51 protein-coding genes and 1 tRNA gene (2 of these 52 running past the window's edge) are annotated in these 56695 nt (G+C 61.8%); 24 read left to right on the top strand and 28 right to left on the bottom strand.

All coding sequences use genetic code 11. The annotated features are described in order from the left end of the window. The 7 genes from ACOJCM_RS09920 to ACOJCM_RS09890 all read left to right on the top strand — a co-directional run. A protein-coding gene (locus ACOJCM_RS09920; RefSeq protein ID WP_445211889.1) for a hypothetical protein crosses the window boundary here: on the top strand, positions 1 to 771 show its 3' portion. 36 nt of this gene lie to the left of the window's left edge; only the last 771 of its 807 coding nucleotides appear in the window; the start codon falls outside the window, past its left edge; its stop codon occupies positions 769 to 771. After that, positions 768 to 1418 carry a hypothetical protein gene (locus tag ACOJCM_RS09915; protein WP_445211888.1) on the top strand — a complete coding sequence of 217 codons (651 nt, stop codon included), beginning with the start codon at positions 768 to 770 and terminating at the stop codon, positions 1416 to 1418. Before ACOJCM_RS09920 ends, ACOJCM_RS09915 begins: the two co-directional genes overlap by 4 nt. Positions 1419 to 1422: 4 nt before the next feature. Beyond that, positions 1423 to 4830, top strand: a complete 3408-nt coding sequence (locus ACOJCM_RS09910; protein ID WP_445211887.1) for a UvrD-helicase domain-containing protein — start codon at positions 1423 to 1425, stop codon at positions 4828 to 4830. A 106-nt stretch (positions 4831 to 4936) separates the two neighbouring features. Further along, a complete protein-coding gene (locus tag ACOJCM_RS09905; protein ID WP_445211886.1) occupies positions 4937 to 5434 on the top strand; it encodes a hypothetical protein in 498 nt (165 codons plus the stop codon). 4 nt (positions 5435 to 5438) lie between these two features. Beyond that, positions 5439 to 5915: a DUF7665 family protein gene (locus tag ACOJCM_RS09900; protein ID WP_445211885.1), complete on the top strand. Its 477-nt coding sequence runs from the start codon at positions 5439 to 5441 to the stop codon at positions 5913 to 5915. Beyond that, positions 5905 to 6408, top strand: coding sequence for a hypothetical protein (locus ACOJCM_RS09895; protein WP_445211884.1), 504 nt, complete (start codon positions 5905 to 5907; stop codon positions 6406 to 6408). Before ACOJCM_RS09900 ends, ACOJCM_RS09895 begins: the two co-directional genes overlap by 11 nt. Next, on the top strand, positions 6395 to 7777 hold the full coding sequence (locus ACOJCM_RS09890) for a hypothetical protein (protein ID WP_445211883.1): 1383 nt from the start codon (positions 6395 to 6397) through the stop codon (positions 7775 to 7777). Before ACOJCM_RS09895 ends, ACOJCM_RS09890 begins: the two co-directional genes overlap by 14 nt. A 318-nt stretch (positions 7778 to 8095) precedes the next feature. On the opposite strand, the gene ACOJCM_RS09885 is transcribed toward ACOJCM_RS09890, so the two are convergent. Both ACOJCM_RS09885 and ACOJCM_RS09880 read right to left on the bottom strand, forming a co-directional pair. Further along, complete coding sequence (locus ACOJCM_RS09885; protein WP_445211882.1) at positions 8096 to 9061, bottom strand: tyrosine-type recombinase/integrase; 966 nt, start codon at positions 9059 to 9061, stop codon at positions 8096 to 8098. Between the two features lie 282 nt (positions 9062 to 9343). After that, complete coding sequence (locus tag ACOJCM_RS09880) at positions 9344 to 9589, bottom strand: hypothetical protein (protein WP_445211881.1); 246 nt, start codon at positions 9587 to 9589, stop codon at positions 9344 to 9346. Between the two features lie 578 nt (positions 9590 to 10167). On the opposite strand from ACOJCM_RS09880, the gene ACOJCM_RS09875 reads away from it, so the two are divergent. Together ACOJCM_RS09875 and ACOJCM_RS09870 are read left to right on the top strand one after the other, a co-directional pair. Next, positions 10168 to 10353 (top strand): hypothetical protein, encoded by a 186-nt coding sequence (locus ACOJCM_RS09875; protein ID WP_445211880.1) that lies wholly within the window; start codon positions 10168 to 10170, stop codon positions 10351 to 10353. Positions 10354 to 10686: 333 nt separating this feature from the next. After that, complete coding sequence (locus tag ACOJCM_RS09870) at positions 10687 to 11823, top strand: tyrosine-type recombinase/integrase (protein ID WP_445211879.1); 1137 nt, start codon at positions 10687 to 10689, stop codon at positions 11821 to 11823. 13 nt (positions 11824 to 11836) lie between these two features. Here ACOJCM_RS09870 and ACOJCM_RS09865 read toward each other — a convergent pair. Continuing rightward, positions 11837 to 11913 (bottom strand) — tRNA-Ile (locus tag ACOJCM_RS09865). 146 nt (positions 11914 to 12059) lie between these two features. On the opposite strand from ACOJCM_RS09865, the gene ACOJCM_RS09860 reads away from it, so the two are divergent. The 3 genes from ACOJCM_RS09860 (at position 12060) to ACOJCM_RS09850 (ending at position 15549) form a co-directional block, all read left to right on the top strand. Continuing rightward, a complete protein-coding gene (locus ACOJCM_RS09860; RefSeq protein ID WP_445211878.1) occupies positions 12060 to 12665 on the top strand; it encodes a hypothetical protein in 606 nt (201 codons plus the stop codon). A 219-nt stretch (positions 12666 to 12884) separates the two neighbouring features. Beyond that, entirely contained in the window at positions 12885 to 13709 is an 825-nt protein-coding gene (locus ACOJCM_RS09855) for a Crp/Fnr family transcriptional regulator (RefSeq protein ID WP_445211877.1), read from the top strand. 256 nt (positions 13710 to 13965) lie between these two features. Next, the gene (locus ACOJCM_RS09850; RefSeq protein ID WP_445211876.1) at positions 13966 to 15549 is read left to right on the top strand and encodes a sodium:solute symporter family transporter; all 1584 of its coding nucleotides are present in this window, start codon (positions 13966 to 13968) and stop codon (positions 15547 to 15549) included. A 53-nt stretch (positions 15550 to 15602) separates the two neighbouring features. Here ACOJCM_RS09850 and ACOJCM_RS09845 read toward each other — a convergent pair whose 3' ends face one another. Continuing rightward, the gene (locus tag ACOJCM_RS09845; RefSeq protein ID WP_445211875.1) at positions 15603 to 17408 is read right to left on the bottom strand and encodes an ABC transporter ATP-binding protein; all 1806 of its coding nucleotides are present in this window, start codon (positions 17406 to 17408) and stop codon (positions 15603 to 15605) included. A 177-nt stretch (positions 17409 to 17585) separates the two neighbouring features. Here ACOJCM_RS09845 and ACOJCM_RS09840 point away from each other — a divergent pair, with 177 nt between their 5' ends. The 3 genes from ACOJCM_RS09840 (at position 17586) to ACOJCM_RS09830 (ending at position 21650) form a co-directional block, all read left to right on the top strand. Continuing rightward, a complete protein-coding gene (locus ACOJCM_RS09840) occupies positions 17586 to 18461 on the top strand; it encodes an AEC family transporter (protein WP_445211874.1) in 876 nt (291 codons plus the stop codon). 346 nt (positions 18462 to 18807) lie between these two features. Beyond that, positions 18808 to 20265, top strand: coding sequence for an ATP-binding protein (locus ACOJCM_RS09835; protein WP_445211873.1), 1458 nt, complete (start codon positions 18808 to 18810; stop codon positions 20263 to 20265). Further along, a complete protein-coding gene (locus tag ACOJCM_RS09830; protein WP_445211872.1) occupies positions 20262 to 21650 on the top strand; it encodes a sigma-54-dependent transcriptional regulator in 1389 nt (462 codons plus the stop codon). Before ACOJCM_RS09835 ends, ACOJCM_RS09830 begins: the two co-directional genes overlap by 4 nt. A 224-nt stretch (positions 21651 to 21874) precedes the next feature. On the opposite strand, the gene ACOJCM_RS09825 is transcribed toward ACOJCM_RS09830, so the two are convergent. The 6 genes from ACOJCM_RS09825 to ACOJCM_RS09800 all read right to left on the bottom strand — a co-directional run bounded on the left by ACOJCM_RS09825 (position 21875) and on the right by ACOJCM_RS09800 (position 27681). Continuing rightward, entirely contained in the window at positions 21875 to 22417 is a 543-nt protein-coding gene (locus tag ACOJCM_RS09825; RefSeq protein WP_445211871.1) for a hypothetical protein, read from the bottom strand. 108 nt (positions 22418 to 22525) lie between these two features. After that, a complete protein-coding gene (locus ACOJCM_RS09820) occupies positions 22526 to 22918 on the bottom strand; it encodes a hypothetical protein (protein ID WP_445211870.1) in 393 nt (130 codons plus the stop codon). Positions 22919 to 23175: 257 nt separating this feature from the next. Next, a complete protein-coding gene (locus ACOJCM_RS09815) occupies positions 23176 to 24027 on the bottom strand; it encodes an ABC transporter permease (RefSeq protein WP_445211869.1) in 852 nt (283 codons plus the stop codon). 3 nt (positions 24028 to 24030) lie between these two features. Further along, positions 24031 to 25284, bottom strand: coding sequence for an ABC transporter permease (locus tag ACOJCM_RS09810; protein ID WP_445211868.1), 1254 nt, complete (start codon positions 25282 to 25284; stop codon positions 24031 to 24033). A gap of 84 nt (positions 25285 to 25368) precedes the next feature. Beyond that, positions 25369 to 26487 (bottom strand): extracellular solute-binding protein, encoded by a 1119-nt coding sequence (locus tag ACOJCM_RS09805; protein WP_445211867.1) that lies wholly within the window; start codon positions 26485 to 26487, stop codon positions 25369 to 25371. A 51-nt stretch (positions 26488 to 26538) separates the two neighbouring features. Next, entirely contained in the window at positions 26539 to 27681 is a 1143-nt protein-coding gene (locus ACOJCM_RS09800) for an ABC transporter ATP-binding protein (RefSeq protein WP_445211866.1), read from the bottom strand. Positions 27682 to 28141: 460 nt separating this feature from the next. On the opposite strand from ACOJCM_RS09800, the gene ACOJCM_RS09795 reads away from it, so the two are divergent. The 3 genes from ACOJCM_RS09795 (at position 28142) to ACOJCM_RS09785 (ending at position 32236) form a co-directional block, all read left to right on the top strand. Next, positions 28142 to 28567 (top strand): universal stress protein, encoded by a 426-nt coding sequence (locus ACOJCM_RS09795; protein WP_445211865.1) that lies wholly within the window; start codon positions 28142 to 28144, stop codon positions 28565 to 28567. Between the two features lie 30 nt (positions 28568 to 28597). Beyond that, a complete protein-coding gene (locus ACOJCM_RS09790) occupies positions 28598 to 30280 on the top strand; it encodes a BCCT family transporter (RefSeq protein WP_445211864.1) in 1683 nt (560 codons plus the stop codon). A gap of 171 nt (positions 30281 to 30451) precedes the next feature. Further along, on the top strand, positions 30452 to 32236 hold the full coding sequence (locus ACOJCM_RS09785) for a putative bifunctional diguanylate cyclase/phosphodiesterase (protein WP_445211863.1): 1785 nt from the start codon (positions 30452 to 30454) through the stop codon (positions 32234 to 32236). Positions 32237 to 32260: 24 nt separating this feature from the next. Here the strand turns inward: ACOJCM_RS09785 and ACOJCM_RS09780 are convergent, their stop codons facing one another. The 3 genes from ACOJCM_RS09780 to ACOJCM_RS09770 form a co-directional block, all read right to left on the bottom strand. After that, positions 32261 to 32986 carry a 3'-5' exonuclease gene (locus tag ACOJCM_RS09780; RefSeq protein WP_445211862.1) on the bottom strand — a complete coding sequence of 242 codons (726 nt, stop codon included), beginning with the start codon at positions 32984 to 32986 and terminating at the stop codon, positions 32261 to 32263. A gap of 3 nt (positions 32987 to 32989) precedes the next feature. After that, complete coding sequence (locus tag ACOJCM_RS09775; RefSeq protein WP_445211861.1) at positions 32990 to 34900, bottom strand: DUF294 nucleotidyltransferase-like domain-containing protein; 1911 nt, start codon at positions 34898 to 34900, stop codon at positions 32990 to 32992. A gap of 130 nt (positions 34901 to 35030) precedes the next feature. Then, positions 35031 to 35420, bottom strand: a complete 390-nt coding sequence (locus ACOJCM_RS09770) for a DUF4168 domain-containing protein (RefSeq protein ID WP_445211860.1) — start codon at positions 35418 to 35420, stop codon at positions 35031 to 35033. A gap of 183 nt (positions 35421 to 35603) precedes the next feature. Between ACOJCM_RS09770 and ACOJCM_RS09765 the strand changes: the two genes are divergently transcribed. After that, positions 35604 to 36518 carry a DMT family transporter gene (locus ACOJCM_RS09765; protein WP_445211859.1) on the top strand — a complete coding sequence of 305 codons (915 nt, stop codon included), beginning with the start codon at positions 35604 to 35606 and terminating at the stop codon, positions 36516 to 36518. Positions 36519 to 36552: 34 nt separating this feature from the next. Here ACOJCM_RS09765 and mtgA read toward each other — a convergent pair whose 3' ends face one another. The 3 genes from mtgA to ACOJCM_RS09750 form a co-directional block, all read right to left on the bottom strand. Next, positions 36553 to 37266 carry a monofunctional biosynthetic peptidoglycan transglycosylase gene (gene mtgA, locus ACOJCM_RS09760; RefSeq protein WP_445211858.1) on the bottom strand — a complete coding sequence of 238 codons (714 nt, stop codon included), beginning with the start codon at positions 37264 to 37266 and terminating at the stop codon, positions 36553 to 36555. A gap of 24 nt (positions 37267 to 37290) precedes the next feature. Continuing rightward, complete coding sequence (gene fghA / locus ACOJCM_RS09755; RefSeq protein WP_445211857.1) at positions 37291 to 38145, bottom strand: S-formylglutathione hydrolase; 855 nt, start codon at positions 38143 to 38145, stop codon at positions 37291 to 37293. Positions 38146 to 38231: 86 nt separating this feature from the next. Beyond that, on the bottom strand, positions 38232 to 39341 hold the full coding sequence (locus ACOJCM_RS09750) for an S-(hydroxymethyl)glutathione dehydrogenase/class III alcohol dehydrogenase (RefSeq protein ID WP_445211856.1): 1110 nt from the start codon (positions 39339 to 39341) through the stop codon (positions 38232 to 38234). A 123-nt stretch (positions 39342 to 39464) separates the two neighbouring features. Between ACOJCM_RS09750 and ACOJCM_RS09745 the strand changes: the two genes are divergently transcribed. Continuing rightward, the gene (locus tag ACOJCM_RS09745; RefSeq protein ID WP_445211855.1) at positions 39465 to 40370 is read left to right on the top strand and encodes a LysR family transcriptional regulator; all 906 of its coding nucleotides are present in this window, start codon (positions 39465 to 39467) and stop codon (positions 40368 to 40370) included. Between the two features lie 46 nt (positions 40371 to 40416). Here the strand turns inward: ACOJCM_RS09745 and ACOJCM_RS09740 are convergent, their stop codons facing one another. From ACOJCM_RS09740 to ACOJCM_RS09715, 6 genes are all read right to left on the bottom strand, one after another. Beyond that, a complete protein-coding gene (locus ACOJCM_RS09740; protein ID WP_445211854.1) occupies positions 40417 to 41400 on the bottom strand; it encodes a branched-chain amino acid ABC transporter permease in 984 nt (327 codons plus the stop codon). A 4-nt stretch (positions 41401 to 41404) separates the two neighbouring features. Then, on the bottom strand, positions 41405 to 42292 hold the full coding sequence (locus tag ACOJCM_RS09735; RefSeq protein ID WP_445211853.1) for a branched-chain amino acid ABC transporter permease: 888 nt from the start codon (positions 42290 to 42292) through the stop codon (positions 41405 to 41407). 61 nt (positions 42293 to 42353) lie between these two features. Next, the gene (locus ACOJCM_RS09730; protein ID WP_445211852.1) at positions 42354 to 43574 is read right to left on the bottom strand and encodes an ABC transporter substrate-binding protein; all 1221 of its coding nucleotides are present in this window, start codon (positions 43572 to 43574) and stop codon (positions 42354 to 42356) included. A gap of 189 nt (positions 43575 to 43763) precedes the next feature. Continuing rightward, positions 43764 to 44456, bottom strand: coding sequence for an ABC transporter ATP-binding protein (locus tag ACOJCM_RS09725; RefSeq protein ID WP_445212073.1), 693 nt, complete (start codon positions 44454 to 44456; stop codon positions 43764 to 43766). A 56-nt stretch (positions 44457 to 44512) separates the two neighbouring features. Continuing rightward, positions 44513 to 45286 carry an ABC transporter ATP-binding protein gene (locus ACOJCM_RS09720; protein ID WP_445211851.1) on the bottom strand — a complete coding sequence of 258 codons (774 nt, stop codon included), beginning with the start codon at positions 45284 to 45286 and terminating at the stop codon, positions 44513 to 44515. Between the two features lie 276 nt (positions 45287 to 45562). Continuing rightward, positions 45563 to 46942, bottom strand: a complete 1380-nt coding sequence (locus ACOJCM_RS09715) for an L-serine ammonia-lyase (RefSeq protein WP_445211850.1) — start codon at positions 46940 to 46942, stop codon at positions 45563 to 45565. A 173-nt stretch (positions 46943 to 47115) separates the two neighbouring features. Between ACOJCM_RS09715 and ACOJCM_RS09710 the strand changes: the two genes are divergently transcribed. Next, on the top strand, positions 47116 to 48051 hold the full coding sequence (locus ACOJCM_RS09710) for a LysR substrate-binding domain-containing protein (protein ID WP_445211849.1): 936 nt from the start codon (positions 47116 to 47118) through the stop codon (positions 48049 to 48051). Between the two features lie 78 nt (positions 48052 to 48129). Here the strand turns inward: ACOJCM_RS09710 and rpoD are convergent, their stop codons facing one another. The 3 genes from rpoD to rpsU form a co-directional block, all read right to left on the bottom strand. Continuing rightward, entirely contained in the window at positions 48130 to 49992 is a 1863-nt protein-coding gene (gene rpoD / locus ACOJCM_RS09705; RefSeq protein ID WP_445211848.1) for an RNA polymerase sigma factor RpoD, read from the bottom strand. 212 nt (positions 49993 to 50204) lie between these two features. Further along, on the bottom strand, positions 50205 to 52037 hold the full coding sequence (dnaG, locus tag ACOJCM_RS09700) for a DNA primase (protein WP_445211847.1): 1833 nt from the start codon (positions 52035 to 52037) through the stop codon (positions 50205 to 50207). Positions 52038 to 52180: 143 nt separating this feature from the next. Further along, a complete protein-coding gene (gene rpsU / locus ACOJCM_RS09695; RefSeq protein WP_010629611.1) occupies positions 52181 to 52396 on the bottom strand; it encodes a 30S ribosomal protein S21 in 216 nt (71 codons plus the stop codon). 193 nt (positions 52397 to 52589) lie between these two features. Between rpsU and tsaD the strand changes: the two genes are divergently transcribed. After that, the gene (gene tsaD, locus ACOJCM_RS09690) at positions 52590 to 53627 is read left to right on the top strand and encodes a tRNA (adenosine(37)-N6)-threonylcarbamoyltransferase complex transferase subunit TsaD (protein ID WP_445211846.1); all 1038 of its coding nucleotides are present in this window, start codon (positions 52590 to 52592) and stop codon (positions 53625 to 53627) included. 9 nt (positions 53628 to 53636) lie between these two features. Here tsaD and plsY read toward each other — a convergent pair whose 3' ends face one another. Beyond that, complete coding sequence (plsY, locus tag ACOJCM_RS09685; protein WP_445211845.1) at positions 53637 to 54227, bottom strand: glycerol-3-phosphate 1-O-acyltransferase PlsY; 591 nt, start codon at positions 54225 to 54227, stop codon at positions 53637 to 53639. A gap of 134 nt (positions 54228 to 54361) precedes the next feature. Here plsY and folB point away from each other — a divergent pair, with 134 nt between their 5' ends. After that, positions 54362 to 54727 carry a dihydroneopterin aldolase gene (folB, locus tag ACOJCM_RS09680; protein WP_445211844.1) on the top strand — a complete coding sequence of 122 codons (366 nt, stop codon included), beginning with the start codon at positions 54362 to 54364 and terminating at the stop codon, positions 54725 to 54727. Next, positions 54727 to 55236 (top strand): 2-amino-4-hydroxy-6-hydroxymethyldihydropteridine diphosphokinase, encoded by a 510-nt coding sequence (gene folK / locus ACOJCM_RS09675; protein ID WP_445211843.1) that lies wholly within the window; start codon positions 54727 to 54729, stop codon positions 55234 to 55236. Before folB ends, folK begins: the two co-directional genes overlap by 1 nt. A 23-nt stretch (positions 55237 to 55259) precedes the next feature. Here folK and ACOJCM_RS09670 read toward each other — a convergent pair whose 3' ends face one another. Both ACOJCM_RS09670 and glpE read right to left on the bottom strand, forming a co-directional pair. Further along, a complete protein-coding gene (locus tag ACOJCM_RS09670; protein ID WP_445211842.1) occupies positions 55260 to 56396 on the bottom strand; it encodes a polynucleotide adenylyltransferase in 1137 nt (378 codons plus the stop codon). Next, a protein-coding gene (gene glpE, locus ACOJCM_RS09665; protein ID WP_445211841.1) for a thiosulfate sulfurtransferase GlpE crosses the window boundary here: on the bottom strand, positions 56393 to 56695 show its 3' portion. Its footprint extends 36 nt past the window's final position; only the last 303 of its 339 coding nucleotides appear in the window; its start codon lies off the right edge, out of view — the gene reads right to left on this strand; it ends in the stop codon at positions 56393 to 56395. The genes ACOJCM_RS09670 and glpE overlap by 4 nt, the downstream gene beginning before the upstream one ends.

The raw sequence follows: 56695 nt of genomic DNA, 5'->3' as shown, positions 1-56695 counted from the left end.
CAAAGACAGGCCAAACCGCCCTCGGCCCAGCCGCTGAGACGACGGGGCTATGAACGCTTACCTGAGACGCAGCGTCAGATCGAGCAAGTTGAACAGCTGGACACAGCGAAGCTGATCGAACGTGCCAGTCCCCCTGAAAGCGACCCCGGTGCCCTGACCGCAGAGGCCCTTGTGTATTTTATCCGGCGGGCCAACCAGGCGGGAGACAGTAAGACACGAGACGCACTGTTCCGATCACTGCTTGAGCGTTGCACGATCTTCTTCCGCAGCCAGTTCCGCGGTGCGACTAAAGAACAGCGCGAAGACCTTATGGGCGACGTTTTGGCGGAGCTCGTCGAAGATATTCTTAGCTCTGAGCAGGATTTGGGGTTCATGGAGGCTCGGTTCTGGCGATATCTGAAAATGAGATGTATTGATGCGTACAGGAAATCGACTGGGCATTCCAGCAAGGTAGAGAGCCTCGATACCAGCCTATCAGGCGACGGGGAAAACAAAGGACAAACGAAGCTAGACCAGCAGGAAGATAAGCAGCTAAATCCAGAAGAAATGACTCTGCTCACCCAGGGGCTGGGTGTGCTCCCTCATGATCTACGCCAGCTTTTTTTGCTAAGGCATGCGGTCGGTATGAAAATTGGTGCCGACAATCCCAGTGATGATCCCCCTCACGAAGCCACTCTCGCCCGGCACTTCAAGTGCACAGGACGCACTATACGCAACAGGCTGAAGGAAGCTGACCGTCTATTGGCAAGTTTCCGGGAGAAAGGAAAATGATGACAACTTACAAAGAACCCACATGGGATGATGTATTAAGCGAATTTGTGGCAACTTATGAGCAACCCACAGCAGAAGCGCTTAACAGCTTCATCCAGCGCTATCCGAACTTTCAGGAAGAGCTGATCGACTTCGCGGCGACATGGGCAGAGCAAGAGATGCTGCCCGAAAGTGAACCTCTCAGCGAGGCAGAAGAACGGCTTCTGGTCGACCGGGCGATGAGTCATGTTCAGAATGTAGCTTTCAAGCACGAGCAAGAACGAGACGATTCGACAGCCAACAGTACGCCAATGACAAGCCTCGCAGACGAAGCGAAGAAAACCGGCATGAAGCCGATGGAATTTGCGAAGGCCTGCCAGCTCGACCTTCCCATATTCTCGAAGCTGAGCAAACGGCAAATCCGGCCAGAGACAATCCCTGGCACACTGACAAGCCATATTGCACGATTGCTTGGCCGACCAGTAGGATCTGTCATAGAGTACTTCGCTGCGTCTCCACAGGGGATGGCCGGACAGGCTTTCCTTGCTCGTGAGAAGCCGCAAGCGACCGGGCAACAGACCTTTACCGATGCTGTGCGTAACTCTTCATTAAGTGAAGCAGAAAAAGCACGGTGGCTCGATCAGGCAGCTGATCTCGAGGAGGAATAGAGCTTTGGAAGGCTTCGATTCGGTCCGATATCTGGCACGTCAGCGCCACGCAGAAGCCAGCGCCTGTATTGACGGCGACAAGAGTGCCGCCGCTTTGCTGGATGCCGCTACGGAGTTGACGGATATCGAGCGGCAAGCGGTACCAGACGGAGATCCTCTTCTCTGCGGAGCTGAAGCGATCCTCGATTCTGAGATACCTGCCATCTTCTACAAAGATAATGTCGGTTCCGAGCAAGCCGCCTTCTATCAAGCCCATGAGTTTGGGCACCACTGGCTCGACAGTGCAACAGGCGCCTGCCATGGCGTAGACATTGATGCTCTGATGCCTGAAGAGCGTATGCCGTTTGGAACACAGCGCGTCGAGGGCTACGGCCCTCGCGAACGCCGTGAATGCCAGGCAAACGTCTTCGCCCGTGAGTTTCTTCTGCCAACAGCTGAGGCTCGGCGTCTTTTCGTAGTCGACCGTCTGTCTGCGAGCGATATCGCACAGCGGCTCGGACTTCCTCTTGGTCTTGTGCAACAACAGCTGGCACGCGGGCTTCTCGTCCCCGATATCGAGCCACAGCCCACAGCAGAGACGGAGAAGGGAGCTACTCCGCCCCCCGGCCTCGACGATTCACAGCGCATCGCCGCCGAGGCTGAAGGCGCCCCGCACCTCATTGAGGCCGGACCTGGTACCGGGAAAACTCGAACCCTGATCGCACGCATCGACTGGCTTCTCGACCAAGGCGCTAATCCTTCCTCCATCCTGGCTCTTACCTTCTCCAACAAGGCGGCGGAAGAGCTGCGTGAACGGGTTACTGTATCTGCCGCGGCCGCCGCACCTGCGATCTGGGCTGGCACCTTCCACGCCTTCGGTCTTGAGCTGCTTCGCAAATTCGGGCACCTACTGGATCTGCCGACGGATGTACGGCTACTCGACCCCAGTGATGCCCTCCTCCTATTGGAGGAACGTTTACCGGATCTGCCTCTTAAACATTATCTTCGGCTAAACGAACCGGCATTCGCGCTCCGCGACATTTTAAACGCCATCTCTCGTGCTAAGGACGAACTCATCGGCCCGGATGAGTACTGGGCGTTCGGTAATAAAATGCTTACTCGGGCGACGGATGAAGAATCCACCGGTGCCGCAGAGCGCGTCATCGAGGTCGCAGAGGTTTTCGCGACCTACGAGCGTATACTCAACGAAGAAAGCCTTGTTGACTTTGCCGACCTTATTTTGAAGCCGATTGAGCTGCTCCGGAAGCATCCTGAAGTGGTCACTGAGATACGCGGCCAGTATAGACACGTGCTTGTCGACGAGTACCAGGATGTGAACCGGGCAAGTAGCTTTTTACTCAAGGAATTATCGGGAGACGGCAAGAATCTCTGGGTCGTCGGGGACGCCCGGCAGTCGATTTATCGTTTTCGAGGCGCCTCGCCGCAGAACATTCGTTCATTCGAAAGCGATTTCCCGAATGGAAAGCGCCTTTCCCTTGATACGAACTATCGCTCACAAGCGCATGTCGTACGCCTCGTAGAAGCGTTTAGCCCCGAGATGCGCGCCAGTGCTGGCGGCCTTCCTGCAAAGTGGCATGCAAAACGTGGCCACCAGGGCGGCGAGGTCCTCATGCTCGTGGGCACGGTCCTTGACGCCGAGGCCGCAGGAATTGCCCGCGAAATCCAGCAGCGTCATGAACAGGGCGTACATTACAAAGAGCAGGCTATCCTTTGCCGCTCACACACCAACCTTGCCCGCTTTGCGGGGCGGCTGGAACAGCACGGTGTGCCCGTCCTCTATCTCGGCGATGTATTCGAGCGGCCAGAGATCCGTGACCTGCTCGCACTGCTCTCCTTCACCTGTGAGCCTCTGAGAGGTGGGTTGCTGCGCATAGCAGAATTCCCGGAATACCGGATTCCTCTGGAAGACGCCCGAGCAATCTTGGCTTTCTCAGAGCGACATCAACGACACCCACTCGAAGCAATACGAACGCTCGACGATATTCCGAACCTTTCAGATCAAGGCCGAGCTGGACTCACAAAGCTATCGCAGCATTTAAAAAATGTGGGTTTCGGTACGAGCGCTGCCGCTCTACTCTTCGACTACCTCTTTACGCAAAGCCACTTTCTCGACAGGCTGCTAGCTGACGACAGTATAGCGCTGCGTCAGCAGCGCCTGGCGGTCTTCCAGCTTCTTCAGTTCACCATCGAGTTTCGCCCGGTTCGGTCCGGCAATCCACGTTACCAGATCCTGCAATGGGTACGGCGTATGGAAGTATTTGGCGATGAACGTCAGCTGCGCCAGCTGCCGTCGGCTGCGTCAGGCATCGATGCCGTACGTCTAATGACTATCCACGCGAGCAAGGGCCTGGAATTTGAAGCTGTATACCTCCCCGCGCTCGGCACCGGTAAATTCCCATTAAATCCACAATATAATCCGTGCCCGCCTCCGGCCGGCATGTTAGCAGAGAACCCACAGGACACCCACGCGGAGGAGGAGGAGTGCCTTTTCTTCGTTGCCATGTCCCGCGCTCGAGATTTACTGTGCCTGTCACGCGCGGAGACAGAGGGCGGGCGGCGCAACCGTCCATCTTCCCTCCTCACACAGATCGCCCGCCATTTGCCTCATCCACCGGACGGCCCCGCCACCTGGCGGGATGGCTCCTGTGCCGACGCAAGTGCGACACTGCTATCGCATGTAGCTCCAGAGCAAGACCTGCACACCGCAGAGGACTTGGATCAGTATATGCGCTGCCCTCTGTCCTACTTTTACCAGCGGGTCCTCGGCCTCAGTGGTGCGCGCGAAGACGGAGCGTATGTACAATTCCATAGAGCGGTGTATAGCGTCTTTCGTTGGATCGGCAGTCTCGGCGCCAAGGAAACAGCCACACCCGAACAGGCCGTCGCACGACTGGAAAAGGCCTGGACAGAGATCGGGCCTGCCGGGCACCCCTATGAGCAGGTCTACTGGGATGCTGCGGTCCCGATCATTGAGCGTGCGGTTAACCGCAGAGAGGCCAGCAGTGAGGTAATAGAGGCGGACTGGCATATCCAGCGACAGCACGGCACCATCCGGTTACGTCCCGATCATGTCGAGAAAACGCCTTCTGGCCATGTCGTCCGCCGCTTGCGCACCGGGAAGCCCCAGAAGAAACTCGACGACAACATTTACGCCCTCTATCAACACGCTGCCGTCCAGGAGCTGGGACCCTGTCAAGTAGAAGCCCTGTTTCTCTCTAGTGATGAGGCTGTTCCGGTCGATATGACTGACACGGTCATTCGAAATCGTCTGAAGAAGTATGATGAAGCCATGGCCGGTATCAAAGCTGGAGCGTTTCCCCCCAGCCCCAGCGACCGAGCCTGCCCCCGCTGCCCGCAATATTTCATCTGCCCCGCTGTCCCGGGCACTGGCCCTCCCCCGAAAAAATCTTAAGAATCCGTTTCCGGTTTTTCCGTGCCCTACCGATTGACTTGGTATGGAGCGATGAAAAGCCGGATGGGCCGGCCGCCACGCTCCTGCAACCGAAAGGAGCATAGCGGTGAAAACTACCGAGATTCTTTTGCAAGGGGAGCATATCCCCGACATCCAGATCGTAGAGATCGAAGCCGGTAAAGGCGTCCATGACGTGCTCAAGGCCGCCACCAAGCATCGCAACTGCGAGGTTGAGGGCGACTTTCATGTCTTTCCGGAAGATTCCGACGAGCCACTCGCCCAGGACGCTTCGCTGCCGGAAGCTGAAGTCGGCCATCCCGCCCGTCTTCATGTTCATCGCTGTCGTCAGATTGAGGTGGAGGTGTCGTTCAATGGAACGACGCACGAGCATAAGTTCGGTCCAGGCAAGACGATTGAAACACTCAAGAAGTGGGCAGCCCTCAACGGGTTCGGCATGGCCCCCGGCGATGCAGCCGAGCATGTGCTCCAATTGAGTGGCACCAACGACCGCCCAGAGCCGGACACCCATATCGGGACCCTGGTTTCCTGCCCAAACTGCAAGCTGAACTTTGATCTGGTCCCGCTCAAGCGGGTGGAGGGGTAACAGCATGACAGAACCAGTAACTCCCCCTGATGAACAGATGCTCCGGCTCCATTTGGAGTCGGGGAGGTTTCGCAGCGGCGTAGCACGGGGCTGGTGGCGGCTTGTAAAGCTGGAGTGGCCGGAGGTCGTAGTGGGCATCGTCGCCAGCGACGGTGACGAATACGGCTTCAAATTCCACTGCACCGACTATCCGAAGACGCCGGTCACCGCCCGTCCTTGGGACCTTGCTACCGACACGCCCCTGACGTCAGGCCGCTGGCCAGGCGGTGGCGGGCGCGTTGGACTCGCCTTTAACCCGAGTTGGAAAAACGCCTCCTGCCTCTATCTGCCCTGCGACCGCCAAGCACTCGAGGGTCATGATAAATGGCGGCAGGAGCATCCTGCCCTCCTGTGGGAACCTGAAAAAGGCATCTGCAAGTATCTGCGCATCGTGCGCGACCTGTTGCATTCAAAAGACTATGGAGGCCGCCGTGCAGCTTGATCCAAGCCTTTATATATACCGTGACCTTTGGGAGGAACTTCTAAGTGAGCTGCACCGCCGCACTCGTGACATCCATGAAAGTGGAGCCTTTTTGCTGGGACGGTCTTCACATGGCGAGCGAAGTGTCGAACGCATTGTCTACTATGACGATCTCGATCCAAGTGCCTACCGTACTGGCGTAGTCATAATGCATGGCGAAAGCTTTGGCCCGCTATGGGAGCTATGCCGAACAACTGGTCTTACGGTCGTCGCAGATATACACGTCCATCCCAGAGGTGCACGCCAGAGCTACGCCGACCAGCAAAACCCCATGATCGCGCAACGCGGTCATCTCGCTCTGATCGTCCCCTTCTTCGCCCGTCCGCCAGTACACCTCGAGACTCTCGGCTTCTATGAGTACCAAGGTACGCACCGCTGGCGTAACCTGAGCGGCAAGAAGGTGACGCGGTTCCTACAGATTGGAAATAAAGGAGCTATAGATGTCCGCTGTTGATACTTCTGCCATCGCAGATCGCCTGAACAGGACTGTTAAGTTAGCTCTGGACACAGGTGAAGTCGCTACCGTGGAAGAGGCAGAACGCCTGTTCGCCGGCTATAGCCTAAGCGTTTGTGTCGGCCCGGAGATTGCCTACTCACAAACCCATCAGGCCGCCCTGCTTACTGTCGTCAACACTGCACGCCGCAGCCTGCTAGGTGGCGTCGAGGTGATGAGTGTGCCTGATGCGCCTCTGCTTGTGCCGCTGCGTCCCTACCTTACCCTGCACGAGGCCATTGCAGGCCTCGGCGGAGTAGTTGTTGGAAGCAGCAGACCCGGCACACCACTTGTCGTGATCGGTGCCCCTAAGGTCACGCCTGAGCAAAAATTTGGCGTGAGAATTACTTTTGAAGGCTGGGCGGCCGGCGTTGTGCCGCTTAAGTCGAGCTCGGGGAGATTAGCCGAGCGGACCGAGTTTGTTCCCTCAGGCGTCTTTGCCGGGGCGCTCGCCGTAGCCGAAGCGTTTCAGCATCTACGGGGGAATCAGCCAGCCGCAGGAAGGCGCTCAGCCGGTCTGTCTCTTTGGCGACCGGATCTCGACTGGCAAACCCCTGAAGCGACTGGTCCAGCGATTACGCGCCTGCCCTCGTCGCTTTGGCTTATCGGCCTCGGGAATCTGGGACAGGCATATCTCTGGACACTGGGACTGCTCCCATACGAAGATCCAGGGGCAGTTAATCTGGTTCTTCAGGACTTTGATCTTCTGGCCGCCTCCAACGACAGCACGTCACTGCTCACGCATCAAGGAAATATCGGGACCCACAAAACTCGAGCGATGTCCCAGTGGGCAGATCGCCGAGGTTTTAATACCGCAATCATGGAGCGGCGGTTTGCTGCGAACTTCCATGTCGGTTCAGATGACCCTGCAATCGCACTATGCGGTGTAGACAATGCCCTTGCCCGCAGCGCGCTTGAGGATGTCGGTTTCACAAGGGTTATCGAATGCGGCCTTGGCGGCGGTATCAAGGATTTTCTGGGTTTCCGCACCCATGTCTTTCCGGGCGCGCGCAAAGCACGTGATATCTGGGACGAAACCAGCTCAAGCCAATTAGTGCGCACTGACTTGCCCGCGTACGAAGCGCTGGCCGCCTCAGGTGCGGATCGATGTGGTTTAACCCAGCTCGCAGGAAGAACGGTCGGAGCGCCGTTCGTAGGGGCTCTCGCTGGCTCTGTGGTGATAAGTGAGTTAATCCGCCTCGCTAATGGGGCTCATACGCACGATCTTCTGGATGGCCACCTTAGAGAGCTCAGCCACAGGACTGTGGTTAAGTCTAATAACCTTCCTCCTTTCAACCCTGGGACAACTAATGCGACCCCATCAACGTGATTAAAAAATTGAGTTTTCTCCACTGCTCACACACAGTCACGTACGCACACAACATAATATTCTCAAATTGAAAAACCCATCCATTAAACATAAAGCTCGCCACATCTTTGCCACAAGCTGTGGCAGACCAAAACGGACAATGGCGGATTTCTGCGGATGTCAAGCGACACCATCTTGTGGCAAAAAAGAGGGCCAATGACCCTCTTTTGCTACATCAATATAATCTAACTGGTTGATTTTATTATGGTCGGGACGAGAGGATTCGAACCTCCGACCCCTTGCACCCCATTCAAGAAAAACGGCAGATTTCTGCGCCTTTTAGAGATTTTCTGCCACAGAATTGCCACAAGAATTTCTAAGCATGCCGTTAATCATTCCCCTATCTTCATTTTTACCACTATCATCGTCCGGAAACAAATGTCCGTAGACATTCAATGTAGTTTCGATATTTGTGTGTCCCATCAACGTCTGGATTTTCTTCAAGTTCGTCTTTTGATCAATCAACATCGATGCAAAGAAATGCCGCAGATCATATGGTCGGTATTTCGGCTGCTCAACGGGCTTGCCATCAACTTCTACTGTCTCGATCAACCCAGCCTCTTCGCAAGCGACGTTAAACCCTCGGCGCTGCCAGTTGCGGCGTGACTGCAAGCCACCGTTAGACGCCGGAAAAACGAGGTTATGGGTGCTTTCCGGTGCGTGGTTATCGGCATAATGCTGAACCATGTCGATAACCTCGGGGCTCAGCTCGATAAATCGACGCGCGGCCGGTGTCTTCGTGACTGAGATTTTCTTACCGCCGCCCTCAATGGCCCGCTCCACCTGAACGCCATGACCTGCTAAGCAATTCTTTGATATCGCCAGATACTCTTGAGGTCTCATGCCTGAGTCCGCAGCAAGATAGAGCATTGGTCGATACCGCTCCCAGGCATTTGCGATAGTCTGGTTCTTGGCGTTGGCGAGCCTGTCGGCCGCGCCCAGCAAGGCCAGGACGTCCTGTTTGGTCGGCACGACCACAGGCTCTTTGTAGCGCGCATCCGTTCTAATGCAGATTCCTGGGGCGACATTATGTGGCAACACACCCCTGATCATCATTTCCTTCATCACTGACTGGAAGGAGGAGAGCACTTTTCCGGCAAGATCACGGCTTATATCGCTTTGCAAAAGCCATGAGCGGAACGCTACAATGTCTGGCGCCGTCAGGTTCTGGATTTCTTTGTCCCAAGGGTACTCTGTTATAAACTTGGCGCGATACTCGTAGTTTTTTAGAGTATAGGCTGTCACAGGCTCTCTGCCGTTAAGCCCTTCTTTTTCACAGACACCTAGCCACTTTTCCGTGGCTTGCCTGACAGTTGTGATTTCACTATGGAATGAGTGTTTATCCTGCTTCGTCTTTCCACTTTCGACGAAAGCAAGTGCCTCCTTCCGTGTATCGAATGAGGCATAGGCATAGCCTGACTTCGCTGCTTTGCTCGGGTAGCGTACTTGGTATGTCGTGCCTTTCCTGCCTACCCTCTTCCGTATGTCTGACATTAATCAGGATAATTCAGCAAAGACTCTGGAAAATCAAGACCTATCTCTATTATAATAACTGTTTTCCGCATCTATCTGACACTGCTGATATATTTTTACCAGCGTCCCCTTCTCGATTTTCAGCCGGCCTTCAATAGGATCAATAAAAAAGGGCAGCTTCCGCTGCCCAGCCGCATCTTTATCGGCCGCGCGCTTCATCTGCCGCTCGTTCAAAGAAACACCCATATCTGCCAGCACCTTACGCGCCTCTTCTAATCCAATATAACAAGTCTCTTTCATGCTCTCCGACCTCCTATACATGCCAATTTGCATTTACAATTTATAATCATCAGCAGCCGACCGATATGGCCCCGTGCTGTAAACCTTTGAGACATCCGGATACACCGTATCCCCGAACCCGTTTGTCGGGTTGATATACAGCGTCGCGCCCATGGAATAACGCACGGCATGGTCCGTTTCGATCTCACACAGCTTTTCGAATAACGCCTGCCTAATCTCCGGAATTGTCATCTCACCTTTTATTTTAATTTTCATAGCCATAACCAATCTATGGTTGTTTATATATTTTTATAATACCGCCTCATTTATTAACGTTACCTTAACTTATATTCATGAGCCCTTATATATCGCCACTTTTCGAGACCGCATATATCTCCCGCTAATCATGAGCACTACCCACAAGGGCACTGCCTGCCACTCCTTCACCCGTGATGATGCGCTGAGATTGTCCGCCTGCCCTCCCTGACCTGTGTTCCCACGCCTGCCCATCAGGACGCCTTCCTTACTGAGTATAAATCTGGTGCGGGCCGAAAGGCCCTGATGGTCAGGGTCTCCTGAACACCAATAGGAGGACCGTGATGGACAAGATCATTACGACATCCGAGCTGGAAAGCCGCAGCACCGGCGAGCTCGCCGCTCTGTTTTGCCGGGCCGCCCATGAAGCCGCCCAGCATGCGCCGGGCACGCGCGAGCGCCGCAATGCCGTTGTCAGTCTCGACAATATCTGCCGCGCCCTGGCCGCCCAGAAGCCGCGCGGCTTCTGAACGCGCCAATAGCGCAGCCGGCCCCTCCTCCGGGGCCGGCTTTTTCATGTCCGGTGGTGACGAGGTTGGCGCAAGGAGGCCTCAGGTCAGGCCGTGTCATCTTCTTAGCATGACCAAACTCTTTGCCATTTTGCCGCGACTGATACGGCTGCGTGACGCACCAGCCTATCTCGGAATGGACCGGAACAGGTTCAACGCGGACGTTCGGCCCTATCTCACGGAGGTGCCTCTCGGCAAGCAGGCCATCGCATTCGACCGGCTTGAACTGGATGCCTGGGTGGATGATTATATCCAATGCAACGGGCGTCCCGGTCGATCAAGAGGAGATACGACATGGGACGCAAACACGCGCCGGGGCTCGTCAGGCGTGGCGGGATCTGGCACATCGACAAGCGCATCCGCGGACGGCGCATTTGCCAAAGCACTGGAAGTGCTGAACTCGCGGAAGCCGAGCAATACTTAGCCAGGTTGAGCGAGGAAATCCGCCAAGCCGAAATCTATGGTGTGAGGCCGTCACGGACGTTCGAGCAGGCCGCAGCAAAGTTTGTGCTGGAGAACCAGCACAAGCGGAGCCTGGACAGCGATATCGGGCGGCTCAAGCAGCTCATGCCATGGATCGGGGACCTGCCTCTCCATCGTCTGCATCGCGGCACGCTGGAGCCCTGGATCGCACACCGGCGCAAGGAAGGCGTATCAGTCGGCACGATCAATCACGGCCTGAAGGTGGTGAGACGTATCGTGAACCTTGCAGCATCGGAATGGGTTGATGAGTACGGGCTGACCTGGTTACAGGCACCTCCGAAAATCAAGCTATTACCGGATACGGACAAGCGCCGGCCCTATCCCCTCTCCTGGGATGAGCAGGCACGCTTGTTCGCGGGGTTACCGGCGCATCTGGCCGAGATGAGCCTGTTTGCGGTCAATACCGGCTGCCGGGATAGCGAGATCTGTGGATTGCGCTGGGAATGGGAGGTAGCGGTACCGAAGCTTGGCACGTCTGTGTTTATCGTGCCCGGCCAGCACGTCAAGAATGCGGACGACCGGCTGATTGTGCTCAATCGCATTGCGATGTCCGTCATTGAGCGGCAGCGCGGCAAGCATGAGACGCATGTTTTTGCTTACCGAGACAAGCCGATTGCAAGGATGCTCAACAGCGGCTGGAAGCGGGCACGGTGCGATGCAGGCCTGCCGCAGGTGCGGGTGCACGATCTCAAGCATACGTTCGGCCGCCGTCTTCGGGCGGCCGGCGTGAGCTTTGAAGACCGGCAGGATTTGCTCGGACACCGCTCCGGGCGGATCACCACACACTATTCGGCGGCGGAACTGACCCGCTTGATCGAAGCGGCGGACAGTGTCTGCGAGCGGGAAGGAAACAGGCCGGAACTGGTGGTATTGCGCAGACTAAGCGTGTCCAGACCTCACGCAAAAGTTACGCAAAAGGAAGCCGGTCAGGAAAGAAACAAAGCGTAAGTGCCTGAAACGATGGTGGGCCCAGCTGGACTCGAACCAGCGACCAAGGGATTATGAGTCCCCTGCTCTAACCAACTGAGCTATAGGCCCTTGCATTGCGCCGCCGTATGATAGCGAAAGCTGCGGGGCGAGGCCAGAGCCCGGATGCCAGCAATTTCGTTTCGTCGCACGGGGCACTTCTCGGCGTTTGGCATGTCTTGAGGAGTGAGCCTTCCGCTCCTGGAGACGCACCGCTGATGACACGCCTCTTTTCTTCCCTTTCCCTTCTGGCCTTTAGTGCCTCGGCCCTGCTCTTCGCGCTGCCGCTGGCGGCCTGGGAGCTGGACCCCGAGCGCTCGCGTGTCTCCGCCACGGTGATGCAGATCACGCCCGACGGCCCCGTTCCGCGCCAGCACGAGGTGCGCCGGCTGAGTGGCAGTGCCGATGCCGGCGGCAACCTCGAACTGCCGCTGCGGCTCAACCAGAGCGACGTGGTGGAACGGCTCGGGCAACTGCCGCCGTGGCTCGCCGGCATTACCGAGCGCCCCATGGCTACCTTGACCACTCGCTTCCCGCCCGAGCGGCTGGAGCGGCTTGGCGTGGGCGATTCCCTGGTGGAAACCCTGACGATGACGGTGCGCTCGGGCAACGCCGTGCGCGAGGAGTCGCTGCCGGTGCGCTTCACCAAGACCGGCAACGGCCAGGTACAGGTCACCAATGCCGAGCGGGTGGCGCTGGATGGGAAGGCGCTGATGGCGAACCCCACCCTGCGTTCGGTGCTACTGCTGCTCGGCTACGAACAGATTGGGGACGAGGTACCCGTCAGCCTCGACGCCCTGCTGGTCAAGGCCAACGACGCATGACCCAAGGGCTTAAGATCGAATTCAACGAGCAACCGGCACTCAGGTCACTGATAAGCATGAACAAACATTTTATGCATCGATTCGTCCTGTTTCCGAAGACCGAATGTTCTGGTGAGTGGCGTCAAAAGGGGTATGCTTAGGTAAGTTTAGTTTGAAACGCTAGCAGAGACACTGTCGCAGCATGCTGCTTCATTCCTGCCCCAGGTATGGAGCACAAGCATGACCGTATGCCCGCCTTTCTTCAGTCCCCTGATCCTTCTTAAATCGGAAACGACTTTCTCCTTTTCTGATGTGGAAAAGCAGGCGCTTCGCGACTTGCCGATGGAGATCATCGACGTCGAGCCCAACCAGGACATCGTGCGTATCGGCGACACCCCGCTCCAGTCCTTCCTTGTTCTGGAGGGCTTTGCCTGCAGCTACAAGCTGACCTCGGATGGTAACCGCCAGATCATGGCCCTGCATATTCCCGGTGACATCCCCGACTTGCAGAACTTGTACCTCAAGCGTATCGATTGCAGCATCGCCTCGATGAGCCCATGCAAGTTCGGCTTTATTCCACTTGAGGATCTTCGACGCATTTGCGACAACTACCCGCGAATTTCTGCCGCCTTCTGGCGCGAGACGCTGGTAGATGCCTCGATCTTGCGCGAATGGGTGGTCAATATCGGGCGTCGCGATGCCTACACCCGGGTTGCACATCTTCTCTGCGAATTCCTGGTGCGCCTGAAGGCGGTGGGGCTCGTTGAGGAAGGCGCTATCGCTTTTCCCATTACCCAGGCCAACTTGGCTGACGCGACGGGAATCAGCGCAGTCCATATGAGCCGGGCGATCAAGGCGCTGCGGGAGGATGGGCTGATTCAGACCAGGAGAATGCATGTCACCGTGCCCGACTGGGAGAGGTTGAAGCTGGCGGGAGAGTTCGACCCCCATTACCTCCATTTGTCGGAGGGCTTTGCTGTAAGCCCCATGCCCATACAGCAGCCAAATGCAGCAATGTCAAAGGGGCAACAGTTCAGCGACACACGCCCTGCTTTTCTTCGCTAGTCCTGCTTTCCTCGCTTCCCTGCGAGGGAGCCCTTTTCGCCGATGCCAAGGTTGCCGGCAAGCCGATAACCGCTCCGGTCGCCGCGTAGCCGTCACCCTCCTGGCCGATGCCGCTTCGTTGCTGCATTGCACTCGCTAGTCTACGTTTTGTAAACGAGCGACGATCTCCGGCTCCAGCTCGCCAAGGATTTTGGGGCCACGCCCTGAGTCAGGTCGTCGCTGCTATCGACCCAAACCGTGCATGAGGAGGGAAACCGTGCCCGAGTTCGAACTGGCGAATGTCGATCTGGTGATCGTCGGCCTGTATGTGGCCATGATACTGGGCATCGGTTTCTGGGTCGGACGCAAGCAGCAGGATTCGGATAGCTACTTCCTTGCCGGCCGCGGCACGATCTGGCCCCTCGTCGGGCTCAGCCTGGTATCGGCCAACCTCTCCGGCACGTCCTACATCGGTCTGGCGGGCGCGGGCTACCACGATGGCATCGCGGTATGGAACTACGAGTGGATGGCCACCCTGGTACTGGTCTTTTTCGTGCTGTTCATCCTGCCGTTCTACCTGCATTCGCGGGTCAGCACCATGCCGGAATTCCTCGCCCGCCGCTACGACAAGCGCTCGCGCTACGCCTTCTCGCTTTTCTCGATCTTCACTGCGTTGTTCATCGACAGTGCCGGCGCCCTGTTCGCCGGCGGCATCACCTTGCAGCTGCTGTTCCCCGACGTGCCGCTGGGTATATTGATTGCCGCCATGGCGCTGCTCGGGGGCCTTTACGTGATTCTGGGCGGGCTGCGTGCGGTCATCGTCACCGATACCGTTCAGGCGGTGCTGCTGTATATCGCCGGCGGCGTCATCTTCTTCATGGTGTTCAGGGAGCTGGGCTCCTGGGAGGCGGTGCGGGATGCGGCACCGGAGGGCGGCTTCAGCGTGATCAAGCCGGCGGATGACGATTTCCTGCCCTGGCCGGGCATATTCACCGGGGTGCTGTGGCTGGGTTTCTACTACTGGACAACCAATCACATCGTCATGCAGAAGGTGCTTTCCGCCAAGAGCATCGACCACGGCCGCTGGGGTGCCCTGCTGGCCGGCCTGTTCCAGCTGCCGCTGCTGTTCCTGCTGATCCTTCCGGGCACCATGGGCCGCGCCATCTATCCGGACCTGGCCGAGGCGGATCTGATCTGGCCGACGCTGGCCTTTGACTTCCTGCCCATTGGCATTCGCGGGCTGGTCTTGGCGGCCCTGGTCGCCGCGTTGATGTCCACGCTCGACTCGGTGCTCAACGGCGCTTCCTCGCTCGTCGTCAACGACTTCATCAAGACGCGCAAGAAAGAGCGCAGCGAGAAGCAGCTGCTGCTGATCAGCCGCGGCATGGTTGCCGTATTCATGGTGGTCGCCGGGCTCTGGGCGCCAGTCATCCTGACCTTCGAGGGTATCGTCGAGTACTTTCAGTCATTCCTGGGCTACGTGACCATGCCGGCCGTGGTGATTTTTCTCGGCGGGCTCTTCTGGCGCCGGGCAAGCGCTGCTGCGGCGTTCTGGACGTTGGTCATCGGCGCGCCCATCGGCATGGCCGGCTTCCTCGCCGGTGAGATCTTCGAGCTGTACCAGCTGCAGTTCCTCTACGGCACCGGCATCATGCTGTTGCTGTGTGTCTCGCTCTTCATCGCTGTTTCGCTGGCCACCGAGGCGCCGAGCCGGGAAGCGCTCAAGGATTACGTCTGGTCCCGCGAGGCATGGCGCGAGGAGTCGCGCGAGCTTGCCGGGAAGCCGCTGTGGCAGAACTATCGCGTGCTGGCCGGCCTGCTGGTGGTCGTGACGGTGGTGTGGGTGGGGTTGTTCCTCTAGCCCGGCGACGGTAGCGGGCATGCCGCCACCGTCGCGATGGGCCGGGCTCGGGCTCAGCTCAGCGCCTCGCTGGTTTCCAGCGCACCGGTCTGCACCTGCCATTGCGCGGCGTAGCGGCCACCCTTCTCGAGCAGCTCGGCGTGGGTGCCCTGCTCCACGACCCGCCCTGCGTCGATCACCACGATCTCGTCGGCATGCACAATGGTCGAGAGCCGGTGGGCGATCATGATCACCGTGCGGCCGTGGCCGATCTTGGCCAGCGAGCGCTGGATGGCGGCTTCGGTCTCGTTGTCGACCGCGCTGGTGGCTTCGTCGAGCACCAGGATCGGCGGGTCCTTGAGCAGCGCGCGCGCCAGCGAGAGGCGCTGGCGCTGGCCACCGGAGAGGCGAACGCCGCGCTCGCCCACGGCAGTGTCGAGCCCTTGTGGCAGTGCCTGGATGAATTCCCAGGCCTCGGCGGTACGCGCCGCCTCGACGACCTCGGCCTCGCTGGCGTCGGGGCGGGCGTAGGCGATGTTGTCGCGAATCGAACCTTCGAACAGGTAGACGTCCTGGCTCACCAGGCCGATGGCCTGACGCAACGATGTCAGGCTCACCTCGCCGATCGGCTGGCCGTCGATGCAGACCCGGCCCGCTTCGGGGTCATAGAACCGCAGCAAGAGCTTCATCAGGGTCGACTTGCCCGACCCGGTGGCGCCCACCAGCGCCAGGGTATTGCCGGCGGGCACGTGCAGGCTCACCCGCTCCACCCCTAGGCCGCTGGCGGCATAGCGAAAACTCACGCCCCCGAAGCTCACCTCGCCGCGCACCGGCACGGCCAGCGGCTTGCCTTCGTTATCCTTCACCGTGATCGGCACCGCCAGCAGGTCGAGGATCCGCCGGGTACTGGCCATGGCGCGCTCGAACAGGTCGATGACCTCCGCGAGCCCTGTCAGTGGCCACAGCAGGCGCTGAGTGAGGAACACCAGCACGCCATAGGCGCCGACGTTGAGGTCGCCACTCAGCGCCTGCATGCCGCCTACCGTGAAGGTGGCCAGGAAACCGGCCAGGATCGCCATGCGGATCACCGGGATGAAGGCCGAGCTGACCTGGATGGCGCGCCGATTGGCCTCCACGTAGGCCTCGCTGACCTGGCGCAACCGTTCGGCCTCGCGCGCTTCGCTGGTGAAGCTCTTGATGGTGGCGATGCCCGAGAGGTTATTGGAAAGCCGACTGGCGAGATCGCCCACTTTCTCGCGCACGTCGGCGTACAGCGGGCCGGCCTTGCGCTGGAAGTAGAACGCCCCCCAGATGATCAACGGGATCGGCGTGAAGGCCAGCAGCGCGATCAGCGGCGAGATGACGAAGAACACCGCACCCACTGCCACCACGGTAACGCCGACCTGGATCAGTGCGTTGGCGCCACCGTCGAGGAAGCGCTCGAGCTGGTTGACGTCGTCGTTCATGGTGGCCACCAGCTGGCCCGAGCTCTTCGACTCGAAGTAGGCCATGTCGAGGCGCTGGGCATGCTCGTAGGTGTCCAGGCGCATGTCGGCCTGGAGCCGCTGGGCCAGGTTGCGCCACAGGATCTTGTAGAGGTACTCGAAGATCGACTCGCCGGCCCAGATGAAGAAAGTGAGCACGGCCAGGACCACGATCTGTTCCTGGGCGGTCTCGAAGCCGACTCGCGCCACGAAGCTGCGCTCCTGGTTGACCACCACGTCGATGGCCACGCCGATGAGTATCTCGGGCGCGATGTCGAAGATCTTGTTGATGATCGAGCAGGTGGTGGCGGCGACGATGCGACGCCGGTAGCCGCGCGCATAGCGCAACAGGCGCACCAGTGCCTGGAAGCTGTTGGTGGAAGCGTTGTCTGACATGAGGAATTCCTTGCGAACAAGTGTCGCAGCTTACCGGGTCGGGCCGCTTGCACCAAGGCAAGCCGGTCCGCCAACCGTTTCGCGGTTCAGCGAGCCGATGCCTGACGGACATTGTGCATCGAACTTGCGGTACCGGAACGGTACAATACTTAGCTTGCTCACCGCCAAGGAAGCATGATGCTCGCCGATCTCTTTGCCGTGATGGCCCCCGTTCTGGCCGGCGCCGGCTTGGGCTTCACCTGGATTCGCCTGGGCCAGCCCTACCCTGTCGACTTCGTTACGCGCCTCGTCTTCAATATCGGCACGCCGGCGCTGGTCATCGCGTCGCTCAGCGGCGCCGAGATCGATGCCGGCAGCTTCGGACGAACCATGCTGGCCACCGCCCTGGTAATCCTGAGCATGGGGCTGGCCACCTTCGCCATGGCTCGCCTGCTGCGGCGGGACTGGCGCGTACTGCTGGCGCCGATGATGTACCCCAATACGGGCAACATGGGGCTACCGGTGGTGCTCTACGCCTTCGGCAGCGCCGGCTTCGCCTTCGGCATTACGGTCATGGTGACGGTTTCCCTGTTCCAGTTCACCATCGGCGCCGTGATCGCCAGCAGTGGCAACCCGCTGCGAACCCTGGTCAGGACGCCCACGGTTTACGCTATCCTGATAGCCCTGACGCTACTGCTGACCGATACCGAGCTGCCGCGTTGGCTGGCCAACAGCGTGGGGCTGATCTCGGGCTTCACCGTCCCGCTCATGCTGATCACGCTGGGCGTCTCGCTCGCCAGCATCAAGGTGAAGAACCTGCGTTCGGGAATCGGCTTCAGCCTGCTGCGCATTCCCTTCGCCGCGCTGCTGGCCTGGGGGATCGGCACCCTGCTGAGCCTACCGCCATTGGCCCTCAGCATTCTCGTGTTGCAGATGAGCATGCCGGTGGCTGTGTTCAACTACTTGTTCGCCCAGCGCGCCAAGCGGGAGCCGGAATATGTGGCCAGCCTCGTGTTCTGTTCGACGCTACTGGCCCTGCTCTATTTGCCAGCCCTGTTGGCGGTATTGATGTAACCATGGGTAACGAGGGTGATGGGAACACCCGGGCCGCGCCAGAGTCTCTATTGGTTGGGGGCGGTATCGAAATGCAAGGGAGAAGGTTATGCATGAAGCACGCAAGCGGCTGGCAGCGCCTCTGGTGGCAGCTGTCGCGTTCGTCGTGGAGTCGGCCCAGGCAGCCGAGCCCGGCGGACAGTTCGAACGTTTCCACAGCGCGCCAGAGGGGCATGATGGCGCAAAGTACCCGAGCAGCGACTCGCCACAGGGCGGACGGTATCGGTTAAGGCCAATGGATTGATGTCTGGCGCGGCGCCGGCTCGATCGTCGGCACCGCATTCTCGAACGCAGCCCGCGAGCCCCCATGCGCCTACGCAACCTCATACTCATTACCGTCATAGCCCCGCTCTTCCTCGTGCTGCTGGTGTTCAGCCTGGTCGCCATCAAATCGCTCGAGGATAATGTTCGCAGCCGCCTTGAGCGGGAAGTGCAGGTGATCACCAACGTGATCGGGACCACCCTGAGCCATGCCTTGACCCGGGATGCCACCGAGCCTCTCGAGGAATCGCTCTACTCCGCCTTTTCCTTTCATCGCATCTACGGCGCCTACGTCTTCGACGCCGATGGCCGGGAAATCTACGGCCTCGGACTGGGCCAGGCCCTGTTCAGCCCCGAGACCATTCGCGACGTGGCGGAACAGGGCGAGATGCGGGCTGCCTACCGCGAGCATGACGGTTGGCACTACTACTCAGCCTTGAAGCCGCTTGTGTCCGCGACCGGAGAGGTACAGGGCGTACTGCAGGTCAATCGGCTCAATACCGGAATCGAGAACTACACTGGCTTTCTGAGCCAACTGGCGCTGCTGGCCTTCGTCATCGGCGCTGTCGGCATCGTGCTGGGCATCTGGTGGGGCTTTCGCCGCCATATCGAGCGGCCGCTCGAGCGTCTTCTTGCTGTCATGCAGCGCGTCGAGGCAGGTGACCGTGAGCAGCGCGCGGAAGCCGAAGGCCCCCAGGAGTATGAGCGTCTTGCCGTGGCGCTGAACGGCATGCTGGATGCCATGGCCGAGAAGGATGCCGACATCGAGGCGCGCCGGCGCAAGGAGATTGAACTCGAAAAGCGCCTGCGCAAGTCGAAGAAGCTCGCGGAGCTCGGCGTGCTTGCGGCAGGGGTCGCGCATGAGATCGGTGCGCCGCTCACGGTGATCAATGGCCAGGCCCAGCGGCTGGCGCGGCGCGACACGCTCGACGACGGCGACCGAGCCCGGCTCGGACGCATTCGCAGCGAGGTGGAACGCATCGTCGAGATCGTACGCCAGCTGATGGAACTAGGCCGAAGACACAACGTCGAGAAGGAGCCGCTGGCGCTCGCCGAACTGCTCGGAACGGCCCGCGAGCTGGTGGAAGAGGATTACGAGCAGAACGCTATCCGGCTGGAACTCGATCTGCCCTCCGGGACGCCGCCGTTACTGGCCAACAGCCAGCAGCTGGTCCAGGTGCTGACCAACCTGCTGCGCAATGCCGCCCAGGCCAAGGGTGTCTCGCGAGTGCGCATCCGGGCGCAGGACAGGGAAGGCTGGCTGACGCTATGGATCGAGGACGACGGTTCGGGAATTGCCGACGAAGACAAATCGAAGGTCTTCGACCCGTTCTTCACGACCAAACCCGTAGGCCAGGGCAGTGGCCTTGGCCTCTCCATGGTGCATCGAATCATCAACGATCATGGCGGCACTGTCGGGGTTTTCGACAGCGAGCTGGGGGGAGCCGGCTTCGAGATCGGGCTGCCACTGAACGATACCGATGAAGGAGGGACTGCCACGTGACAGGAAGCCACCCAACAACCGATCTGCCGATACTCATCGTCGAGGATGACGCGGCCATTCTCGAGCTGCTGGAAGAGGAGCTCCAGGAGGCAGGTTATCGGACGCTCGGTGTCGGTAGCGCCGAGGAAGCCGTGCTCACCTTGAGCCACAGCGAGGTGAGCCTGATCATCAGCGATGTTCGCCTTCCCGGCATGAACGGCATGCAACTGCTCGAGCAGCTGCGCCATGAAGGCAGCCGCGTGGGCTTTATCGTCATCACCGCCTTCGGCACCATCGACCAGGCCGTCGAGGCGCTCAAGATCGGTGCCGACGATTTCCTGACCAAGCCGCTCGACCTGGAGAGCGTCGGCGAGGCGGTATACCGGGTACTGGAAAATCGCCGCCTGGCCGAGCGTTTCCAGCAGGAGGAACCTGCGGGACATTTCCATGGCATCGTCGGCGAAAGCGAGACGATGCAGGCGTTGTTCCACGATGCCGCTCGGCTGGCGAGAAGCGATGCGCCGATCCTCATCCTCGGCGAAAGCGGTACCGGCAAGGAGCTGCTGGCCCGCGCCATCCATGCCGAGAGCCCCCGAGCCGACAAGCCCTTCGTTGCCGTCAACTGCGCCAGCATCCCCTCGGAATTGATGGAGAGCGAGTTCTTCGGACACGTCAAAGGCGCCTTTACCGGGGCCAGCGATTCACGCCAGGGGCTGTTCCAGGCGGCCGATGGTGGCAGTCTTTTTCTCGACGAAATCGGTGAGATGTCGCCCGGGCTTCAGGCCAAGCTGCTGCGAGCCTTGCAGGAAAAGATGGTCAAGGCCGTTGGCGCCGAGCGAGAGGAGCCGGTTAACGTCCGCATCATCGCCGCCACGCATCGCGACCTGGAGCAGGAGATCGAGAGCGGAAACTTCCGCAGCGACCTGTTCTATCGGTTGGAAACCTTCTCCCTGCGTATCCCGCCCCTGCGTGAGCGACAGGGGGATATCGAGCGACTGGTCTCGGCCATGATCGAGAAGCATGCCGAGGCTCAGGACAAGCGCATCGAGCGAATCGAGCCCATGGCGCTCCAGACGCTGCTCGATTATCCCTACCCGGGCAACGTGCGGGAACTCGAGAATGCCATCATGCGTGCCGTAACGCTTGCCGAGGAGGGTCTGCTGAGCCACGCAGACTTACCGGAGCGCATCCGCCAGCATGGCCAGGAACAGCGCGGCACGGTCCGCCAGATCGAAGCCGGCAACGCTCTGGTCGCCAGAGGACAGCAGAGCTGGCCAAGCCTGGAAGAAGTCGAGAAGCGCTACATCCAGAAAGTCCTCGAAGCCACGGGGGGAAACAAGCGGCGCACGGCGGACATCCTGGGAATTGCCAGACGAACGCTTTATCGACGTCTTGAAGACGAATGACGCAACCTGGCGTCGCGACGCGGAGTGGATTCGTACGCCTGACACAAAAAAGCCCCCGTGGGAGCTCGGGGGCGAAGCACGCCATGCAATTGCACTGACGGTGCAAGGGGGGAGGGTGGCGGGCCGTCAGCGAATTGCGCCGCGTCATGCTCTCGGTGACGCCTCCTTGCGTCGAAGCCTTCTCCTTGGCCCCAGCCCATCGACTGGGGCCGTAACGAAGAGGATTATGAAGCGTCCTTGTCCTCATTCTCCTCAGGGTATTCCCACTCCTCTTCTTCGTCCTCGTACTCGAACCCTGTGTCGCCTTCGTTCTCGAACTGGGTATCGTCACCCGGCATTGGCTCCGTGCCTTCACCGAAACCGGCGTCATCCTGAGTGCCTGGAGCCGCTTCGGTTCCCGGGGCTGTCTCGGCACCCGGCTGGGTAGCACCCGGCTCGGTCTCGGTGCCCGGCTGAGTCGTTCCCGGGGCTGTCTCGGCACCCGGCTGAGTAGCGCCCGGATCGGTCTCGGTACCCGGCATGGCCGGATCCTCTCCAGGGCTTGCCGGATCGATGCCAGGAGCGGCAGGATCGCCCGGGTCAACGCCAGGGCCCGTTTCATGGCCCGGTGCTGCCTCGGTGCCCGGATAGTCACCCGGCTCCTCGGCCCCCTGCTGATTCTGGAATTCGTCCTGCTGCGTCTGCTGGGCCATGACCAGCGGGCTGGCGGTCAGCCCCATGGTCACACCGAGAATGCCGAGCGTCTTCAGAAATTCCTTGGACATCATGCTTCCACCTCCTGCGAAATCGATTTGCGACGACATGTCTTGGGCTTCCTACCCTCGACCGCCAACGTCGCTATTGACCATGAGGGGTCAAGTCACACCTGGCTGAGTTTACTGCTCTTCCTCGTCCTCGTCGGGATTCATCGTGGACTGCTGTCCATCGGGCTCTTCGCCAGGCACCGGCTCCTGCTCGGCTTCAGGCAGCGGATCCTCTTCTGGCGCGACGTCGTCCGGGCCTTCCGCGTTCTCCTCGGTACCGGAAATGGGTTCCGCGGAACCGTCGCCCGACGCCGTATTGGTCTGGTCGATACCGGGGTCATCCGTCGTGTCCTGCATCGGCGAACCCTGTTCTTCCGTGGCGGGACGCTCCTCCTCGACAGGAGGTAGCTCATCGTCGTCGTTGCCACAACCGGCAAGCGACAATGTGCCCAGCGCCAAAGCCACTGCCGAGGCCAAGGCTGTCAGACGCCCGGCAGTCCTGCTTGCACGCTTTTCATGGCTCATGTGGATGCTCTCCCTGTTGGATTCGTCCTCATCTAATAGGGAGCACATGCCATGCCACTCTTGACGAACATTCTTATACTCCTTCCTAATCAAACGCTTACAAGACTACCCGACGGACTTCCGGGACCTGAAAAGCGCCGTCATAGGTGGTTCAAACTGGCACATGGGCTGCTTTGCCACATGGCGGGACAGAGGGAATGCATGACGAGACAGGAGACGTCATCACGCCTCCTGTCTCGTGAAAGCCAGGAATGGAATTATTCGGGCGTGACGCCCCGGAGCCGCTCACTGCGGCGGCGCAGCAGCTCCAGCGTGGTAAGCAGCAGCATGGAAAGCAGCACCAGCAGTGTCGCCACCGCCAGGATCGTCGGGCTTATCTGCTCCCGAATGCCGGACCACATCTGGATCGGCATCGTGCGCTGCTCGGGCCCGGCGATGAACAACACCACCACCACCTCATCGAAGGAAGTGATGAAAGCGAACAGGGCCCCCGAGACAACGCCAGGCGTCACCAACGGCAGCACGACCTTGAAAAAGGTCCGCGCGGGGCTGGCACCCAGGCTATGAGCCGCCCGGATCAGCGTGGTGTCGAAGCTCGATAGCGTTGCCGTAACGGTAATCACGACAAAGGGAATCCCCAGCGCGGTATGCGCCAGGATCACGCCCAGGTAGGTCTGGGCCAGATTGACTTTGGAGAAGAAGAAGAACATGGCCGCGGCGGAAATGATCAGCGGCACGATCATGGGGGAGATCAGCAGTGCCATGATGGCGCTTCGCGCCGGCATGTGACGGCTCGATAGGCCCAGCGCCGCCACGGTTCCCAGGATCGTCGCCAGAAAGGTCGAGGCAATGCCGACGATGAAGCTGTTCTTGATGGCGTTGAGCCAGGCGCGGGAGGTAAAGAAGTCCTCGTACCAGCGCAGCGAATACCCGGCCGGATCGAACGTCAGCATTTCCTGGGAAAAGGTGAAATAGGGCTGGGCGTTGAACGACAGCGGAATGATGATCAGCAGCGGCCCCACCAGAAACAGGAAGATGAGTGCGCACAGGCCGAGGAAGACATAGTGCCAGATGCGTTCGCCGCGGGTGGCATAGGACGGTATGGCCATCGGTTACCCCAGCTTGACCTTGTCGACGCCGATCAGGCGATTGAATGCGAGATAGCAGATCACGACCACGAATAGCAGGATCGAGGCAATGGCGGCCGCCAGGCCCCAGTTCAGCGATGTCTGCATGTGATAAGCAATGGTGTTGGTGATGAAGCGTCCCGATTGCCCGCCCACCAGGGCCGGTGTGATGTAATAGCCGATGGCCAGAATGAACACCAGGATGCCACCCGCCGCGATGCCAGGGATAGTCAATGGAAAGTAGACGCGCCGGAAACAGAGGAAGGGCCGCCCGCCCAGCGAGCGTGCCGCACGCATATAGCTCGGGGGGATGGTCTTCATCACCGAATAGAGCGGCAGAATCATGAACGGCAGCAGGATATGCGTCATGGCCACGATGGTGCCGGTCTTGTTGTGGATCATCTGCCAACGCGCGTCGTCGGCAATGACGCCAAGGGCGACCATGATGTCGTTGAGTATGCCCTGCGACTGGAGAATGGCGATCCAGGTCGTGGTGCGCACCAGCAGCGAAGTCCAGAACGGCAACAGCACCAGGATCATCAGGAGGTTGGAATACCGCAACGGCAGGCTGGCCAGCAGAAAAGCGATCGGATAGCCGAGCAGCAGCGTCAACGCGGTGATGACCAGGCTCATCCACAGCGTGCGCCAGAACAGGGAGACATGAATTTCGAGATGCTCCGGCACCTTGACGATGTCGCCCGTTGGCGATAGCTGGCGGTCCACCGCAGCCAGGTAGTAGGAGAGCGTCCATGGCGAAGCCTCGCGCTGGATGACCCGCCAGGTATCCAGGTCACCCCAGTTGGCGTTGGCCTCTATCAGCGCCTCCTTGTAGGGCGGCTCCATGGTGCGCAAGCTACGCGCCGTGCGGTTGATGGTCGAGCGCATGCCCGACTTCTCATAATTGAGACGACTCGACAACAATCCCAGGTTGCGTGCCTCCTGCCCTTCACGCAGGTCTTCGGCCAGGGCCGCGAACACCGCTTCTTCGGGCAACGACTCGCCGTCCCACCCCTCGAGCGCGGTAGCCGTGCGTGACAGCTGCGTCGATACCTCGGGATTGTCGACGCTGCGCCATAGCATGTCGAAGATGGGCATGACGAAGGCCACGACCAGAAACAGCAGCAATGGCGATACCAGCAGGAAGGCCCTGACCCGCGAGCGCCGTACGGCTCGCCGCAGGCTAGTCTTCAGCGGTACGCCGTCGGCGGTGGTCAAGGGACGAGAGGAAGACTCCGACACACGATCTCTCCATGCAGCAACCGGATAGAGCGGCAAGGCAAGCGAAAGACCGCCACCCGGTACCCCCGAGTGGCGGCCGTGTCGCTACTGGGCCAGCCAGGCGTCGAAGCGCTGGGTCAGCTCATCGCTATAGTCGGCCCAGAACTCGTCGTCCTTGGGTATCGCCGTGGCGAAGTTGGATTCATAGGTCGGCATGTGCTCTTCCATCTCGATACCGGTCTCGGCATGAGTCGATACCATCGGCGAGGAAGACTGGCGAGCCGGCCCATAGGAAATGTATTGGGCCTGGTCGGCGAGCCGCTGGGTGTCGGTAGCGAAATAGAGGTAGTCACGCACCTTGTCGAGCTTGCCGGTGGGAACCACCCAGCCGTCCAGTTCGAAGACCTGGGCGTCCCAGATAATCTCGAAGGGCTGGTTCTCGGTCACCATGGCATCGAAGATTCGCCCGTTGTAGGCCGAGGCGAAGGAGACTTCCCGGTCCGCCAGGAGCTGCGGCGGCTGGGCGCCCTCCTCCCACCAGATCACTTCGTCCTTGATGGTGTCGAGCTTGGCAAAGGCGCGCTGCACCCCCTCCTCCGTCTCGAGCACATCGTAGACGTCCTCGGGTTCGACACCGTCGGCCACCAGCGCCCATTCCAGGTTGTTGATGGGCTTGCGCATCAGGGCGCGCTTGCCGGGATAATTCTCCAGGTCGAATACGTGCTCGATGCGGCTCGGCTGGGCATCCTCCGGGAACATCTCGGAATTGTAGGCGACGATGTTCGAGTAGACGATCGAGGCGACGAAACACTCGCCCAGCGCATTATCGACGAAATCTTCGCTGGGTGGCGTGCCGTCGGGGGCATCGGCCAGCAACTCGTCGTGATCCAGCGGTTCGATCAGGCCCTCGGCGCAAGCGATCATGGCATCGGCCGGCAGCATGTCGACCAGATCCCAGGTGACGTTGCCGGCCTGGGACTGGGCGCGAAGACCGGCCAAGGCGTTGGCACTACGGTCGATGTTGACGATTTCGTCGCCGGTCTGCTCCATCCAGGGTTCGTGGTACGCCTTCTGCTGGCTCATGCTGTAGGCACCGCCCCAGGAGACGATGTTGAGCGTCTGCTGGGCTTGCGCTGCGGACACCAGGCCCAGTACGGAGGCTCCCGCCACGGCGCCTACCATCAGCTTGAGAACCGGTTGCCCTGCTTTGCTGTCATGTTTCATCGCCAATCTCCATGCGTATTGTACTTGTTTGAATGCCACGTTCGACGCACGTCAGGCATCTAATGCCCGACAGTCGCTGCTGGCCCAGCCGATCTCGACCGACTGCCCCGGCCTCAGCGAAGGTTGCCCCTGCGCATTGGGGGTCTTGAGGATGAACTCGTCGTTGCCGCACACACTGACACGCGTGCGCAGATGGTCGCCAAGGTAGATGACCTCTCTCACTTCGGCCTGGAAACGGTTGTCGTAGGCGGGGCCACCCTCGTCGAGCACGATGCCGACCCGCTCCGGGCGCAGCGAGAGGGTGGTTCGCGCGCCCCTGCCACCGGCGGCCACCGCCTTGGCCAGCACCGTTTCGCCGCTGTCGAGGCGCACCTGGCACTTGTCGCCGATCATTTCCGTCACTTCGCCGTAGAGCCGGTTGTTCTCGCCGATGAAGTTGGCGACGAAGGCATTGTCGGGCGCTTCGTATAGCGTCTCCGGCGACGCCAGCTGCTGTACCACGCCGTCGTTGAAGACCGCGATGCGATCCGACATGGTCAGGGCTTCGGTCTGGTCATGGGTCACGTAGATCATGCTCACCCCAAGGTCGGCATGGATGCGCTTGATCTCGTACTGCATCTCCTCGCGCAGGTTCTTGTCCAAGGCCCCGAGCGGCTCGTCCATCAGTACCAGTTCGGGTTCGAAGACCAGCGCCCGGGCCAGCGCCACCCGCTGTTGCTGGCCACCGGATAGCTGGGCCGGCCTCCGGTCGCCAAAGTCGTCCAGACGTACCATGGCCAGCGCACGGCCGACCTTGCGCTTGATTTCAGCTCGGGAAAGGTGACGAACCTCGAGAGGAAAGGCGAGGTTCTCGTTGACCGACATGTGGGGAAAGAGCGCGTAGTTCTGGAAGACCATGCCGATGCCGCGCTTGTGCGGCGGCAGGTCGTTGATCGGCTCGCCCTTGAGCAATATCTCACCGTGAGTGGGCGTCTCGAAGCCCGCCATCATCATCAGGCAGGTCGTCTTGCCCGACCCTGAAGGCCCCAGCAGCGTGACGAACTCACCCTGATGAATATCGAGATTGAACCCCTTGACCACCAGCTCGACGCCGTCGTAGCTCTTCTGAACATCGATGAAGCGAGCGAAGGGCTGGGTCGCTCGGTGGTTTTCCCTTGCGTTGGCGTTTCGTGCAGGTAGCAGACTTTCGTTCATGTAGGGCTTCCATCGGCAGCCAGAACCTCCGAAGCGGCAAAGCTTCGTCCCTGGGCTGGCCTTTGTTCTTGTTGGAATACCCTAGACCCTATCCTCATCGCGGTCGCTGCCGCAATCGCCCTAGAGTCTAAAAATCGTTGAACAGCGTGTGGACAATGCTAAGAATTTCGTTTAGCTGCGGTTACCTAAAAACGCTGAGATCCCTTGACCGAGCCGTCGAGCGAGCTTTCTGGTTGCCTGCGCCTGACGCGTCCCCTGTCAGGGTGCTACATTCGGAAAATCCACCCGTTTCGTGTACCGTTCTTGTCCACAAACGTCCATGTCGCCAACGACAAGCCCCGATTGCGCTTCTGGACTGGCACGATATGCCAGAGCCGCCAAACTTGATGTGACATGCGTCCAACCAATGCCTCGTTCGTCTCGTTGAACGTTCATTCACGTGAATCCGGAGAGCACGGCAATGTTCAGCAAGATCATGGTCCCCATCGACCTGGCCCATCTGGAGCTGCACGAGCCCTCGCTGCAGGCAGTGGCCGACCTGGCCCGCCACTACGATGCCGAGGTCTGTTATGTGGGCGTGACCTCCACGGCCCCGAGCAGCATCGCCCGAACCCCTGAGGAATATCAGGAGAAACTGGCGGATTTCGGCAGGCAGCGCGCTTCCGCTCACGGCCAGCCCGTGACCACTCACACCATCAGCAGCCCCGACCCCATCGCAGATCTCGATGACCTATTGGTCAATGCGATCAAGGAGGTGGGTGCCGATCTGGTAATCGTGCCGACCCACCCCCCCACACATCTTGACGTCATCATGCCGTCTCACGGGGGCAAGATCGCCACCCACACCGATGCCTCGGTCTTTCTTGTCCGGCCCTCTCGCCGCTGACACCACCCACTCACTACCATCGACGTATCAATGGGAGAGCGTAACGTGGAACACGATCCTCGCGACGAACGCGCCAAGGAGGCGGAACCCTCTTCGGAGGGCGTGCCGGCCCCCGAGGGACCGGCCAACCTGATCGATACCGATTACGTCATCGGCCAGGACAACCTGGCCACCGACAAGCTGGGCTTCAGCATCGACCTGCACGGCAAGGTCTTCTCCATCTCGGCACTGGTCACGGTGTTCTTCGTGGTCATCACCCTTGCCCTACAGGCCGAAGTCGCGCCGCTGTTCAATTCGTTGCGTGACTGGCTCACCGCCAACCTGGACTGGTTCTTTCTGCTGGCCGGCAACGTCTTCGTGCTGCTATGCCTGGGCCTGATCGTGTCGCCGCTGGGCAAGGTACGCATTGGCGGCATGCATGCCAAGCCGGACTTCAGCTATAGCGGCTGGTTTGCCATGCTGTTCGCCGCCGGCATGGGCATTGGCCTGATGTTCTATGGCGTTTCCGAGCCGATGTCGCACTTCGATGCAGCTCTCGGAGGCACGTCGACCGAGGATGGTGTGCGTACCGATTGGGCGCCGCTCGGCGCCGCCGCAGACGACCCGGCGGGGGCGGCGCGCCTGGCCATGGCCGCGACCATCTACCATTGGGGGCTGCACCCCTGGGCGATCTATGCGGTGGTGGCACTGGCACTGGGCATCTTCTCGTTCAACAAGGGGCTGCCGCTCACCATGCGCTCGATCTTCTACCCCCTGCTCGGCGAGCGAGTGTGGGGCTGGCCCGGACATATCATCGACATCCTGGCGGTATTTGCCACCCTGTTCGGGCTGGCTACCTCGCTGGGCATTGGCGCCTCGCAGGCCTCGGCAGGCCTCAGCTTCCTGTTCGGCTTCCCCGAAGCGGACGCCACCATGGTGCTGCTGATCATGGGTATCACGGCGGTGGCCATCGTGTCGATTCTAGCCGGGGTGGACAAGGGCGTTCGCCGGCTCTCGGAAATCAATATGGGTCTGGCCATACTGCTGCTGCTGTTCGTCATCCTGGTCGGGCCGACCCTGATGATCCTGACCGGCTTCTTCCAGAACCTCGGCGGTTATCTGGTCAATCTGCCGGCGCTGTCGAACCCGTTCGGCCGCGAAGATGCCAATTTTTCCCAGGGCTGGACCGCCTTCTATTGGGCGTGGTGGATCTCCTGGTCGCCCTTCGTCGGCATGTTCATCGCCCGGGTCAGCCGCGGACGCAGCGTGCGCGAGTTCCTGATCGCCGTGCTGCTGGTACCTTCTCTGGTTTCGGTGCTCTGGATGACGGCCTTCGGCGGTACCGCGATCGACCAGTTCGTCAATGCCGACTTCGAAGGTGTACGCGACGCTGCCCTCGAATTGCAGCTGTTCGTCATGCTCGGCGAGCTCCCGCTCACCGCCATCACCTCTTTCGTGGGCATCGTGCTGGTCATCGTCTTCTTCATCACCTCGTCGGATTCCGGTTCGCTGGTGATCGACACCATCACTGCTGGCGGCAAGGTGGATGCGCCCAAACCGCAACGGGTCTTCTGGGCGATTATCGAGGGTGTCATTGCCATCGCCCTGTTGCTTGGCGGCGGTCTGGCTGCCCTGCAGGCCATGGCCGTTTCGACGGGATTACCCTTCACCCTCGTACTGCTTGTGGGATGCTACGCCATCGTCAAGGGCTTGATGAGCGAGCCACGAAGCTGAGCGCAGCAGCTCGTCAAGGCGGCTTACCAGGGCCGCCTTTTTTAGGCCTTGCGAAAAGATTCACGTTCGTCAAGTATTTCATGCCGCCATCGACCACTAGCAACACGCAATCGCTTCGGGCATATTTCCCGTAGATGATGACAACTATGCCCAAGGAGCCGTTCTAAGCCCATGATGGCACCCGAAGACGCCTTTCGTCTGCTCGCCGATGGCTTGGGCAAGGCCGGCACTCCCCAGGCGTTCGATCATTTGGTCGAACGCATCTCGACGATATTCCATGGGGAGCATGTGGTTATTGGAAAATTGCTTTCCGATGATGCCTCTATCCGTACCGTCGCGTTCTGGTCGCGTGGCTCGCTGCAGCCCACCTCGGTCTATCCGCTGCACGGTACGCCTTGCGAACACGTCCTGAACGATGAAGTGTGCGAGTTTACCGAAGGCGTTCGTCAACGCTTCCCGCAGAGCGCCGTACTCCAGGAACTGGAGATCGAAGGTTACGTCGGCATTCCGCTGCGCGCTCCCCAGGGGCATCTCGTCGGTTTGCTCGCGGTGCTCTCCAGCCAGCCACTTCAACTTGCCGCCTATGCGCCGGAGGTGCTGCGCATCGCCGCGGCCCAGGCCGGCGCCGAGATGGCGCGGCGGGCCGAGGAGGAAAAGCGTCGCAACAGCGATTACCGCATCCAGCAGCTCATCTACTGGGACAGCATCACGGGACTGCCGAATCGCCGCTGCTTCATGGAGCGCCTGGATGAAGCCTGTGAGCAGGCTCGCCTGCGCGACAACTGCCTGGGCCTGCTCTACCTCGACCTGCAGCGCTTTCGCCAGATCAACGATACCCAGGGACACGAGCTTGGCGACCAGATACTGGCTGAAATCGCCGGCCGCTTCGGCGCCCAGGCCGAACCCGGCGAATTCGTCGCCCGCCTGGGCGGAGACGAGTTCATGGTGTTGCTTACCGATACCCGGCCTGCCGCCATGGCCCACGCCATCGAACGCTATCGCAACAGCCTGATCTCCCCGATCCAGCTGGCGGAGCGCAGCTTCTCGATTTCCGCCAGCGTCGGCGCCGCCCTGTTCCCGCGCGATGGCGATACCGCCCAGTCGTTGTTCCAGCATGCCAGCATCGCACTCAACCATGCCAAGCGGGACGACAGCCGCACGCGCTTCTTTACCGCCACCATGGCCGATGAGCTCCACCAGCATGAGATATTGCAGCTGCGCTTCAGCGACGCCTTGGCCAAGGGCAATCTGTCGCTGGCCTTCCAGCCACAGTTCAGCCTCAAGACCGGAAAGCTGATCGGCGCGGAAGCTCTCTGCCGCTGGCACGATGACATTCTCGGACATGTCAGCCCGGGTACCTTCATTCCGCTGGCGGAGGAGCAGGGACTCATTCGCCCCTTGGGCGAATGGGTGCTGGAAGCCGCCTGCCAGCAGATCCTGACCTGGGAGCGACAGGGCAAGCCGTTCCCGGGTAGGCTATGCGTTAACGTCTCGGCCCAGCAGATGGACGACCCACGCCTGGCCGAACATATCCAGCGCATCGCCACGCGAGTGCCCCCCGGCAAGCTGGGGCTGGAGCTGACCGAAAGCGGCCTGATGCGCAACCCCGAGCAGACGGTGCGCATCACTCGCGCACTATGCAAGGCAGGCTTCAGCCTGGCGATCGACGACTTCGGAACGGGCTACTCCTCGCTCACCTATCTCAAGCGCTTTGCCGCCGATACCCTCAAGATCGACATGTCGTTCGTACAGGACATGCTAAAGAGCAGCCACGATCACGCCATCGTTTCCACCATCATTGCCATGGCCCAGACCCTGGGTATGCTGACCGTGGCCGAAGGGGTCGAGGAAGCCGAACAGGCCGAAGCGCTTCGTGCGCTGGGTTGTACCGGCGTGCAGGGGTTTCACTTCGGCCGCCCTGTGGATGGGGACACCTTCGCGGATCTCTGGCTCTGAGGGCGGGCAGCGTCACAAGGACGCTCAGGTCCACAGCTTTTTGACCGGTGTTGCTGGGTCGTAGTGGCTCGCCACCTGCGCCTGGAACAGCTCGGCCGTGGCCAGTGCGTCGATCAGCGCATGATGTCCCTGGTAATCGGGCAATCCATAGCGGCGCCGGCTGTCAGCCAGGCGTATCGAAACCGGCGGCCGCCGCATCCAGCGCTGCAGGCGCGCCCATGGCGAGAGCCGATGCAGCCGCGCTTCCAAGGACATGGTATCGATGACCGGGAAGCGCACGCCCTCCCCTTGGCGTGCCTTGACCGCTTCATCGAGGAACGGCCTTTCGATGTGGCGGAAGTGAACCACCGCGAGCCGCCCGGCCAGCGCCTCGAGGAGTTCGGGCAGGATCTCGCCCAGATCCGGCGCTCCTGCCACTTCCGAGTGCGTGATGCGATGCAGGGTGATCGAGGCATCCGATAACGGCCGGCTGGGGCGAACGACCCAATAGCGGCGACGAGCCAGCGGGATGCGATCCAGGCTGAAGGGCACCAGGCCGATGCTGACGATGGCATGGCGCTGGACATCGAGGCCGGTGGTTTCCAGGTCGAGGGCGACCAGGGGTGCCTCGCTGATCGGCATGTCGGGCTCGGGGCAGCCGGCAGAGAAAAAATGCCTGACCAAGGGCTCGCGGGCCTCGTCGGCCCGGTACTGCAGGTAGGCGGGCCATGCCAGTCCCTGTGAACGTGATGCCAGGCGATGAGAGAGCATGATTCAGCGCGTCCGTCCGCTGGGTGGGGGAACCGGATAGCGATACTTGAGGAACTTCTGGGCGTGGCTGAGGGCCTGGAAGGCATCCTTCAGGTGGTGGCGCTCGCTGTCGGCGACGTTTTCCGGTTCGATGTTGTTATCCGGCTCATGCTCCTGCTGCAGATCGTAGACCTGGTGGCGAATCCGCACCATCGATAGCAACTCCATGGCATAGCGCAGCTTCTCGCCCACTCCGGGCGCCAGGAGCTGGGTGGCCGAAATGTCATCCAGCCGTTCGAAGCTGTTCTGCGCTCGCGAGCCGCAAGCCAGCGCATGCACGCGTATCAGATCGACCAACGGGGCAGTGCCGCGACGCTTCAAGTTGATCGAGTTGTTGTGCTTGCCATCCTTTTCCATCACGAAAGTGCGAAAGAAGCCCAGGGGCGGTTTACGGTTCAGGGCATTACGCGCCAACGCCGCCAGGAAACGCGGACTGTCGGGCGCCTTTCGGGCCAGCAGGTCCTGCAGTTCCTCGACATACGCCTCCTCGCCGTAGGCGCTGTCGAGGTCGAAGAAGATCGAGCAGTGCAGCAGGCCCTCCGGCGTGGGCGACTCGATCCACTCGGTGAAGTAGCGCTTCCAGACCGCCAAGGGCTGGCGCCACCTGGGATTGGTGGCCATCACGTTCCCCTTGCAGTAGGCATAACCGCAAGCGGCCAGTCCGTCGCTGACGAATGTCGCCAAGCGGGAGAAATATTCATCGTGCCGTGCCGGGTCGAAGCCGTCGGCCAGTATCAGGGCGTGATCCTGATCGGTCACGATGGTCTGCTCGTTGCGCGCCATGGAGCCGTTGGTCATGAAGCAGTACGCGACCGGTGGCGGACCCAGCGTCTGTTCCGCCAGCTCCAGCAGGCGCCTCATGAAACTGCGGCCGATCGTGGACAGGGCACTACCGACCATCTGTGAATTGGCCCCCTCCTCCACCATGCGGACGAAGGCGACACGCACGTCGGGCGCCAGCCGAGCCAGCCCCTCGACACTGGACTGGTGGAAGATATTGCTGACCAGGTAGAGGCTGCTATGGGTTTCATAGCGGATGATGTCGGAGAGGTGCACGATGCCCACCGGTCGCCGACGATAGAGTACCGGCAAATGGTGAATATTGTTGCGCAGCATGCACAGCATCGCCTCGTGGACGGATTCGTCCGACTGGATGGTGATCAAGCGCCCGCTGGCCAGCTCTCCCACCGGCGTATCGGCCGCCAGCCCCTCGGCCACGATGCGGGTGCGAAAGTCGCTATCGGTCAAAATGCCTCGAAGACGCCAGGGACGATCCTGGCTGTCGGTAAAGGTATAGCGAGGTTCGTCCGGCTCATCGAGGATCAGGGCCGCAGAAGCCTGCGAGTCGGTGATCTGGCGGGCAGCCTCCTGCACCGTGGCACTGGCTTCCACCATCACGGGGTAACGCGTCAACAACTTGCGAACCCGCGTGATCATCATGTCGTTGGCTTTCTTGTGCTCTTCCACCGCCGCTTCCAGCCGGGGGCGCTCCAGCTCCACGAAATCGGCAAAGTGCTCATCGGCTTCACACAGGCGCAGGAAGATACCCTCGGGTATGAAGTAGATCAGCGTATCTTCCAGTGCACGAGCGGGATATCGGACCCGGTGGTTCCGCAGCAGGCTGAATTGGCCGAAGATGTCGCCCTCGCCCAGCCGGTTGTACAGGTCTCCTGTGCGTCGCCTCACTTCCACGGCTCCGCTGCGGATATAGCACAGTTCGTGCAGCTCCTGATCGAACCGAAGCACATCGGAGCCTGCCTTGTAGTAGCCCACTTCTACTTGCCCGGCCACTTCGTCGAGCAGTTCATCGTCGAGGGCGTCGAAGGGCGGGAAGCGCCCCATGTGCTGTCGAATCTCGATCAGTTCCGCATCCATGTGCCGGCAGGCTCCCGCTGCGTGACAGAAAGCGTCCTATACAAGAAGGGTAAAGGCCGCCGGGTGACGACACAAGAAAGGCCACCCGAAGGTGGCCTTTCTCGTTTTCAACCGCTGGCTGGCTGTCGATTTACGACTGCTCGGCCATTTCCTGCACGCGCTGCATCAGCTCGGGATCCTGCTGAATGGCGTGGCCGATGGCGTTGAAGGTATCCACGTCGAGGCCGTTGTCCTCTACCACTTCGACCATCTTGTCGTTGGCCTCCATACGAACTTCCTGCTGAGTCTGCTCGTCTTCGGCAGCATGCAGGCGCTCGGTATACTCCTGAGAGATCACAGCGATTTCCTGGGAGGCATCGGCGAACTGCTGAAGCTGGTCATCGGAAAAGTCCTGCGCGGGTGCCTGCGCTTGCGGCTGACCGGCCGGGTCCTGGGCGGGATCTTGCTGAGCGTGTGCCTGTACGGTCATCAACCCAGCGGTGAGCAGGGCGGCCGAGAACAGTGCAGTCATCCGTTGCATGAATACCTCCAAGGGTGTTGCTGTGAATGTAGTAGATCTGACGGAGGGAAGCGCACGTAGTTCAGATTTTTATGTAACGGAATGTATCATACAGGGAAAATGTTAACCTGCTAGCTTTCGTCCGGCTCGGCAACGCAGTATCGTCGAAAGCTCGGCAGAATCGTTCAAGGACACACGCGCTATATGACCACCACCGCCACATCCCGTCTCGATGCCGTCCTGCTGGCCGGCATGCCGGTGCTTTTCGTGGCCCTGTGGAGCACGGGTTTCATCGGCGCCAAGTTCGGTCTGCCTCATGCCGAACCCTTCACTTTCCTGTTCGTCCGCTTCGTGCTGACCCTCGCCCTGTTGATCCCCTTGGTTAAGTTGTTGGGAAGCGGCTGGCCTCGTGGCTGGCGGCTCAAGGGGCATATCGCCGTGTCGGGCCTGCTGGTGCACGGCGCCTACCTTGGGGGTGTCTTCTATGGCATCTACCTGGGCATGCCGGCCGGCCTCGCGGCGCTGCTGGTCGGCCTGCAGCCGCTGCTTACCGCCACCCTGGCCGGACCGCTTCTGGGCGAGCGCATCGCAATGGCCCAGTGGCTGGGGCTGATACTGGGGCTGGCCGGCATTACCTTGGTGCTGGGCAGCAAGCTCGATCCGGGAGCCACCCTGTTCCAGGGCTTCGGCCTCGGCGCCCTGGCCTGCGTGTTGGTCGCCCTGGCGGGCATCACGCTGGGCACGCTCTATCAGAAGCGCTTCTGCACCGGTATGCCGCTGCTCTCGGGCACAGTCGTCCAGTATGTCGCGGCCGGTGCCCTGCTCGGCCTCGGTGCCCTGCTGCTAGAAGAGCGACATATCGAATGGACCCCCACCTTCGTGCTGACCCTGGCCTGGCTGGTGCTGGTGCTCTCCATTGCCGCCATCCTCCTGTTGATGGCCCTGATTCGGCGCGGCGAAGCCTCGCGTGTGGCCAGCCTGTTCTACCTGGTGCCACCCGTCACGGCACTGCAGGCCTGGTGGCTGTTCGATGAGCGCCTGCCACTGGCGGCCCTGATAGGCATGGCGGTGACCATTCTGGGAGTGGTGCTCGCGGCACGCGGCCAGGCACGCCGCTAGCGGCAAGCCGGCAGGTGGGCAGCGCGGGAAGCCTTCAGTCGCTGGACAGCGCCTCGAGATAGCGCGCCCCACCAAGATTGCGCATCTGTAGTCGAATCCATTGGCTGCGCCGTTCCACATGCGGTCCAGGCCGGCTGGCGTCCCATTCCCTTGGGTTGGGCAATATCGCCGCCAGGCGGCTGGCATGCACCTCGCTCAAGCGGTCGGCCGGAACGCCGAAATAATGCCGACCGGCCGCTTCGAGACCGAAGACGCCCTGGTCCCATTCGACGATGTTGAGATAGACCTCGAGAATACGCTGCTTAGGCCACAGCGCCTCGATCAGGACGGTAAACCACGCCTCGAGTCCCTTGCGCAGCCAGCTGCGCCCCGTCCACAGGAACAGGTTCTTGGCCGTCTGCTGGCTGATGGTGCTGGCCCCGCGCAGACGCGCTCCATTACGGCTCGCTTCCCAGGCGCGACGCATCTCGTCCACATCGAAACCCCGGTGTTGGGGAAAGCGCTGGTCCTCGGCAGCAATCACCGCCAGCTTGGCATGGTCGGAAAGTTCCGACCACGGGCGCCACTGATGCTGAACGGGCAAGGTTTCCCCTCCCGCCCAGGCTTCGACCTTGCGTTCTAGCATGACCATGGAGCCATACACGGGAACATGACGCAGCAGCATCACCGCGAGGATGGATAAAACGACGAAGGCGGCCCCGGCAAGGGCCGCCCAGCGCAGCGCTCTTCGCAACAGGACGCCGATCATGGACGACCCTGGGGAAGGGGAGTGTCAATGTTTGGACAGGTGCTCCGCATGGTAGCGTAGATGGTCCTCGATGAAGCTGGCGATGAAGAAGTAGCTGTGATCATAACCCGGTTGGCGGCGCAGCGTCAGCGGGTGGTCGTGCGTCTCGCATACGGCTTCCAGGCGCTCCGGCTTGAGCTGCTCCTCGAGGAACTGGTCCGCCTCGCCCTGATCGATGAGGAGATGCTGGCGTGAAGCGCCCTTGGCGACCAGTTCGCAGGCATCATACTGTGTCCAGCCGCCGGGATCGTCCCCCAGGTATTCACGGAAGGCCTTGCGCCCCCATGGGCACTGGGTGGGATTGACGATCGGCGCGAACGCCGACACGGAGCGATAGTGACCGGGACGGCGCAAGGCCAGGATCAGCGCGCCATGCCCGCCCATTGAATGGCCGCTGATCGCTTCCCGACCATTGAGCGGAAAGTGCTGTCGCGCGACCGAGGGCAATTCCTCGGCGATATAGTCGTACATGCGATAGTGCCGCTTCCAGGGCTCCTGGGTGGCATTCACGTAAAAGCCGGCCCCGGAACCGAGGTCATAGCTTTCGTTCTCTCCCGGCAGGTCGGTACCACGCGGGCTGGTATCGGGACAGATGATGGCGATGCCCAGTTCGGCGGCCACGCGATGCGCCCCAGCCTTTTGCATGAAGTTCTCGTCCGTGCAGGTCAACCCCGACAGCCACCACAGCAACGGCACGCGCTCGGTCTCGGCCTGGGGCGGCAGATACACCGCAAATTCCATTTCACAGTCGAGCGCACGGGAACGATGCCGGTAGCGCTTGTGCCAACCGTCGAAACTCTTGTTGGCCGAGACCAGCTCGAGTCGTTCGGTCATGGTCATGGTTCGGTCTCCTTACCTCATGCTCCCCCACGAGGAGGGAGCGGCACGATGGGTCGGGGTGTAGCGATGCGCTGCCTCGTCGCGTCTCAATAGTGCAGCACAGTACGAATACTCTTGCCCGCATGCAGCAGATCGAACGCCTCGTTGATCTGCTCGAACGGCATGTCGTGAGTAATGAACTCGTCGATCTTGATCTCGCCATCCATGTAGCGTTGCACATAGCCGGGCAGCTCGCTTCTCCCCTTCACGCCACCGAACGCGGAACCGCGCCATACCCGACCCGTCACCAGTTGGAACGGACGCGTGGAGATTTCCTCGCCGGCACCGGCCACACCGATGATCACCGACTCGCCCCAGCCCTTGTGGCAGCACTCCAGGGCCGAGCGCATCACGTTGACGTTGCCGATGCATTCGAAGGAGTAGTCGACCCCGCCGTCGGTCATGTCGACGATCACCTGCTGGATGGGGTCGGAATGCTCCTTGGGATTGACGAAATCGGTGGCCCCAAATTGGCGCGCCAGCTCGAACTTGTCGGGGTTGACGTCGATGGCAATGATACGACTCGCCTTCGCCATCAACGCCCCCTGGATCACCGCCAGGCCGATGGCACCCAGGCCGAACACGGCGATAGTGGAACCCGGCTCCACCTTGGCGGTGTTGAGCACCGCCCCGATGCCCGTGGTCACGCCACAGCCGAGCAGGCAGATCTTGTCCAGAGGCGCCTCTTTCGATACCACTGCCAGGGAGACCTCAGGCAGCACGGTGTACTCGCTGAAGGTGGAGCAACCCATGTAGTGATGCAGCATCTTTCCATCGAGCGAGAAGCGCGAGGTGCCGTCGGGCATCAGGCCCTGGCCCTGGGTGGCGCGCACCGCGCTGCACAAGTTGGTCTTGCCCGAGCGGCAGAACTTGCACTTGCCGCACTCGGCGGTATAGAGCGGAATGACGTGATCGCCGGGCTTGAGGCTGGTCACGCCCTCGCCCACCGCCTCGACGATGCCGGCCCCCTCGTGACCCAGCACCGAGGGAAACAGGCCCTCCGGATCGGCACCGGAGAGGGTGAAGGCGTCGGTATGGCAGACGCTGGTGGCCTTGATGCGCACCAGCACTTCCCCGGCCTTGGGTTCGGCCACGTCGATTTCAGTGAGCTCGAGGGGCTTGCCCGGCTCGACGGCAACGGCAGCACGCGACTTCATGGTTTGCTCCTGATGTTGGCGAATGTCGTGTCTCGATCCCTATCAGTTTAGGTGCGCCAAGCGCTATGATGATACCGAAACAGCAACACAAGATTATTCCTGCTGTGCAACAATGGAGCGACTATGGCTCACTGGGACGGCATCGAAGCCTTCGTGGAAGTCGTCAGGCTAGGCACCTTTGCCGCCGCGGCACGCCAGCTACACGTTTCCAACTCGCATATCAGCCGCCAAGTGGCACAGCTCGAGCAGCAGCTGGGGCTGCCCCTGCTCTATCGGACCACTCGCCAGATCCACCTCACCGATGCCGGCGAACGCTACTATGCTCGCTGCCGCGAACTGCTGGACGGTTTCCGCGAAGCCGAGTCGGCGTTGCAGAGCCTGCAGGAACGCCCGCATGGGGTGCTCAAGCTCAGTTGCGCCACCGCTTTCGGTGAACGCTTCATTGCCCCGTTGATCAACGACTTCCTGCGCCTGCATCCCCAGCTCGAGATGAGTCTCCATCTTACCAACCGCCAGGTGGACGTCATCGACGAGGGCTTTGACATCGTCATTCGCATGGGCACGCTGCAGGACTCCTCGCTGGTGGCGCGTCGCCTATGCGAGCGACGTGAATACGTCGTCGCTTCGCCCGAATATTTTCGCGGGGTGTCGCAGCCCCACTCGGTGGCGGAGCTGGCCCACCACCGCTGCCTGATCGGCTCCCGTGACCTCTGGCGATTCGATATCGACGGCCTGCATCGCGAAGTTCGCGTCCATGGACAGTGGCAGGCCAACTCGGGCCCCGCGCTGCTCGATGCTGCGCTGAAAGGGCTGGGACTGGCGCAACTGCCCGACTATTACGTCATGCCCTATCTCGCCAGCGGCGAACTGATCGACGTACTCTCCCGCTTTCAATGTCGCGACGCGGGGGTATGGGCGGTGATGCCGCGCCATCGCCAGCATGCGGCCAAGGTACGCCAGTTCGTCGACTATCTGGTGGAGCATCTCTCCGGCAGGCTGGAACGGGCTTGTGCCACCACGCCCGAATGAAAAAGGCGCCCCGAGGGGCGCCAGGAAGAGGCCTTGCCGACAACCTTCACTTGAAATTCTTGCGATACATCTTCATGGCCTCCCCCACGATACCGCTGCGGAAACTGAGCACGCAGATCACGAAGATGGCCCCCAGGATCGGACCGACCCAGTTACCCAGCGGTGACTGGGCCAGCAGGTGCTGCAGGCTGACCACCAGCCCCGCGCCCACGACCGGTCCGAACAGCGTGCCCACGCCACCCAGCAGGGTCATCAGGATGACCTCTCCGGACATGTGCCAATGGGCATCGGTCAGCGAAGCGAGCTGGAATACCACCGTCTTCGTGGAACCGGCCAGGCCGGCCAGGCCGGCCGAAAGGATGAACGCCACCAGCTTGTAGGCATCGACGTTATAGCCCAGTGATACGGCTCGCGGTTCGTTCTCGCGAATCGCCTTCAGCACCTGGCCGAACGGTGAGTGAACGGTACGCTGGATCAGGGCGAAGCCGAACAGGAACACCGCGAAGACGAAGTAGTACATCGCCAGGTTGTTGCGCAGGCTGATGAAACCGAACAGGTGACCCCGCGGCACGCCATGCAAGCCATCCTCGCCGCCGGTGAACGGCGCCTGGATGTAGAAGAAGAACATCAACTGGGCCAGGGCCAGCGTCACCATGGCAAAGTAGATGCCCTGACGGCGAATCGAAAGCGCCCCGAAGACGGCACCCAGCACCACGGCAGCCGCAGTGCCGATCAAGATGCCCAGCTCGGGGGTAAGCGCCGGCGTGCTCGACAGGAGGTAGCCCGTCACGTAGCCCCCCGTGGCCAGAAAGGCCGCATGGCCGAAGGAGAGCAGGCCAGCGTAGCCCAGCAGGAGGTTGAAGGCGCAGGCAAACAGGGCAAAGCACAGCACCTTCATCAAGAAAACGGGGTAGGCGACAAAAGGCGCCACCAGCCCGATGGCGATCAGCGCCAGATAGAAGGCATTGCGACGTAGGTTGGCACGGCGCTCGCGCTTCATGGAAGGCGTCAATGTCTGAGTTGTGGCCATGGTGTCATGCCTCCTTGCCGAAGAGTCCGGCGGGCCTGAGCAGCAGCACCAGGATCATCACCAGGAAAATTACCGTATTGGCCGCTTCGGGGTAATACACCTTGGTCAACCCCTCGATCAGCCCCATGGCCAGCCCGGTGACGACGGCGCCCAGTATCGACCCCATGCCACCGATGACCACCACGGCGAAGACCACGATCAACAAGTTGGAGCCCATGGTCGGCGACACGGGATAAAGCGGTGCGGCAAGCACACCGGCAAAGGCGGCCAGGGCCACGCCGAAACCGTAGGTCAGCGTGATCAGCAGCGGCACGTTGACCCCGAAGGCCTGCATCAGGGCCGGGTTTTCGGTACCGGCTCGCAGGTAGGCACCGAGGCGCGTGCGCTCGATGATGTACCAGGTGACGATACATACGCTGATGGCCGCCAGCAGTACCCAGGCACGATACTTGGGCAGGAACATGAAACCGGTCTGGTAACCGCCCTGCAGCGCCTCGGGCGTCGGATAGCGCGCGCCGGAAACGCCGAACAGATTGACCAGCGACCCTTCGAAGATCAGCGCCAGGCCGAAGGTCAGCAGCAGCCCATAGAGATGGTCGAGGTGACCGATACGCCGAAGCAGCACCCTCTCGATCAGCATGCCGAACAGGCCCACCACCAGTGGTGCCAGCAGCAGCGCCGTCCAGTAGCTGACACCCAGGTAGCGCATGCCGAGCAGCGTGGCGAAAGCCCCCAGCATGTACATGGCCCCGTGCGCGAAGTTGACGATCTTCAGCAGACCGAAGATCACCGCCAGGCCCAGGCTCAGCAGGGCGTAGAAGGCACCGTTGATCAGGCCCAGCAGCAGCTGGCCCATGAACACCGCCAACGGCACCCCGAATATCATCGTCATGTCGGTTTCTCCTCGCCGTCAGAGGGGCGGCGGCCGCAGCCGCCGCCGTATCGTGTCACGCTCAGTTCTGGACCAGCTTGCACTGGCTCTCGGAGAGCGGACGGTAGGCTTCCTCGGCAGGAATCGAGGTCAGGATCTCGTAGAGATCCCACTCGTGGGTGGAATCTTCCGGCGACTTGACACGGGCCAGGTACATGTCGTGCACCATGCGGCCATCCTCGCGAATGCGACCGTTGCGCGCGAAGAAGTCGTGGATCGGCTGCTTCATCATGTGCTCGCGCACCGTCTGGGTATCGTCGCTGCCGGTGGCCTCGACGGCCTGGAGATAGTGCATGGTGCTGGAGTAGATACCGGCCTGGACCATGGTCGGCATGCTGCCCACGCGCTCATAGTAGCGCTCGGCCCACTCGCGTGACTCGTCGTCCATGTTCCAGTACCAGCCGGTCGTCAGCAGCAGGCCCTGGGTTGTCTCGAGCCCCATGGCGTAGACGTCGTTGAGGAAGACCAGCAGGCCGGCGAGTTGCTGCCCGGCCTCGACCACACCGAACTGGCTGGCGGTATTGATCGCGTTGACGGTATCGGCACCGGCATTGGCCAGGCCGATGATCTTGGCGCCGGAACCCTGGGCCTGGAGGATATAGGACGAGAAGTCGTCGGTCGGGAACGGGTGGTGCACGCCACCGATGACCTCGCCGCCGTTCTCTTCCACCACCTTGGTCACGTCGGCTTCCAGGGCGTGGCCGAAGGCGTAGTCGGCGGTGAGCATGAACCAGGAGTCGCCGCCCTGCTCGACGACGGCACGGGCGGTACCGTTGGCCAGCGGATAGGTGTCGTAGACCCAGTGGATGTGGTTGGGCGTGCAGTGCTCGTTGGTGATACTCGATGCCGCCGAACCGGACACGATGCCGAAGCCGTCATTCTCCTCGAGGACCTTGGTCACGGCGATGGTCACTGAAGAGGCCACCATGCCGGCCACGAGATCGACGTTGCGCTCGTCGACCCATTCGCGCACGGTGTTGGCCCCCACGTCGGCGCTGTTGCGATCATCGGCGCTGAACACTTCGATCGGCGCGCCGTTGACGCTGCCGCCGAAATCCTCGATCGCCATCTCCATGGCCTCGAGGCCGCCCGGGCCGGCCAGATCGCGATAGGTGCCGGACATGTCGGCGAGGTAGCCGATGCGCACCTCACCGTCACTGATCTCCGCTTGGGCGGAAGTCGCCATGGCGGCGGTGGCGGCAATGGCGATGCTGCTGACGAGGGTCTTTTTCACGAAGGTCATAATTCGTCTCCATAGCCCAACTGGGCGGGTTGTTGTTGTCACGCGCACTGCGGGTAAGACGCGATTGGTTGTGGTTACGAAGTCAGTGTCTGCTGTGTTGCTGTCATCGTTGTTGTTTCGCCGGTTCGGCGCGGCTTGGGTACGACCCGCCTGCCGAGGCACGCGAGCCGGACTTGCTTCATCGGCTGGCTAGACTCCTAGCAGGGTATTGAGGTGGTCGCGCTTCGAGGGCAGCTCGGCTGCACTGATCTCCTCGACGATTCGGCCGTGCTCCATGACGTAGTGCCGATCCGCCAGCGGCGCGGCAAAACGGAAATTCTGCTCCACCAGGACGATGGTCATGCCGCGGTCGCGCAGCTTTATCAGCACTTCGCCCAGCTTCTGCACGATGACCGGCGCCAGCCCCTCGGTGATCTCGTCGAGCAGCAACATGCGCGCACCGGTACGCAGGATGCGCGCCATGGCCAGCATCTGCTGCTCACCGCCGGAAAGGCGCGTGCCCTGGCTGCGACGGCGCTCGTAGAGGTTGGGGAACATCTCGTAGATCTCGTCGATCGACATTCCTCCCGAGCGCACCGTGGGTGGCAGCAAGAGGTTTTCCTCGACGTCGAGGCTGGCGAAGATGCCGCGCTCCTCGGGGCAGTAGCCAACGCCCAACCGCGGAATGCGGTGCGCCTTCATGGCAATGGTCTCGGTCCCGTTGATCATGATCGACCCGGTCCGCCGGCCGACCATGCTCATGATCGACTTCAGCGTCGTGCTCCGCCCTGCCCCGTTGCGCCCCAGCAGAGTGACCAGCTCGCCACGGCGCACCTCCATGTCGACGCCATGCAGAATGTGGGATTCACCGTAGAAGGCATGGAGGTTGCGAATATGCAACATCGCAGCGCCTTCGTGATCGCGATATTCGCTACGTGTCGGCTGCTCGACGACCTGGCTCATGCGCTGGTCTCCTCTGTCTCGGCCTCACTGCCCATGTAGGCTTCGCGTACCCGGGGGTCGGCGGACACCGTCTCGTAGTCGCCTTCCGCCAGCACGGCGCCACGCGCGAGAACGGTAATGCGATCGCACAGCCGACTCACCACGCTGAGGTTGTGCTCTACCATCAGCACCGTACGACCCTTCGCCACCCGGCGAATCAGCTCGACAATGCGATCGACGTCCTCGGCCCCCATACCCTGCGTCGGTTCGTCGAGCAGCATCAGGTTGGGGTTCATGGCCAGGGTGGTCGCCACTTCCAGGGCCCGCTTGCGCCCGTAGGGCATTTCCACGGTCAGCACGTCGGCATAATCGCGCAGCCCAACCTCGTCGAGCAGTTCGATGGCGCGGTCGTTGAGGTGATCCAGGCTGCGTTCGGATTTCCAGAAGTGGAACGAGGTGCCGATCGGTCGCTGCAGCGCCACCCGTACGTTTTCCAGGGCCGTCATATGGGCGAACACGGCCGAGATCTGGAACGAGCGCACCATGCCCATGCGCGCGATCTCGTTGGCCTTCATGCCGGTGATCGGCTTGTCACGATAGAGAATCTCACCGCGGGTCGGCGGCAGAAACTTGGTGAGGAGGTTGAAGACAGTCGTCTTGCCGGCGCCGTTGGGGCCGATCAAGGCATGGATGTGTCCTTCCCGGATCTTCAGGTTGACATCGTCCACGGCGGTGAAACCGCGGAACTGCTTGGTCAACCCGCGAGTTTCCAGTATGAACTCCTGGGTCATGTGACGTCCTCTCTGAACCGCCGGGGCGATCCATGCAGATTTGTTGTCGTTGTGGTGAAGGCTGCTGATTGTGCTTAGCTCAGCGCGGGACTTCTAACCTTTACGTTAACGTAAGCTAGAGGAGAGACCATCGCGGGGCAATAGCTGAAGCGCCGAACTCGACCAATGGTGTAGAGGGGCCGGCACTTCAATAGCTTGCAAACTAAAACGCGACGCCATAAAGGCGTCGCGTCACGTGACAGTTGAGATTGCACCGTGCGCCGAAGTGGCGACACTTCAGCACTCGATGGCGTTTACCGCCAGCCCCCCGCGCGAGGTTTCCTTGTACTTGTCCTGCATGTCGCGCCCGGTATCGCGCATCGTGCGAATCGCCTTGTCGAGCGAGATGAAGTGCTCCCCATCGCCGCGCAGCGCCATCTGCGCCGCGTTGATCGCCTTGACCGAGGCGATGGCGTTGCGCTCGATACAGGGCACCTGGACCAGGCCGCCTACGGGGTCGCAGGTCAATCCCAGGTTGTGCTCCAAGCCGATCTCGGCAGCGTTCTCGACCTGGGCCACGCTCCCGCCCATTACTTCGGCCAGCCCCGCCGCCGCCATGGCACAGGCCGAGCCGACCTCGCCCTGGCAACCCACTTCGGCGCCGGAAATCGAGGCGTTTTTCTTGCAAAGAATGCCAACGGCCCCGGCCGCCAGCAGGAAATCCACCACGTCGCGCTCGCAGGCGTCGGGCTGAAACTTCATGTAGTAGTGCAGCACGGCGGGAATGATGCCGGCCGCACCGTTGGTCGGTGCGGTCACCATGCGCCCACCGGCGGCATTCTCTTCATTCACCGCCAGCGCAAAGACGTTGACCCAGTCCATCGCGCCGAAGGTGGAAGCGATCAGGCTCCGATCGTCACGAGCCGCCAGCAGGCGACGGTGCAGTGCCGCAGCGCGCCGCTTGACGTTGAGCCCGCCGGGAAGCACGCCTTCCTGCTCGAAGCCGGCGTCGACACAGGCCCGCATGGCCTGCCAGATCCGCCACAGGCCGTCGCGGATATCGGCTTCGCTGCGCCACGCCTTTTCATTGGCCAGCATCAGTTCGCTGATACGCATGTCATGCATGCGACACAGCGCCATCAACTCGGCGGCAGAGTTGAAATCGAAGGGCAGCGTGGTGTCGTCCTGGTCCAATTCGCCGCGCTCGGCTTGCGCCTCGTCCACGACGAAGCCGCCACCCACCGAATAGTAGGTGTTGCGCCACAGCTCATCGCTGTGACCGTGGGCCACCAACGTCATGGCGTTGGGATGATAGGGCAAACACTCTTCCTGCCACTGCATGTCACGCGACCACAGGAAGGGAACCGCCAGGCGACCGTCGAGCATCAGCGTGTTCGCTTCCAGCAGCTCCTCGATGCAGGGGGAGACGATAGCAGGGTCGATCCGGTCGGGGCGCTCGCCCATCAAGCCCATGATGACGGCCCGGTCGGTGCCGTGGCCCTTGCCGGTCGCGCACAGCGAGCCGTACAACTTCACCTCGACGCGCACAATTCGCTCGAGCAAGTCCTGCTCGTGCAGTGCCTGGACGAAATCGTAGGCTGCACGCATCGGCCCCACGGTATGGGAGCTGGACGGGCCGATGCCGATCTTGAACAGGTCGAAGACGCTAATTGCCATGGATCACCTCGCAAGTCGCCAGCTGGCCGCCGTGGGTACCGAAGGGCGCACGGCCCATGAATCAGCCTGGCTAAAACATGTTTGCCATTACGGCAGTGTTAGCCTTATGTTGGTGGCGACCGTAATACACGGCAAGCGAGAATAACTGCTCAAGGCTATAGCCAAACTAAACCATGAACCGCCTGCTCCATGCCCAGACCCATGCCTGGCTGAAAGTCTTCGCCGTCAGCGCCCGGCATCTCTCCTTCACCCGAGCGGCAGAAGAGCTGCATGTCACCACCGGCGCGGTGAGCCAGCAGATCAAGCAGCTCGAGGAGCGGCTGGGTTTCAAGCTGTTTCGCCGACTGCCCCGGCGCCTGGAGCTCACTGAGGAGGGCAAGCGACTCGCCGCCGTCGTCGACGAGGCGTACCAATCGGTCGGCCTCGAGGTGAAACGCCTGCGCAGTGGCGTGATGAGCGGTGTCATTCGCCTGCGTAGCGTGCCAGCCTTCCTCAGCAAATGGCTGCTGCCGCGCCTGCCGCGTCTGCAAGCGCGCTTTCCCGACATCGAGCTGCAGGTCATCGCCGAGGACAGCAGCCTTTCGCTGCGTGAGGGCGAATTCGACCTGGCCATCGACCTCAACGACGGCCACTACCCCGGGCTCGCCATCACCCCGCTGATGGAAGAGGTGATCTTCCCCGTTTGTGCCCCCGCCCTGATGCGACGGCGCCCCCCGCTGTCGCGCCCGGAGGAGCTGGCCTGGTACCCCCTGCTGCATGATGTCACCGCCTGGCGCGGCGGGCATCCCTACGCCGAATGGGAACACTACCTGCATGCCATCGAAGCGCCGCCGCTCAACGTTCGACGCGGCTACACCTTCAACCGCCACCGGCTGGCACTGGAGGCCGCCGTGGCCGGCATGGGCGTCGCCCTGGCGCGCCAGGCCCTGCTCACCACTGAACTCAAGACAGGGGCACTTATCGCCCCGTTTCCCGACCGAGTCCCGACCGGCAAGCGCTACGGCATCGTGCATACCAGCGGTGCGCTGGACGACCGACGCGTTGCCGCAGTGCACGACTGGATCGTGGAGGAAGCCAGGCGCCATCTCGACCTCACGGCAAACGCCTAGCCGTGCCGCCGGCTGGCCGACGCGAGCCAAAAAAAACCCGCAGACCGAGCTGCGGGTTTTCTCGAAGTGGGCGCTTCGCTATTCGTCGAGGAATGAGCGCAGCGGCTCCGAGCGGCTGGGATGACGCAGCTTGCGCAGCGCCTTGGCCTCGATCTGACGGATCCGCTCACGGGTGACGTCGAACTGTTTGCCGACCTCTTCGAGGGTGTGATCGGTGTTCATGTCGATACCGAAGCGCATGCGCAGCACCTTCGCCTCGCGTGCGGTCAGGCCGCCCAATACGTTGCGGGTCGCTTCGATCAGCCCTTCGCCGGTAGCGAGATCGACGGGCAGCTGCATGGTGCTGTCCTCGATGAAGTCGCCCAGGTGCGAGTCGTCGTCGTCGCCGATGGGGGTCTCCATGGAGATTGGCTCCTTGGCGATCTTGAGCACCTTGCGCACCTTGTCTTCGGGCATCTCTAGACGCTCGCCCAGCTCCTCCGGCGTGGGCTCGCGGCCCATTTCCTGCAGCATCTGCCGGGAGACCCGGTTGAGCTTGTTGATCGTCTCGATCATGTGCACCGGGATCCGGATGGTGCGCGCCTGGTCGGCGATAGAGCGGGTGATCGCCTGGCGAATCCACCAGGTGGCATAGGTCGAGAACTTGTAGCCGCGGCGGTATTCGAACTTGTCCACGGCCTTCATCAGCCCGATGTTGCCCTCCTGGATCAGATCCAGGAACTGCAGTCCGCGATTGGTATATTTCTTGGCAATCGAGATGACCAGGCGCAGGTTGGCCTCGACCATCTCCTTCTTGGCCCGGCGCGCCTTGGCCTCGCCGATGGAGAGGCGACGATTGATCTCCTTGAGCTCCGGCACGGGCAGCTGGACCATCTCCTCCTCGAAGGCGATCCGCCGCTGGGCACGTTGGATATCGGCGCGCAGCGGCTCCAGGCGTTCGGCGAACTTGGCATTCGCGGCAATGAACTCGCCGACCCACTCCTGGCGCGACTCGTTGCCCGGAAACGCCTTGATGAAGCTCTTGCGTGGCACTTTCGCCTTCTTGACGAAGAGCTGCATCACCGCCTTTTCCTGGGTGCGGATCTGCTCGACGCTGATGCGCACCTGGCCGACCAGACGCTCGAAGTGCTTGGGTACCAGCTTGATCGGCGAGAACAGCTCGGCCAGCCGCTCCATCTCGGACTGAGCCTGTGCGCTGCCTCGACCATGCTTGGCGATGGCTTCACGCACCAGCTCGTTCTGTTCGCGAATCTGCTCGAAGCGTGCCCGCGCCTCTTCAGGATCGGGGCCGCCGGAGCTCTCCTCCTCGGCTTCGCCGGTGTCGTCGTCATCGTCACCGTCGTCATCCCCATCGTCGCTATCGGCGTCGTCGCCCAGGATCTCCTCGGGCACCTCGGCCTCGGCCACGCCGGGAATGCCTTCGTCCGGGTCGATGAAGCCCGAGAAGAGGTCTGACAGGCGACCCGGAGCCTCTTCGTCCTGGGTGGCGTCGTAGGCCTCGAGAATCGAGTCCACCGCTCCAGGCAGCCAGGCCAGAGCCGACATTACCTCGCGCGTGCCCTCCTCGATGCGCTTGGCAATCTCGATCTCGCCCTCACGGGTCAGAAGCTCGACAGTTCCCATCTCGCGCATGTACATGCGTACCGGGTCGGTGGTGCGACCCACGTCGCTCTCCACCGCCGCCAGGGCAGCCACGGCCTCTTCGGCAGCCGATTCGTCGGCGGAATGATCCGACATCATCAGGGTATCTTCATCGGGAGCTTCCTCGACGACGCTGATGCCCATGTCATTGATCATGCCGATGATGTCTTCCACCTGATCGGGGTCGGCAATATCCTCGGGAAGGTGGTCGTTGACCTCGGCATAGGTCAGGTAGCCCTGTTCCTTGCCACGCGCGATCAACTCCTTCAGACGTGACTGCTGCTGCGCATTTCCAGCCATAGAAACCCTATCTCGACGAAGAAGAATGAAGCACCTGAAGCGCTGGGGTGGAGAAAACTCATGAAGCCCAACAGTATAGCGGGAAACACCGCTAACCTGCCAGTACGGCCCATTTGCTCGGTCACTCAGGTGTGTTAGTTTAAGCGGTTATGCCGACAGCGCACGGCCTGTTCCCCTGTATGTGGGGGTGGGAAGACGAAAATCAACCCGCGCTAGCGCTTCAGCTCCACCAGCAATTCCTTCAGCCGCTGCCTGGCCTCGAGCGGCAGGCGTTCGCCGCCGCGCTCCCTCGCCAGCAGGGTCTCGAACTCCTCCTGCGGCGATTGGCGCTGGCAATGGCGCCTGAGGTAATCGACCAGCCCCTCCAGTTCTTTACCCCGCGTCTCGCGCGGGATCAGCATCTCACGCTGCGCCAGTGCCGCCAGTCGCTCCCCCTGGGCACTACCCTGGAAGTGCGCAAGCACCACCTGGGGGCTGCGATAGCGACCGGCACGCAGCAGGCGAATCAGTTCGCGGCATAGCATCGCATCGCCCTCCCCTTCGGGGCACCAATCCTCCTCGGCAGGCAGGCGTTCGACCAGGCCGGGCTCGTGAATCAGCAGCTGCACTATGCGAGCCATCGAACTCAGTGCGGCGCCTCCGGCCGGCGCTGCCCCGTTCGTGCGGCGCTGCCCCGATGCAGCCGCCGCCGGGACGGATGCAACGCTGCTGGGCTCGGTCGGCATGGGCGCAGCCTCTTCGCCACTTGCCATCAGCGCCTCGAAGCGAGACTGATCGACGCCGGTGCGCCGCGAGAGTTCCGCCAACAGCACCGTCTGGAGCATGCCCGTGGGCAACCTCCCAATGGCCTTGAGTACCTGGCTGGCGAAGCGCTCGCGCTCCTCGACTCGAGCCAGGTCGCGCCCCCGTGCCGCCTGGTCGAACAGGAATTCCGACAGCGGGCTGGCACAGGTGATGCGATCCTCGAAGGCTTCGGCTCCTTCACGACGTACCAGCGTATCCGGGTCCTCGCCCTCCGGCAGGAACAGGAAACGTGCCGTGCGCCCGTCGATCATCTGCGGCAGTACCGTTTCCAGCGCACGGCTGGCCGCCTGACGGCCGGCACGATCGCCATCGAAGCAGAACACGACCTCGTCGACCATGCGGAACAGGCGCGCCAGGTGCTCTTCGCTGGTGGAAGTTCCCAGGGTGGCGACGGCGTTGCGAATGCCGAACTGGGCCAGCGCTACCACGTCCATGTAACCCTCGACGATGACGACCCGCTCCAGCCGTGGATCGGCCTGCCTGGCCTCATACAGCCCGTAGAGCTCGCGCCCCTTGTGAAACACCGGGGTCTCGGGCGAGTTGAGGTACTTGGGCTTGGCATCCCCGAGCACCCGGCCGCCGAAGGCGATGGTACGTCCGCGCACATCGCGTATGGGGAACATCACCCGGTCGCGGAAGCGATCGTAGGTGCGCCCGCTCTCCTCGCGCTGCACCAGCAACCCGTATTCCACTTGTACCGGTTCCGGCACCCCCCGGGCGCTCAAGTGACGCTTGAGGGACTCCCAGTCGTCCGGGGCGTAGCCGATGCCGAAGTCACGCAAGATCTCCTGCGACAGGCCGCGATGCGCGAGGTAGTCACGCGCCTGCTGCGCTTCCGGCATCTTCAGCCGCTCGCGAAAGAAGCTGGCCGAAAGCTCCAGCAGATTGACGCCCTCCTGACGCTTGCGTTCGCGCGCCTGGGCGCGCGGGTCGTCGGCACCCTCCCGCGGCACCTCGATCCCCTGCCGCGAGGCCAGTTGCTCCACCGCCTCGGGAAAACGCAGCTTGTCGTACTCCATCAGGAACCGCAGGGCATTGCCGTGGGCACCACAGCCGAAGCAGTGGTAGAACTGCTTGTCGGCACTTACCGTGAAAGACGGCGTCTTTTCCTGATGGAAGGGGCACAAGCCGGAATAGTTGCGACCGGCCTTCTTGAGCTGCACCCGCTCACCCACCACTTCGACCACGTCGACGCGTGCCAGCAGGTCATCGATGAAGCGCTGAGGAATCTGGCCGGCCATGTGGGTCTTGCCACCTCCCGGCGGGGCAGATGAAGGAAAAGAGTGGAACGGACGTGAAAGACAAGCGGCCACCTGACGGCAGCCGCTTGGTCATCCTTCCAGGAGCGCCGCTGCTCAACGCATCGAAGCTCCCCGAGTACGGATCAATAGAGCCGTTCGAAACGCTTGCGCTCGCGCTGGAGCTTCTTGGCGTGACGCTTCACCGCGGCAGCTGCCTTGCGCTTGCGCTCTGCAGTCGGCTTCTCGTAGTGCTCGCGACGACGCACTTCGGAGAGGATGCCGGCTTTTTCACAGGAACGCTTGAAACGGCGCAGCGCGACGTCAAACGGCTCGTTATCACGTACTTTGACAGAAGGCATTAAGCACTCACCTACCTTGAATTCTTGAGTTCGGTTCGAACGTACACCCAGGCATAGGGTGCACGACCCAATTGTACAGCGCACGGTAGTTTAGTCGTCGATACCATCCATTGCAAATCCTCGTGCCGGAGCACGGGATGGCGACGGCGCGATTTGCTAGAATGCCGGCCTCCACTCATCACGAGCCTGCATCATGCGAGTCCTTGGCATCGAGACTTCCTGCGACGAAACCGGCGTCGCGATCTACGACACCGAGCGCGGCCTGCTGGCCGATGCCCTCTACAGCCAGGTCGCCATGCATGCCGCCTATGGTGGCGTGGTACCGGAGCTCGCCTCCCGCGACCACACCCGGCGCCTGCTGCCACTGATCCAACAGGTGCTTGACGAGGCCGGGATGACCCGCGGCGAGCTGGACGCCATTGCCTATACCGCCGGACCCGGTCTGGTCGGTGCCCTCATGGTGGGCGCCAGCACGGCACATGGCATGGCCCGCGCGCTGGGCATCCCCGTGCTCGGTGTGCACCACATGGAAGGCCACCTCATGGCGCCCATGCTCGAGGATTCACCGCCCGACTTCCCCTTCGTCGCGCTGCTGGTGTCGGGCGGCCACACCCAGCTGGTCGAAGTCCAGGGCCAGGGACAGTACCGCTTGCTTGGCGAATCGGTGGACGATGCCGCCGGGGAGGCCTTCGACAAGACCGCCAAGATGCTCGGCCTGGCCTATCCCGGCGGCCCCCAGGTCGCTCGACTGGCCGAACAGGGTGTCCCGGGCCGCTTTCGCTTCCCTCGTCCGATGACCGACCGCCCGGGCCTCGACTTCAGCTTCTCCGGACTCAAGACCCACACCCTGACCACCCTGCGCCAGCTCGAGCAGGCGGGAGAGCTCGATGACCAGGCCCGCGCCGACGTGGCCCGAGCCTTCGAGGAAGCCGTGGTGGATACCCTGGTGATCAAGTGCCGCCGGGCGTTGGATGACACCGGCCTGAAGCGCCTGGTGATGGCCGGCGGGGTAAGCGCCAACGCGCGCCTTCGCGAGCGCCTCGCGCTCGAGGCCGGGAAGCGCGGCGCGCACGTCTACTACCCGCGCGGAAGATTTTGCACCGACAACGGGGCAATGATCGCCCTGGCCGGCGCCCGGCGACTGCTGGCCGGGGAACGCGACGAACCCGGCCTGATGAAGGCTGTGCCGCGCTGGCCGATGGAGACGCTGCGCGTGCCTGCCGACGCCTGAACGGCACGCCTATAAAGCGTGCTCGTCACCGCTGCCCAGGCGACGGATGTTGAGCAGGTGCCGCACCAGCACCAGGACGGTGAAGGCCATCACGACCCATACGTAGTCGGGTGCCAGCCACAGGCTGGCCAACGGCGCCACACCGGCGCTGGCGAGTGACGCCACCGCCGCCGTGCGTACCCGCCAGGCCAGCAGCCCCCACAACGCGGCGCAGCACAGCGCGACCCAGGGCGTCAGAACGAGCAGCACGCCAAAGGCACTGGCGACCGCCTTGCCGCCGCGAAAACGGTGCCAGGGCGGGAAGCTGTGGCCCAGCAGCACGGCCAGCCCTACCACGCCCTGGGCCCAGGGGGCCAACCCCGCCGCCATGGCCAGCCACAGTACCGGCATGCCCTTGACGGCATCGAGCAGCAGGGTTGCCGTGGCCAGCCGATGCCCATGTAGGCGCAGCACGTTGGAGAAGCCAGGATTACCGGAGCCCTCCCGGCGCGGGTCGCCAACGCCGGCCCACCGGCAGACCCAGAGCGCACCCAGGCAGGAACCGCTGAAGTATCCCAGCAGTACCAGCCCCAGCAGCGTCAGTAGCCCTTCGCCCAGCATCGGCCTTCGTCCCCTCCGGTATCGTCATCGGATTCTGCCAGCCCCGGCGACTCAGGGACAGCGCAGCAAGCCTGTCATTGTGTCCCGGCGCTCACGTACAATCGGATCTTCATCATCCTGTTGGGGAATCGTGCATGGACTGCGTACTGATCGAGTCGCTGGAGCTCGAGACGGTCATCGGCGTATACGACTGGGAACGCACCATACGCCAGCGGCTGACGCTCGACCTGGAACTGGCCAGCGACATACGCCCGGCAGCCGCCAACGACGACCTGGCCGAAACGCTCGATTACGCTGCCATCAGCCAACGTATCGCCCGCTTCGCCGACGAGCATGACTTCGCCCTGGTCGAGACCTTCGCCGAGCGTCTCGCCCAGCTGCTGATGAATGAGTTCGCCGTGCCCTGGCTGCGGCTGACCCTGCGCAAGCCGGGCGCCGTTCCCGCAGCCGCATCGGTGGGCGTACGCATCGAGCGCGGCACTCGACGGGAGGACGCCTGATGTCCCAGATAAGCGTCAGCATCGGTAGTAACATCGAACGCGAACACCACGTTCGGGCCTGCCTCGACGCCCTCTACGCTACCTTCGACGGGCTTATCGTGTCTCGTGTCTATGAAAGCGAGCCGGTGGGCTTCGAGGACGGCCGCAATTTCTACAACCTGGTGGCGGTGTTCGAGAGCGACTGGTCAGTGGGAGAGCTTCAGGCCTGGTGCAAGCGCATCGAGCATGACCACGGCCGGCGCAAGGACACGCCCAAATTCAGCCCGCGCACGCTGGACATCGACCTGCTGACGGTAGGCAACCTGGTCGGGGAGCACGATGGCGTCAGGCTGCCGCGCGACGAGATTCTCCATCACGCCTTCGTGCTGCTGCCACTCTCGGAGCTACTGCCGGATACGCCGCACCCCGAGGACGGGCGAACCTACGCCGAGCTATGGGCGACTTTCGAAAGCGACCGGCAACGTCTCTGGCCGATCGCGTTCGACTGGCAGCCTCAGCCACTGCGCTAGACCCTGTGGGCCGGCAGGCACGGTTACGCGCCTGTCAGCTCCCGTTCGAGGATGGCCAAGCGTCGCCGCGAGAGCTCCTCGCCCAGCTCGCCGCCGCGAAAACCCTGCGCCAGCAGTTCCCTGGCCTCGAGTCGAGAGACCGCCTGCCAGGCTCGTTCGAGCCGTTCGGCCAGGACCGGATCATCGACTGCCAGCAGCGCGACAAGCGGCCGGACACGCTCGCTTCGCCGCCAGGCATCGATTCCATCCAGCCAGGCCTTCACGGCGTTTGCATCGGGAACCTGCCGCTCACGCAGGCGGCGGGTCAATGCCGCCTGTCGCCCCAGGGCGCGATAGCTGCGCGGCAACCGCACGCGCTCGGCCAACGCTTCTTGCCGGGTATCGTCGAGATGCTCCACCAGTCGCGCCCATCGCCAGCGGGGGCGCTCCTCCCCAGGCAGGTCGTGCGGCAGCCGCATGAGCCTCGCCAACGCCGGATCGAATGCCGCGCGCTCCTGTACGAGTTCAGGCATCAGGACCGTCAGCGCCCCGCAGTCGTGCAGGGTACGGAAGTAGACCGCCGGCTCGGGCTCGCCCAGCGCCTTCTCGGTCTCGGTCCAGACCCGTTCGGCTACCAGATGCGCGAGCTCGCCACTCGCGGCGAGCTGACGCATCAGCGCCCAGGTTTCCTCGGCGATGACGAAGCCGAGTCCGGCGTAGCGAGCCAGGAAACGGGCCGTCCGCAGCACGCGCAGCGGATCCTCGACGAAGGCCGGCGAGACATGGCGCAACACCCTGCCTTCGAGGTCGGCCAGGCCGCCGTAGGGGTCGATCAGCTCGCCCTCCGGCGTCTCCGCCATGGCGTTGATGGTGAGGTCGCGGCGGGCCAGGTCCTCCTCCAGCGTCACGTCGGGGCTGGCATGTACCTCGAATCCGGTATAGCCATGGCCGGACTTTCGCTCGGTCCGCGCCAGTGCATACTCCTCTTGAGTCTCGGGATGGAGGAATACCGGGAAATCGCGCCCCACCGGTCGAAAGCCGCGGCGCAACATCTCCTCGGGCGTCGTTCCCACGACCACCCAATCGGTATCCACGGTGGGCCAGCCCAACCGGGCATCACGGACGGCCCCGCCCACGCGGTAGACCGCCAGGCCTTCCAGGCAGCGATCCCGCCCCCTCATGGGCGGCCGCGCTCCACCCGCTCGGGCAGGCGGTGCTCCCACTCGGTGAAACCGCCGTCGAGGCTGTAGACCTCGGCAAAGCCCTGCCCCGCCAGCCAGGCCGCGGCCTGCTGGCTCGAATGCCCGTGGTAGCAGACCACCACCAGCGGCTGCTGGCGCGGCGCCGACGCCAGCAGCGCCGGCGCACTGTCATTGTCGAGGTGGCGGCTACCAGGGATATGACCGCCAGCGAAACTCATCGGGTCGCGAATATCGACCACGGTGAGGGGATCGTCGGCATCGATCCAGGTCGTCAGGGT

This window comes from Billgrantia hypersalina (assembly GCF_052584175.1).
This window is presented reverse-complemented; position numbering and strand designations above follow the sequence as displayed.

What these genes read in the sequence shown, in the direction of transcription:
- ACOJCM_RS09915 (WP_445211888.1), top strand. Translation starts at nt 768, where the DNA reads ATGATGACAACTTACAAAGAACCCACATGGGATGATGTATTAAGCGAA.
- ACOJCM_RS09900 (WP_445211885.1), top strand. Translation starts at nt 5,439, where the DNA reads ATGACAGAACCAGTAACTCCCCCTGATGAACAGATGCTCCGGCTCCAT.
- ACOJCM_RS09890 (WP_445211883.1), top strand. Translation starts at nt 6,395, where the DNA reads ATGTCCGCTGTTGATACTTCTGCCATCGCAGATCGCCTGAACAGGACT.
- ACOJCM_RS09880 (WP_445211881.1), bottom strand. Translation starts at nt 9,589, where the DNA reads ATGAAAGAGACTTGTTATATTGGATTAGAAGAGGCGCGTAAGGTGCTG.
- ACOJCM_RS09875 (WP_445211880.1), top strand. Translation starts at nt 10,168, where the DNA reads ATGGACAAGATCATTACGACATCCGAGCTGGAAAGCCGCAGCACCGGC.
- ACOJCM_RS09870 (WP_445211879.1), top strand. Translation starts at nt 10,687, where the DNA reads ATGGGACGCAAACACGCGCCGGGGCTCGTCAGGCGTGGCGGGATCTGG.
- ACOJCM_RS09860 (WP_445211878.1), top strand. Translation starts at nt 12,060, where the DNA reads ATGACACGCCTCTTTTCTTCCCTTTCCCTTCTGGCCTTTAGTGCCTCG.
- ACOJCM_RS09855 (WP_445211877.1), top strand. Translation starts at nt 12,885, where the DNA reads ATGACCGTATGCCCGCCTTTCTTCAGTCCCCTGATCCTTCTTAAATCG.
- ACOJCM_RS09845 (WP_445211875.1), bottom strand. Translation starts at nt 17,408, where the DNA reads ATGTCAGACAACGCTTCCACCAACAGCTTCCAGGCACTGGTGCGCCTG.
- ACOJCM_RS09840 (WP_445211874.1), top strand. Translation starts at nt 17,586, where the DNA reads ATGCTCGCCGATCTCTTTGCCGTGATGGCCCCCGTTCTGGCCGGCGCC.
- ACOJCM_RS09835 (WP_445211873.1), top strand. Translation starts at nt 18,808, where the DNA reads ATGCGCCTACGCAACCTCATACTCATTACCGTCATAGCCCCGCTCTTC.
- ACOJCM_RS09825 (WP_445211871.1), bottom strand. Translation starts at nt 22,417, where the DNA reads ATGATGTCCAAGGAATTTCTGAAGACGCTCGGCATTCTCGGTGTGACC.
- ACOJCM_RS09820 (WP_445211870.1), bottom strand. Translation starts at nt 22,918, where the DNA reads ATGAGCCATGAAAAGCGTGCAAGCAGGACTGCCGGGCGTCTGACAGCC.
- ACOJCM_RS09815 (WP_445211869.1), bottom strand. Translation starts at nt 24,027, where the DNA reads ATGGCCATACCGTCCTATGCCACCCGCGGCGAACGCATCTGGCACTAT.
- ACOJCM_RS09805 (WP_445211867.1), bottom strand. Translation starts at nt 26,487, where the DNA reads ATGAAACATGACAGCAAAGCAGGGCAACCGGTTCTCAAGCTGATGGTA.
- ACOJCM_RS09800 (WP_445211866.1), bottom strand. Translation starts at nt 27,681, where the DNA reads ATGAACGAAAGTCTGCTACCTGCACGAAACGCCAACGCAAGGGAAAAC.
- ACOJCM_RS09795 (WP_445211865.1), top strand. Translation starts at nt 28,142, where the DNA reads ATGTTCAGCAAGATCATGGTCCCCATCGACCTGGCCCATCTGGAGCTG.
- ACOJCM_RS09790 (WP_445211864.1), top strand. Translation starts at nt 28,598, where the DNA reads ATGGGAGAGCGTAACGTGGAACACGATCCTCGCGACGAACGCGCCAAG.
- ACOJCM_RS09785 (WP_445211863.1), top strand. Translation starts at nt 30,452, where the DNA reads ATGATGGCACCCGAAGACGCCTTTCGTCTGCTCGCCGATGGCTTGGGC.
- ACOJCM_RS09780 (WP_445211862.1), bottom strand. Translation starts at nt 32,986, where the DNA reads ATGCTCTCTCATCGCCTGGCATCACGTTCACAGGGACTGGCATGGCCC.
- ACOJCM_RS09775 (WP_445211861.1), bottom strand. Translation starts at nt 34,900, where the DNA reads ATGGATGCGGAACTGATCGAGATTCGACAGCACATGGGGCGCTTCCCG.
- ACOJCM_RS09770 (WP_445211860.1), bottom strand. Translation starts at nt 35,420, where the DNA reads ATGCAACGGATGACTGCACTGTTCTCGGCCGCCCTGCTCACCGCTGGG.
- ACOJCM_RS09765 (WP_445211859.1), top strand. Translation starts at nt 35,604, where the DNA reads ATGACCACCACCGCCACATCCCGTCTCGATGCCGTCCTGCTGGCCGGC.
- mtgA (WP_445211858.1), bottom strand. Translation starts at nt 37,266, where the DNA reads ATGATCGGCGTCCTGTTGCGAAGAGCGCTGCGCTGGGCGGCCCTTGCC.
- fghA (WP_445211857.1), bottom strand. Translation starts at nt 38,145, where the DNA reads ATGACCATGACCGAACGACTCGAGCTGGTCTCGGCCAACAAGAGTTTC.
- ACOJCM_RS09750 (WP_445211856.1), bottom strand. Translation starts at nt 39,341, where the DNA reads ATGAAGTCGCGTGCTGCCGTTGCCGTCGAGCCGGGCAAGCCCCTCGAG.
- ACOJCM_RS09745 (WP_445211855.1), top strand. Translation starts at nt 39,465, where the DNA reads ATGGCTCACTGGGACGGCATCGAAGCCTTCGTGGAAGTCGTCAGGCTA.
- ACOJCM_RS09740 (WP_445211854.1), bottom strand. Translation starts at nt 41,400, where the DNA reads ATGGCCACAACTCAGACATTGACGCCTTCCATGAAGCGCGAGCGCCGT.
- ACOJCM_RS09735 (WP_445211853.1), bottom strand. Translation starts at nt 42,292, where the DNA reads ATGACGATGATATTCGGGGTGCCGTTGGCGGTGTTCATGGGCCAGCTG.
- ACOJCM_RS09730 (WP_445211852.1), bottom strand. Translation starts at nt 43,574, where the DNA reads ATGACCTTCGTGAAAAAGACCCTCGTCAGCAGCATCGCCATTGCCGCC.
- ACOJCM_RS09725 (WP_445212073.1), bottom strand. Translation starts at nt 44,456, where the DNA reads ATGTTGCATATTCGCAACCTCCATGCCTTCTACGGTGAATCCCACATT.
- ACOJCM_RS09720 (WP_445211851.1), bottom strand. Translation starts at nt 45,286, where the DNA reads ATGACCCAGGAGTTCATACTGGAAACTCGCGGGTTGACCAAGCAGTTC.
- ACOJCM_RS09715 (WP_445211850.1), bottom strand. Translation starts at nt 46,942, where the DNA reads ATGGCAATTAGCGTCTTCGACCTGTTCAAGATCGGCATCGGCCCGTCC.
- ACOJCM_RS09710 (WP_445211849.1), top strand. Translation starts at nt 47,116, where the DNA reads ATGAACCGCCTGCTCCATGCCCAGACCCATGCCTGGCTGAAAGTCTTC.
- rpoD (WP_445211848.1), bottom strand. Translation starts at nt 49,992, where the DNA reads ATGGCTGGAAATGCGCAGCAGCAGTCACGTCTGAAGGAGTTGATCGCG.
- dnaG (WP_445211847.1), bottom strand. Translation starts at nt 52,037, where the DNA reads ATGGCCGGCCAGATTCCTCAGCGCTTCATCGATGACCTGCTGGCACGC.
- rpsU (WP_010629611.1), bottom strand. Translation starts at nt 52,396, where the DNA reads ATGCCTTCTGTCAAAGTACGTGATAACGAGCCGTTTGACGTCGCGCTG.
- tsaD (WP_445211846.1), top strand. Translation starts at nt 52,590, where the DNA reads ATGCGAGTCCTTGGCATCGAGACTTCCTGCGACGAAACCGGCGTCGCG.
- plsY (WP_445211845.1), bottom strand. Translation starts at nt 54,227, where the DNA reads ATGCTGGGCGAAGGGCTACTGACGCTGCTGGGGCTGGTACTGCTGGGA.
- folB (WP_445211844.1), top strand. Translation starts at nt 54,362, where the DNA reads ATGGACTGCGTACTGATCGAGTCGCTGGAGCTCGAGACGGTCATCGGC.
- folK (WP_445211843.1), top strand. Translation starts at nt 54,727, where the DNA reads ATGTCCCAGATAAGCGTCAGCATCGGTAGTAACATCGAACGCGAACAC.
- ACOJCM_RS09670 (WP_445211842.1), bottom strand. Translation starts at nt 56,396, where the DNA reads ATGAGGGGGCGGGATCGCTGCCTGGAAGGCCTGGCGGTCTACCGCGTG.